Origin of the sequence: Mariniphaga sediminis (genome assembly GCF_003573545.1) — a bacterium.
GTDB classification, from domain to species: Bacteria; Bacteroidota; Bacteroidia; order Bacteroidales; family Prolixibacteraceae; genus Mariniphaga; species Mariniphaga sediminis.
The window spans coordinates 1-57,671 of the sequence record NZ_QWET01000024.1 but is presented as its reverse complement, the minus strand read 5'-3'; the positions used below and the strand labels follow the sequence as shown (position 1 = coordinate 57,671).

The window sequence follows — 57,671 nt, the reverse complement described above, 5'->3', positions numbered from 1 at the left end:
TTATCTCGGGGCACTTTCAGCCAACTACCATCCCAATCTGAATCTCAATCTAAAATTTATTCTTTCGGCTTTTAATACATCAGAACAAGAAACTTACGACATACAGGGGCAATATTACCTGAACCAGTTGGAGCGGAATATGTCATCAGATCAATTTGGTGATAGTGTGCTGAACCTGGGAGTGGGCACTTTTTTAAATCATGCACGCAATAACCTCGATGCCACCGTTTACAGCTTTTCACACAGGGGAGCATTTAACTCTGAAAAACATCTGGTTAACTGGGGATTTAAATTTCAGCACGAACGTTTTGAAGACAAAATAAATGAGTGGATCTACCGCGATTCCACGGGGTACTCACTCCCCTATTCTGATACCGAGGTTTTGCTATATTACACGCTCAATGCCCGGAATAAAGTTAGCTCCAACCGTATAACCGGTTATTTTCAGGATACCTGGAGTGTACCTGTAAATAGCGGCGATTTGTACCTTACCAGCGGTCTGCGATTTAACTTTTGGGATTTTAATAATGAATTGATTGTAAGTCCTCGTTTTTCTGTTAGTTATTATCCGGAATGGCAGCGTAAAATTTCATTCAGCCTTTCGGGCGGAATGTACCACCAGTCCCCCTTTTTTAAGGAGCTAAAAAACAGCGATGGCTCAGTAAATTACAATGTAAAAGCCCAGCGGTCGTACCAGGTTGTGGCCGGAGCCGACTACCTGTTTTCGGCCTGGGATCGTCCGTTCCGGTTTACCACCGAGGCATATTACAAACGAATGGACAGGCTCATCCCTTACAAAGTGGACAATGTGCAGATCCGTTACCTGGGAGAACAAGAAGCTGTGGGGTACGCCACCGGCATTGATATGAAGGTAAACGGTGAATTTGTCAGCGGTGTTCAGTCGTGGGCAAGTCTTTCTCTCATGAAAACCAAAGAAGACATTGCCGGTGACGGGCATGGTTATATCCCGCGCCCCACCGACCAATGGATGAATTTCAGCCTGTTTTTCCAGGATTACCTTCCGGGAAACCCATCTTATAAAATGCAATTATCCGGATTTTACGGTGCCCGCCTGCCCACCGGCCCGCCTAAATCGGAACGTTACCAGGATGTATTCCGGATGCCTCCCTACCGGCGTATTGATCTGGGTATTTCAAAGGTCATTATTCATCCTTCGAAACCGGTTCAACACAATTTATTCCGGCACATTAATGACATGTGGGTCAGTCTTGAAATTTTTAACTTACTGAATATCAATAATACCATTTCTTATTTTTGGGTTTCAAGTATTTACGGGGACCAGTTTGCCGTTCCCAATTACCTTACCGACCGGAAGTTTAACCTCAAGTTGACAGTGAAATTTTGATCAAAGGATGTGACAGAGTTTTTAAAGCTTCAGATTGGGTGTGTATGAGTATAAAGTCCGTTAAACTCATAATACAATACCTTCTTTTTCAACATTTTTATAAAAAGGAGTAAAACTACGTCTCATCCATTCTGTTTTCGTATAGAGTTTTACAGAAAAAATTACATCCTCTTGCCAACCCAATTCATAAATGGGATATGAAATTAAATCATAATCAGAAGACTCTATTTTTTGTTTGTTAAGGATTACCAAAATATCCCAATCCGAGTCACTTTGAGCATCACCTCTTGCACGTGAACCGTATAAAAGAATCCTTGCATCGGGTGCAATTGTTTTTAGGATATCTTTTGCTCTATTTAATATCTTTTTTTCTTTTTGCTTCACTGTGCCCTATTTACAGGTTCAAAATTAAATAAATATACCCGAAGTTACGTAAATAATCGTATTATATTGTACGGTAATATCCAAATACTTACCTTAACAAAACTGTAAATCAGTAAAAAATCAGAAACATAACAATCTCTCCATTTAGCCATTTTACTATTTTTCAATTTTCCCTTTCTTCTTTCAGAATAATTATCTTTGTTTCATGGCTGGTTTTTTGGATCAGGACATAAAATTTTTGCCCGGCGTGGGGCCTAAACGAGCCGAATTGCTGGCGAAAGAGCTAAAGATTAAAACTTTCGGCGACCTGATTTATTATTTCCCATACAAATACATTGACCGGACCCGATTTTATAACATTTCCGAAATTCACGCGCAAATGCCGTATATCCAGGTAAAAGGTAAAATCCGCTCGATGGAAACTGTGGGGGCCGGACGCAAGCAACGCCTCACTGCCCGGTTTTATGACAGTACAGGAAGCATCGAACTGATATGGTTCCAGAGCGTGAAATGGCAAAAGGAAAACCTGGTGTTAAACAAAGAGTACACTGTTTTCGGAAAACCTTCGGAATTTAACGGGCGCATTAACGTGGTACACCCTGAAATGGAAACCGAAGAGGATAAGCAGCTAAAGCCGTCGGGGTTATTTCAGGCATACTACGTGACCTCCGAAAGCATGAAGAAAAAATACCTGCATTCAAAAACAATCAACAAATTTCAACTCACCCTTATTCATCTGGCCAAAGGGAAAATTGGGGAAACCCTTCCGGCCCCGCTTATCAAACGGTTAAAGCTTGTTTCGTTGGAGGAAGCATTAACTACCATCCACAAACCCGAGAGCATTACCGACCTGAAAAATGCCCGGTTCAGGCTGAAATTTGAAGAACTTTTCATCATTCAGTTGAAAATTCTGGCACTGAAACACAATCGTGAAAACAAGTTCAAAGGATTTCGATTCGAAAAAGTAGGATTCAATTTCAACCGTTTTTATAAAGATTTTCTCCCATTTGAACTGACTGGTGCCCAGAAGAAAGTGCTGAAAGAAATCAGACGTGACGTAAACCGCAACATACAAATGAACCGGTTACTGCAAGGCGACGTAGGAAGCGGCAAAACGCTGGTGGCGCTGATGACCATGCTTTTGGCAATGGATAATGGTTTCCAGAGTTGCCTGATGGCGCCCACTGAAATTTTGGCGCAGCAACATTTTCAGTCCATCTCCAATTTTATGGAAGGAATGAACGTGGAAGTGGGCCTGCTTACCGGATCCACCAAAGCCAAAGTACGGAAAGTATTGCATGAGGCGCTGGAGTCCGGAAAAATGCAGATTCTGATAGGTACACACGCCCTTATTGAAGATGTGGTAAACTTTAAAAACCTGGGACTGGTAGTAATTGACGAACAACACCGGTTTGGCGTAGCGCAGCGGGCCCGGTTGTGGCAGAAAAACGAGCTCATCCCGCCACATGTTTTGGTGATGACCGCTACTCCTATTCCGCGTACCCTTGCCATGACGGTTTACGGCGATTTGGATGTGTCGGTCATAGATGAACTGCCACCGGGAAGAAAACCCATTGAGACGCACCATTTTTTTGAAAACAGAAGAAAACAGGTCAATAATTTTTTACAACAACAGTTAGAAAAAGGACGTCAAATCTATATTGTTTATCCGCTAATCACCGAATCAGAAAAGATGGACCTGAAAAATCTGGAGGAAGGCTTCCGGCATATATCCGAAGCTTTTCCCCATATTAAAGTGGGGATGGTTCACGGCCGCCTGAAACCCGCTGAAAAAGAAAAAGCCATGCAGCAATTCAAGCAGGGGGAAACGCGAATTATGGTAGCCACAACAGTAATAGAGGTCGGTGTGGATGTCCCAAATGCTTCGGTGATGGTTATTGAAAGCGCCGAACGGTTCGGGTTATCGCAGCTGCACCAGTTACGTGGACGTGTGGGCCGGGGCGCTGAACAGTCGTACTGCATTTTAATGTCGTCATACAAAATCAGCAGTGAGAGCAGTAAAAGGCTGTCAACAATGGTGCGCACCAACGACGGTTTTGAGATTGCCGAAGTGGACATGAAACTGCGCGGGCCGGGCGATTTGGAAGGGACACAGCAAAGCGGCATGGGCTTCGACCTGAAAATTGCCAACCTGGGAAAAGATGGAGAAATACTGAAAATGGCGCGGAGTATTGCCTCAGATATCCTATCTGTCGACCCATTTTTGCAGAAGGAAGAAAATAGTCTGTTGCTCAAAAACATCCAATCGACCAAACAAAACGAATTTGATTGGAGTTCCATTAGCTAAAACACCCGGATCAATTTTGATTCCTGCCAAGATCTCTTTATTTTAGCTCCCTATCCTATGCTCAAATTGAGAATGAAAAAGACGAAAAAAAAATCAAACAAAAAAACGGGGCAACCCCACGCAGATTCTGCAAAAAAATGGTTCAGGGGCGGATTGTTTCTGGTCATTTTTACATTCCTCCTTTTCTCTCCGTCGCTAAAATATGAATTCGTCAACTGGGACGACGATGTGAATATTTATGAAAACAGTAATGTGGTTCGTTTCGACGTTAAAGGCATCTTTTCCGATCATGTTATCGGAAATTACAATCCACTCTCCACGCTAACCTTTGCCATCGAATACCGTTTTGCCGGGGAATCCCCCTGGCTATACCACCTGAACAACCTGTTGCTTCATATATTTTGCACCTTACTGGTTTTTATGTTAATGCGAAAAATGGGGCTTTCGTTTCTGGTCGCCTTCCTGGTTGCCCTTCTTTTTGGAATCCATCCCATGCGAACGGAATCGGTTGTTTGGATAACCGAACGAAAAGACGTGCTGTTTGGGGCCTTTTACCTGTTGTCCCTCATTTTTTATACCGATTATGTCAGACAAAAAAAAGGCTGGCTCTTTGTGTTGTCACTCGGCATGTTCACTCTTTCCCTGCTGGCTAAAATACAGGCGGTAGCTCTTGCTCCCACCCTGCTCCTTATGGATTACTGGTTTTCGCGCCATTTGGACAGAAAACTCATTCTGGAGAAAATCCCATTCTTTTTACTGGCATTGGCCACAGGAATAGTGGGCATTTGGTTTTTGCGTCAGCAGGGTTCGCTCGATGCTGGCTCATCCTTCCCTATTCTGCAGCGGCTGTTTATTGGCAGCTACTCATTTGTTGTTTATTCGCTTAAAGCCTTTGTCCCCTGGGAAATGTCGGCTATTTATCCATATCCTGAAAAAATATCAGCCTTATTTTACCTGAGTATGGTTCCCGCACTAGCTATAATATCCATACCATTTATAAAATTCAGGTCGAACAAGATTCTCACTTACGGCATCCTTTTTTTTCTGTTTAACATTGTATTTCTGTTGCAGGTAGTTGGCGCCGGACAAGGTTTTCTGGCTGACCGGTTTACATATATTCCCTATGTCGGATTGTTTTTAATTGTGGCAAAAACAACAGAAATTGTAACAGATAAGATGCACAGGCAGCGTGCATTCATCTATTCTGTTTTGACTGGTTACCTGATTTTGTTGTCGTTTGGCACCTACAGCCGCACAAAAGTCTGGCAAAACAGTGAAACACTCTGGACAGACGTAATTGAAAAATACCCGGATACACCTTTGCCTTACAATAATCTGGGGCATTATTTACGTAGACAAAATCAACCGGAAAGAGCCTTGGAAAATTATAACAAAGCCATTCAACTGAAACCTGACAAAAGTAAAACATATAACAACAGGGGTAAAATCTATTTTGACAGGGGCGATATTGATAAAGCGCTGGCTGATTACAACAAGGCCATTGAACTGGAACCGAACTTTGCCAATGCGCTTGCCAATCGCGGTTCTGTTTACGGCGTGAAGCAGGAATGGGAAAAAGCGCTGAATGATTTCAACAAAGCACTTGAACTGGATCCCCTGAATTCCAGTGCACTTTCAAACCGTGCCTTTGTATGGTTTCAGCAAAAAGAATATCACAAATCGATAGCAGATTTCAGCAAATACCTTTCGGTTAAACCCAACGACCCGGATGTGATAAACACCATCGGGTTATGTCATCTTTACTTAAATGAATATGAAAAAGCGCTGACCGAATTTAACCGGTCAATTCAGCTCGATGCTACAAAAGGCGCCTTTTTCCTTAATCGTTCCCTGGCCCTGAATGCCATGAATGATAAAAAAAATGCACTCCTGGATGCTCAAAGAGCGGAACAACTTGGATTTAAAGTAAATGCAGGATACCTTAATCACTTAAAACAATAAAAAAAATGGAGAAGATTACATTGCCCGGAACAGATGTAAAAATTACACCACTCACTTTTGGCGCGTGGGCTATTGGAGGCTGGTTCTGGGGAGGAGCAGAAGAAAAAGAGTCAATTCAGGCCATCGAATGCGCGATTGAAAACGGAATGACAACGATTGACACAGCGCCGATTTACGGATTTGGACAAAGTGAAGAATTTGTAGGTAAAGCAATAAAAGGAAAGCGCGACAAGGTAGAAATCCTTACCAAATTCGGGTTACGCTGGGATATTGTTTCGAATAACCTGCACATCGAAAAAACCACAGATAACCAGGGCAATGAATTATCCGTTTACAGAACAGGAAGAAAAGAAAGCGTTATCAAAGAATGCGAAAACTCGTTAAGAAGGCTGGGAACGGACTATATCGACCTTTTCCAACAACACTGGCCAGACACTGATACACCGGTGGAAGAAACCATGGAAGCGCTTGAGATTCTCAAAACCCAGGGGAAAATTCGAGCCGGCGGAGTAAGCAATTTTACAACAGAGCAAATGGAAGAGGCAGAAAAACATTTCAGTCTGGCTTCAAATCAGGTACCCTACAGTATGGTTTTTCGTAATATTGAAAAGGATTTGGTACCATACTGTATTGACAATAACAAAGCGATTATTGTGTACAGTCCGTTGCAACGGGGTATCTTAACCGGAAAAATTACACCCGATTATCCTTTTGAGCCGGGCGACCACCGACCTAAAACGCCATTCTATAAAGAACCCAATATTACAAATATCAATCAGTTTTTGAACGAAATAAAACCCATTGCCGAAGAGAAAAATGCCACACTCGCACAACTCGTTATCCGGTGGACCCTTTATCAGCCCGGTATTACCTGTTTACTTGTTGGCGCCAGAAATGAAAAACAGGTAACCGAAAACATCGGGGCAGCCGCACTCACAATTTCCGAAGACGAAATGAAAATAATCAATTCGAAACTAAACAACCTCAGTTTAAAATTGTAATTATATAGTAATCTAGTGTAGCAAACGAATATATGTCCCATAAAAACAAAGCGATATGAAAAAAAAGGATTTCACCCGCAGGGATTTTATCAAAACAACCAGTGCCGCCACGGCAGGCGCTATTTTAGTCCCCACAACAGGTTCCTATTCCGCATCTCCTTATGATGCGAAAGGATTACCCACAACAATGCTCGGGAAAACCGGAGTACGCATACCCCGGCTTATCTTGGGATTGGGTAGCCGTTTTATGGCAGTAGAAGAGGAAAAAGGGCTGGAAATATTGGAAACCGGCCTCAACAAAGGACTCTACTACTGGGATACCGCCGCATTGTATAAAAATGATCATGAATTCAGTGAAGAGCGTATAGGAAAGATTTTGAAATCGGTACGCCAAAAGGTTTTCCTTGCCACAAAAGTAGGCGAACGAAAGGCAGATGATGCCAAACGTACCATTGAAACCAGTTTAAAAAGACTTCAAACGGATTACATTGATTTATTTCAGGTTCACAGTGTTACCACGGAAGAAGAAGTAAAACAATTTGGAGCGGCCGACGGAGTGCTTCCTGTTTTGAAGAAGTACCAGGAAGAAGGCGTTATCCGGCACATTGGTTTTACCGGCCACACTTCGGCTTCAGCAATGAAACTGGCTGCTGAGATGTACGATTTCGACACCATGCTTATTGCCCTGAACCATCAGAAAGAAGGCCAGTCGTTTGAGGAACAACCGGTTCCGGTTGCAGCAAAAAAAGGAATGGGCGTTCTGGCAATGAAGGTCATCCGGCCAAGAGAAACTGTAAACGGGCTGGAGCCCCGGGACCTGGTGAAATATGCGCTGACTTTAAAAGATATTACAGCTGCGGTAATTGGCACCGACAGCCTGGATGTAATGAATGAAAACATTGCAATCCTCAAATCATTCAAGCCGCTTAGCAATGAGCGAATGAAAGAATTACGGGCTTCGCTTGATCCGTTTTACCGGAGTAAAGATTTACCCTGGATGCAACCCGGTTATCACGATGGAATGCATTGGGCATAAAAATAGAAAGGGATAAAAAAAGGGCAGCCAATTAATATTTGACTGCCCTCTTTTTTATTCAACCGACCGGAGCCAGGCTTCGGCCATAAGTTGCGCCCCCGCCATGGATGGATGAACACCATCACCCGTCCAGTAAGTAGGAGGAGCATGTTTTATCGCTTCGTCGAAAACTTCCTGGAAAGGAACCCAAATGGCATCGAATTCATCGGCCATTTTCTTTGCAGATTTTTGGTACCCTTTCATGGGTTTAACCCATGTTTCATCCACTGCCGAAGTGTTTAAAACGGCAAACGGCTGACAGATTACCAATTTTACATCGGGAAGATTTTCTTTAGTACGCTGAAGCAAAGCACGGTAATCATTTTCATAAATTTCTACGGTGCCGTCATATTTACCCGCTCTTTTATGCCAGTAATCGTTTACCCCAATTAAAATACTAAGTACGTCTGGTTTCAAACCGAGACAATCTTTTTGCCATCGGTCAGCTAACTGAAACACCTTGTTTCCACTGATTCCCCTGTTATAGATGGTAAGATTTTTTTCCGGAAGGGCATTCATCAAAAATGATGCGGCAAGAAAAGCATAGCCTGAGCCAAATGACTGCGGATTGTTTGGTAACTCCTTTTCTTTTTCCCGCCTGGCATCGGTAATCGAATCTCCCTGGAAAAGAACGGTTCCTTCTTTTTCAAAAAGGGAAAATTTGTTGTTTTTCTTTTCAGGTGCAATACTAGCAGATACAATAGCTGGAATACTTGCCAAACCGGCAACACCTGCTACCGATCGGCCAAAAAATTTTCTTCTGGACAGATTCATCTGGTACTAATTTGATTTTTTATCATATTGTCAATTAATCTAGGTCGAACGGGCTAGAATGGAAGGTCTCCTTCCGGCCCTTCGGCAGGTTCTGGCGGGATGTCTTCTGGTCTGAATTCAGGAGGCGCTTCCTGCAACACTCCTTCTCCTGAAACTTTATCCATTTTCCAGGCATTGATATTGTGATACCATTTCCCTTTAAATTCTCTTGATTCGAGATTGAACGACACTTCCACGTCTTCGCCTTCGCTTATCCCTTCCAGCAATGAAAGTTTATCATTAAAGAGAGTGAAGCACACTTTCTTTGGAAACTGCTCTTCGGTTTCAATTACAAACTCCTGTTTTTTCCACTCTTTACCTGCACGACTGACCCCGGATTCGGGATTCAGTATTTGTTGTATCTTTCCTTTTAACTGTAAACTCATGAGAGCTAAAATAAAAAAAGAAACCCTTTGTAGGAAGAACAACAAAGGGTTTTTATCCAAAAAATATTATTTTCCTATTCTTCAACTATTTCGAGAAGCTCCACTTCAAAAACCAACGTGCTGTTCGGGCCAATATCGCCGCCTGCGCCACGTTCGCCATATCCCAGATCAGAAGGAATATAAACTTTCCATTTCGATCCAACAGACATCAGTTGCAAAGCTTCAGTCCACCCCGGAATCACTTGTCCTACACCAAATACAGCCGGTTCACCACGATCAACAGAACTATCGAAAACAGTACCGTCAATCAATGTTCCATGATAATGAACCCGTACGCGGTCTTCGGCCGTCGGTTTTGCCCCGGTGCCTTCATTTATCACTTCATACTGAAGTCCGCTGGCAGTGGTATTAACTCCCTCACGGCTTTTGTTTTCTTCCAGGAAAGCATTCCCTTCTTCCAGGTTTTTCTGACTTTCCTTTTCCCCAGCTTGTTCGAAATAGGAACGGATTACCTGGTCTGCTTCTTCTACGGTCATTTCACCTTCCTGCTCTAACGCAGCTATACTAAAGGCAGCTACCATAGCTTCTACATTAATATCTCCCCCACCCGGGGCATTTTCAATTTGTTGCTTGTTGTTATTTCCTACCAAAATACCAATGGCATAACCAGCCGAATCAGCTGCCGTTTCGAGCTTTACTTTTTTAACTGACCCCGATTGCTGACAACTCATACCAACAATTAATAGCAGAATGGCCGGTAAATAGATAACACTGTTTCTCATAATTAAATATATTTAAACGATTTCCAATAATTCAACATCGAACACGAGGGTGGAATTAGGCCCGATAACACTACCGGCTCCCTGTTCTCCATAGCCAAGATCGGGCGGAACAAAAAGCCGCCATTTTGAACCGACAGGCATCAACTGTAAGGCTTCCACCCATCCGCGAATAACCCCGTTAACAGGGAAAACAGCAGGGTTTCCACGTTCAACCGAACTATCAAAAACAGTTCCGTCTATCAGGCTTCCATGATAATGACATTTTACCTGGTCAGTAAGGGTAGGCAGGTCACCTTCGCCCTCGTTTAATACTTTGTACTGTAAACCGCTGGGAAGCTCAACCACACCATCTTCAGAACGATTCTGAAACAAAAAATCCAACCCGTTCTTCAAATTTTCATTGGCGGCTTCCTGCTCAGCTTTTCCCATAAAACTTTCCAAAATTTTGTTGGCTTCGTCGGGCAATAACTGAGGCATCTCCCCCAAATACGTGTCATTAACTGCTTTTAGAAATGCTTCCGGATTAATGTTTTTTACTCCAGACTTTATAAGATTTGAAGCAACACTCATTCCCAGGGCATAACTGAACCGTTCCAATTCACCGGTCAATTTTTCTTCTGCCATGACTGTTTTTTTTCTTGATTAAAGGTTGCGAAGATAATTTAATTTTTTGGCAATTAAATTCCAGATGCCGTTTTTATTCCCCTGAGCATCTCTTTTTTCCCGGGAGGTCCCGGTAGTCTTTCCACTGTGAAACCAACTTCTGTCAATTGCCTGCGTACCATCCCTTTGGCGCTGTATGTAACAAAAACCCCACCGGGAGACATCAGTTGGGATAGGTGAAGAAAATTAGGGAGAGACCACATTTCAGGCTGTTTATCGGGGCCAAAAGCATCAAAATAAATAATATCACAGTGTTGTGGTATTTGCCATTCATTACCGGTAAAGTCGGCTTTTAATTTGAGTAATGTAAACCAGGGAGTGAGTTGTACCGGGACATCCCACACACATTCATGGATTGAAGAAAACAATTCCCGGCCTTTCCCCTGAATAAACCGGCCATAATCGAGTTTTTTTATTGTCTCAGATGATAGTGGATATTTTTCGATGGCAATATAAAAAACGGAACGTTGATCTTTCTCTGCCAAATCTGCCGTCAGCAAACAATTTAATCCTGTTCCAAACCCGACCTCAAAAATGACGGGATTGGGAGCGGAATGAAAACGATAGCCCATTTCAATAAAAACATGCTTTGATTCAGTAACCGCACCGTTTAAGGAATGGTATTGCTCATTCATTTCCGGCAAATAAAGGGTACCTGATCCGTCTGCTGTATTTCTGTATTCCGGATTCATTATCCTAAAAAAGCTGTCATATTAAAATTAGATATATCTCTTTTTACCATGTATAGCGACGCAAAGATAGAAGAACAAAAAACAATTTTCGGGCTATTTTATTTTTTCATTTTCAAATTTAATTGCCTAACTTTGTATTTCAAAGTACTTTTAAAATGAAAACAACTGAAAATTATTTAGCCGAAATAAAAGAGATCCGGAAAATGATGGAAGAATCCAGCCGTTTTCTATCGCTGAGTGGTTTATCGGGAATTTTAATCGGTATTTATGCCTTGGCGGGCGCCTTTTTCGCTTATCGTATTATTTACCTTTCGTCTCCGGTATATTTATCCGGAGAGCATGTTGCACAACCTGTAACAAGGCTGTTAATTATCGCGGGAGTGGTTTTATTGTCGGCATTTGTTACAACCATCTGGCTGACCTTCCGCAGGGCAAAAAAGATGAATAAAAAAATCTGGAATCCCGGCTCACGGTTAATGCTACTCAACCTTTCTATCCCATTGTTAAGCGGCGGAATCTTTATTCTGGTTTTTATTTTCAGGGAAATGTACAGTATTATTTCACCGGCCTGCCTGATTTTTTACGGTCTGGCCCTGGTAAATGCAGCCAAATTCACCCGGCAGGAAATTTTTTACATGGGAATTCTTCAGATTACACTGGGGATACTTGCAGCCCTTTTTCCCGCAGTCGGATTACTGTTTTGGGCGCTCGGATTTGGAGTCATTCATATCATCTACGGTGCGTTAATGTATTTCAGGTACGAACACCGTACAAAAACTGACACGCTGTGAAAAACCTGTTTCAACATCTCGATAAGGCTTTTGACAATAAAACCAGGCTTGGCGTCATGTCCGTTTTATCGGTAAACCCGCGTGCATCCTTCAACCATCTCAAAGAAATGCTTGAGGTTACAGACGGGAACCTTGCCAGTCATCTCAAATCACTGGAAAAGGCAGGATATATTGCGGTAATTAAAAGTTTTAACAACAGAAAACCCAATACAAGCTACGAAATGACAGAAAAAGGGAAGGCGGCATTTGACCGTCACCTTCAAGCCTTGGAGGATATTCTGAAACAACTGTAATTTTTTTTTCTTTTTATACTTTGAAATTCAAAGTTCTTTGTAAATACAATTAATTAAAAAAATGGAAACAAAAGATTTTTTTCTGGACAAACAGAGGTCAGCTAACGGGCAAATTACCCTTAAAGTATTTATCATTGGGGCCATTGCCATTGCTTTGCTCATTCCCAAATTTATGATTCTGGGACTCATCCACGAAAGGCAAATTACCGCCGAGACGACTCAAAAAGACGTGATGCAAAATTGGTCGTTACCTCAAACAGTGAGGGGACCAGTGCTATCCATTCCCTACACCGAACGCCATTTGAACAAGGCAGGAGAAGAGATTCAGGAAGAAATCCGTACGTGTTATTTTTTACCGGAAACACTGAATATTGAAAGCACTGTTTTGCCGAAAAAAAGAAAGAGAAGTATTTATGAAACAGTTGTTTTTACATCAGATATTAAAATAACCGGCCGGTTTGAAATGCCGGATTTTGAAACATTAAAAATTTCGCCCAAAGATGTTCTGTGGGATAAAGCTAAAATACTTTTGTCAGTCAGTGATTTACGGGGAATCAACGACAATGTTTCCTTATTATGGAACGGCAAATCTTTTCCTTTTTTACCGGGAATGGAAAACCTGTTGGTTGGTCAAAACGGAATTTCGCTGCCGCTTCCCCTTCTCCCGGATGATGATTTTCAAGGGACATTTCAAATCAACCTCAACCTGAAAGGTTCTAAATCCCTTAACTTTGCTCCGCTTGGGGAAACCACTGAAGTAACCATGCAATCAGAGTGGAATGATCCGGGATTTGAAGGGAACTTTCTCCCCGCTGAATATACCATCGATAAAAACGGGTTTAAAGCCCGATGGAAAATTTTAAACTTTAACCGGAACTATCCGCAGGAATGGAAAAATGATGAGTACCGGGTTACAGGCTCCGACTTTGGGGTCAAACTGGTCACAATGGCCGATCATTACCAGAAAAGCTCGCGATCTGCCAAATATGCTATCTTGGTAATTTTGTTCACATTTCTGGCTTTCTTTTTAAATGAAGTAATTACCAAACAGAAGGTTCATCCATTTCAGTATATCCTTGTCGGATTTTCTATTCTGATTTTTTATCTGCTGCTGTTGTCTGTTTCGGAGCAACTGGGGTTCAATCTGGCCTATTTAATCTCCGCTTCAGCCGTAGTCATTATGGTTTTTGCCTATTCACGAACCTTTCTGAAAAAATGGATTCATTCGGCTATTCAGACCCTCATTCTGACTTTTTCGTTTGGATTTATATTTGTCTTAATGCAACTTGAATCCTACGCCCTTCTTGCCGGAAGTATCGGATTATTTTGTGTTCTGGGGTTGACCATGTTTTTTACCCGGAAAATAAAATGGTACAATGACTGAAACAATGAGGCCGTCTGAAAAGAACATTACCAGTGCAGAGGCAATGAACCTTTTCAGACGGCCTTTCCCTTCTAAAACTCTTTTTCCCCAAACTCGCTGGAAGGAAGTTTCAGTTTTCCATTTTTCCAGTTGAAGTTATAGCTCACATTCAGCACCAGAAAATCGGGTTCATAAATATAGTTGGTGGTAGTGTAAAAATGGCTACCCCAGGTGGTAATCAGCTGCCGGTGCGACTGCTCCATTCCCAAATCGATGTTCTGCCACTGTAAACCTGCGGTAAGCCGGTTTTCCCAAAAACTCTTTTTCAAAGATAAATTTGGAATAAGGTACCTTGAATCCTTCCCTTGGGCTGTAGGGCGTTTGGAAAGGTAGTTAACGTTGGCCTGCAGGCTCCATGTAGGAGCAATATCAAACGTAGTATTGGCATTGATGGAATAAACCCATCCCGAATTATCAATGGCAATAGGAGGCGCATCCAGAATTTTCAGGCTGCCTTTATAGGACTGATGGAAAATATTTCCGCCAAAAAACATGGCCCACCACTTGGCGGGATGAAGATCCGCCCCCACCTCAAACCCAGCAGAACGACCTTCTTCTATGTTGGTATACACGCGGTTCAGGATGGTGTCAGCATAAATGCTGTTTACCCGCTGAACCGGATCTTTACTTTGTTGGATATACGCTGTTATAAATGCCGAACTGCCATCTTCAAATTGTTTTGTCAGTCCGATTTCCCCGAGGCTAACAAACTCCGGGCGCAAATCCGGGTCGCCTACTTCCAGTGTTTCAGAGTGCTCCCTTTCGGGAATCGGGTTTAACTGGTTATTCGTGGAACGTTGAATCCGGCGACTGAATCCTGCCTTCAGCTTTAAATCCGGCCTTATGGAATACAACAGGTTGGCAGAAGGGAATAAATTCGACAACTCCAGCACATGCTCCTGTGGGTCAAAAGAGAGTTTCACCGTCCTCCGGGAATATTCATAACGTAACCCGACAATATACTCCAGTTTTTCCGTAGCCCCGGAGAATTGGCTGTACACGGAATTAATCCGGTTCTTTGAAACGGCTGTTCCCCGGAAACGGTCTGTATCAGGCTGAGGTGAATCTTCCGGGGTTAGAATATAATCAAACGTACCATCCTGTGAATCATTCCGGAACTGATAGCCGCTTTCCAGTTTTCCATTCCACAGTGCCACAGCATGGTCCAATTTAAACCGGTACCCGTTTATTGGTTTTTTATACGGATTTTGAACATATTGTATCACATCGCCTCCCGGTTCCGTCAGATTCAGATTATGTGTCGTTCCGTGCAAATCATCGTATTCATATAAAAACGATGCAGTCAGCGAAGATTTGTCAGCAAAAATATGAGTATAATCAACATTTCCCAGGGTAAATGTTCCTTGCTTAATTTGCTTGTTGGCATTGTAATACAACACCTCATAAATTTTTTCATTGGTATCAAGAGTCCATTGAGAATTGGAATAAAAAATATCGGCATCACGCTCCTGGTAACGCTTCCCGCTAAAAATACCCAAGGAAAGAATATTGTTTTCATCAGCCTTAAACTGAACAGCCGCGCGCGCTGCATAATTGTAACGGTTAAAGCTCCGCTCACCCTCCGACGGGAACCGGTTAACCGTATTGTTTTCAACATTCTCAATCCAAACATCTCCCACACGATACCCATTCAGATCGTTTCGCGTATAGTTTCCGCCAACCGAAATATCCCACTTATTCTTTTGGTAGTTAAACGTTATGTCTCCTCCAAACCGCCTGGATATTCGCTTGTTATCGAAGTCTGTTGTACCGGGCAAACCGTAGTTGGCATTTACAATCAGGCCGGTTCCGTTAACAGTACCGCTCTTGGTGGTAATATTGACAATCCCGGCTTTTCCGTCCGGATCGTATTTGGCAGAAGGGGAAGTAATCAATTCCACATGCTCCACTGCATTTGCCGGAAGCTGGCTCAATGCAGTTTGGGCATCGGTTAGAACCGGTTTGCCGTCAATCAGCACCAAAAAGCCGGATGACCCACGCACCGTAATTTCCCCCTGACCGTTTACGGAAATAGCCGGCATATTCCTCAAAACATCCACTGCCGAACCGCCTTTTGCTGACTCGAACTGCTCCGCATGATAGGTTTGCTTATCTAATTTGTTCATGGCATTTATGCGGTTGCCGGTTACATTTACTTCCTCTACCAGTTGCCGGGCCGGCGTAAGCATTATTGTTCCAACATGCAGGGTTTCTCCGTCCTTCAAAGCAAATGCGCCGGTTGTTTCATTTTCATACCCTAAAAAATGCGCCCGGATAAAATAGTTGCCCGAATGGAGCTTTTCTATTTTGAAATGACCTGACCTGTTGGTAATTCCGCCGGTAACAAGCGTGGAATCCGGCGTACGAAAAACTGCCACGCTGGCATATTCCATCGGTCTTTCATCCAACGCATCAGAAATTCTTCCTGAAACTCCACCCTCTTGTGCAAAAGACTTAAAGGCAAAAAGACAAAATAATATCCCAAAAAACTGTTTCATTTTTACTTTACAAAAATTTATACATACAAAAACCGGAAACGATGTACCGGTTTAATTACTTTCTCAGCGGTGAAAACTCACCTGTTCTTATTCTAAAATTGAATGGTTTAACAAAAACCTGTTGTACTATTCAGTGACCCAATCAATTGAATTTATTGACTGGCTTTACATTTATTCTACAACTTATCCTACCCTTTTAATAGGACGCAAACATACAATAATTTTTATATTTGCAGCATTCTAAATAGCATTTGAATTATGAAGCAAATTTGGCTCTACTTTTTCGTTATTGTTGCGGTTATTCTCGGAGCTTTTTTATTGTACGTACAAATTTCCTCAAAGTCCAAAACGGCAAAAATGTCTTCGGAAAAACCCAACATCATTTTTATTTTAAGCGACGATATGGGGTACTCCGATGTGGGCGCCTATGGTTCTGAAATCAGAACGCCCCACATTGACCGACTGGCCGACGAAGGTATCCGGTTTGCCAACTTTTATAATATGGCAAAATGTGAGCCGTCGCGCTCTACCCTGTTCACCGGGTTATACGAAGGAGGGAAAAATGCGGTTAATTTTGCACAGGTACTTCGTAATTCAGGTTACTATATAATCCATTCCGGGAAGGAGCACTGGATGAAATGGGCTCCGGAACATGTTTTAGCGAAGAATGTGTCTGACCAGTCGCTCACATTTGAAGCAATGAATGAATTTTTTGAACCTCCCTCCGGAAAATTTAGCCGTCCGTTTATTCTGAATGGAGACACCGTAGAAAATATCGACCAGATTTACCATAAAGACAAGCCGTTTTTCAAAACCGATGCGCTCACCGACAATGCGCTGCGCTGGTTGGAAGAACCGGTTAACAACGGCCAGCCTTTCTTTCTTTTTATGGGATACGGGGCCGCACATTACCCGTTGCAGGCCCGTCCGGAAGACATTGCCAAATACCGCGGTCAGTACAAAAAAGGATGGGACAAAATCAGGGAAGAGAGGATGGAACGACTGAAAAAGCTTGGGTTGATTCCTGAGAATACCCCCCTGAGCCCACCCAGTTCCAACATCAACAAATTCAGGGGGCATCCGGATGGGAATGAAGAACGGAGGGCCCAAATACCACAGTACCGTCCCTGGAATGATTTGGATGAGCAGGAGCAGGATGAACTCGATTTGGAAATGGCTGTATTTGCTGCCATGGTCGACCGAATGGATCAAAACATTGGACGGCTGTTGGATTATCTGGACGAAAAAGGAATTGCCGAAAATACCATTGTTGTTTACATGTCGGACAATGGCTCGTGCCCGTACGACAGCAACCGCGACTTTGATTTTCCTCCGGGAGCTGCCGAAGGATTTCGTACGCTGTGCGCGGCCTGGGCCAATGCAGGAAATACTCCGTTCCGGTACTTCAAACAATACGGACATGAAGGGGGAACACATACCCACTTCATTGTGCGCTGGCCCGAAAAAGTGAAGCCCGGTTCCATCACCCGCCAGACGGGGCATATTGTTGATGTAGCCCCTACTCTGCTGGAAGCAGCCGGAGTTAACTATCCGGAAATGCTGGGAGAGATTACGCCGCAACCCCTGCAGGGAAGCTCACTTATGCCTGTCCTTCTGGGAGGAGAAAGGGAAAACCCGGAGTTTTTTATGTCCGGCTGGACCGACCGTTTCCGCATGTTTCGCCAGGGCGATTTCAAAATTGTACGCGCCAACGGAGAAGCCTGGGAATTGTATAACCTGAAAGACGATCCCACTGAAATCGATGACCTTGCCGGAGAATATCCGGAGAAAGTAGAGGAGTTGGAAAAAGCATATAATACCTACATGAAAAACACAAATAATAAATAGTATCAGTACATCACATCCCCAATCACACGACTCATATACAAACACTTAAATGAAGCTTACATAAGATTAGGCAGCAGGTAAAATTATATTACAGAACATATAAAAACCAATCATAATGTATTGATTGGATGTGATTATTTTAATATGTTTGCAGGAGTCCTCACCTAGGCGCATTTTTTCGGAGAGAATAACATAGGAGAGATTTTTTTTGGCAGAGGCTAAAAAAACAATAGTTGCATGGCAATAGAATATAATAGTATCAGTGACTAAAAGCAACTTAGCCCGTTTATACTAATCCGGTCTCCGGAGCTGGTTGCAGTACTTATTTTACTAAAATTAATTATCAAGCATTAAAGATGAAACTGAAAACCCTTTTTATTATTTTACTGGCTTCTATACTTTTTCTCTCCTGTGAAAAAGACGTTACAATCGATTTTGACCGGCCTGTTAAACTTTGCCTAAACTGCATATTAAACCCCGATTCTACCATTACTGCCCGGTTAACCTTATCGAGAAACATTGAAAACAGCACCACATTTCAGCCGGTGGACGATGCCACAATTATACTTTACGAAAACGGAACGGAGCTGAATGCGCTAACTTCTGAAGGCGAAGGAAACTATTACTTAAACTACCATCCAAAAACTCAAAATGAATATAAAATTGTTGTTTTGCACCCTGATTTTGACAACCTGGAAGCCACCACAGCAATTCCCCTACAACCTGTTGTGTATCATCAACCGGATACGCTGGAGTATATTGAAGCGGGGCTTTTTTATTTGCTCGATGTACATTACGAAATACATGATACACCCGGCCCCACCAACTATTGGTTTTACTGGAAACATACCCTGCATGGAATAACTTATTCAAGCGCAGGATTACTATCAATAAAAGCCCCTTTTATTGATGATTTTAACCGGACAATAGACTCTGATGCCAAGTATGGATTTGTTTACAGCTACTATGTTCGTATATCAGACGTTGGCTACGAAGAAAGTACTCTTGGTTTTGAAGCAGGTGGCAAAACAGGAAGTTTTACCCATTTTCTTTCGGCCGACGAACACTACGATAAATACATTAAATCGTCTGTTAAAGCCCGCCTGAACAGCGAGGGTGAATTGCCTTTTAAAGAACCTGTGCAAATCTATTCCAACATTGAAAACGGGTATGGCATTTTTGGTTCGTGTGCTATAACTACCATAAAGCTATAGTAATGAAAAAATATTTATTGAATATATTATTGTTATTATTCTTGGGAGCAACACTTTTCCCCTCCTGCGAAAAAGATGTTACATTCGAGTTTGATCGACCATCCAAACTTTGCCTGAACTGTATATTAAATCCCGATTCTACCATTAGCGCCCGACTGACGCTTTCGAGAGACATTGAAAACAGCACCACATTTGAGCCGGTGGACGATGCCAAAATCGTGCTTTATGAAAACGACACTGAGCTGGGCACGTTAACTCCTAGAGGTGAAGGGAATTATTATTTAAACTACCATCCAAAAAATCAAAATGAATATAAAATTGTTGTTTTGCACCCTGATTTTGACAACCTGACTGCCCAAACAGTAGTGCCGCAAAAGCCCATTGTTGGCCATCGGCAGGATACGCTGGAATATAGTGAGCAGGGGCTTTATTATTTGTTAGATGTGTATTATGAAATACACGATACACCAGGGCTCACTAATTATTGGTTGTACGGAAAGCATACAGTGCACGGAGTTACGTATTCAGGGGGTGGATTTTTCACTTCCTCTGTAAAAGCCCCCTTTATTGACAACTTTAACCGGCAAACTGATACTGAGGCACAACATGGCTTTACTTACAGTTATTATGTGAGAATATCGGATGTAGGTTATGACGGAAGTATTCTCAGGTTTAGTACTTATGGTAAAACAGGGCTGTTTACCAGCTTTTTATCGGCTGACGAACACTACGATAAATACATAAAATCGTCAGTAAAAGCCCGTATGAACAGCGAAGGTGAATTGCCTTTTAAAGAACCTGTGCAAATCTATTCCAACATTAAAAACGGTTACGGCATCTTCGGGGCATGTACCATAACCACCATAAAGCTCTGAACATGAAAAAATTTGTTCTATTCTTATTGCTGGCAATATCATTCCCGGCTTATGCGCAAAAAAAAGCAATCATAAACGGATATGCCGAAAGCGCTTCGGACAAGGAACGGTTAACAGGAGCAACAGTTATTGCAGATCCCGACTTAGGTGTGGCAACAAACAATTACGGTTTTTACAGTTTAACGCTACCTCTTGGCACTTACAAATTATCCTGCCGGTTTGTTGGCTATAAAACCATAATTAAACAGATTGATTTAAAAAATGACACCACCATAAATTTTCAGCTCCCCACCGGCATCGAACTGGAAGAGATTGAAGTAAAAGCAAAACGGACAGATGAGGTCAGTTCGCAATTATCGTCTTTAAGCTTTCTCAACCCGGCCATGGAAGAAATAGATCGGATGCCCGTAATTCTCGGTGAGCGTGATGTACTAAAAACCCTGCAATTTCAGCCGGGCATAAAATCGGCCCGCGAAAGCAGCGCCGGCTTTAATGTGCGTGGCGGTAGCAACGACCAAAACCTGATATTGCTAGACGGAGTGCCCGTATATAATGTCAACCACCTTTTTGGTTTCTTCTCCGTATTCAACAGCGATGCCATAAAAAGTGTGTCGATGTATAAAGGGGGGATTCCCGCCCGTTATGGAGGAAGGCTTTCATCAGTTTTGGATATTTCAATGAAAGAGGGGAACATGCAGGAACCGCGCGGAGTTTTTTCAATCAGCCCGGTTTCGGCACGAATGACCTACGAGGCGCCCATAAAAAAAGATACTGCAGCATTTATCGTCTCGCTAAGAAGGACCCTGCTTGATATTCCCATGTTTTTATACCAGGCAGCCATAGAAAGGGATGGAAACTACGGCTACTATTTTTACGATTTCAATGCAAAAACGAACTGGATAATCAACAACAGAAACCGCGTTTATTTAAGTGTCTATTCAGGTAAAGACAGTCAGTACAGCAACGATAACCGCGACGGAACAAATAGCAAATTCCGCTATAACTGGGGGAATGTAACTTCCGTATTTCGCTGGAACCACATTTTTTCGCCCAAACTATTTTCAAATATTTCAGCGTATTACAGCCGCTACCAGCTTGAGAACCTTGGGAGCACAAAATCGGCAAAGCAGAAAGTTGTATTTCATGCCACTTCGGAAATGCAGGATTTGGCTTTGAAAGCTGATTTTGACTGGTATCTGTCGCCATCCTACACCCTTAGGTTTGGAGGGAAAGCTTCTCGTATGGCGTTTGCACCCAACATTGTACAAATGAAAGGGGATGATGCGGATATCACCCTGAATGAAGAGCAAAAAAACAATTCGTTTCATGTTGAATCTTTTGTCGAAAATAATTTAAAAACAGGCATTTTTTCGCTGAACCTCGGAGTAAGGGGAGTAACTTATATTACCGGGAAAAAAACATACAGCTATCTTGAGCCAAGGGCAGCATTAAGAGTTCAGCCGCATACTGGTTTTTCGGCTACAATCTCCTACACAAAAATGACCCAGTTTATCCACTTGTTGTCCAACTCTTCGCTGGGCATGCCAACCGATTTGTGGGTAGCTTCAACGGATGAGGTAAAACCACAGGAAAGCCGGCAAATATCGGCTGGTATCGAACAACGATTTTCAAAATATGTGTTTGGAGTGGAAACATACTACAAATGGATGCATGATGTTATCCGCTTCGAGGAAGGGGCTGTTTTTCTGAGTTCCCAGGATACAAAATGGCACAAAAATATTTCGGTTGGGCAAGGCAGGGCTTACGGTGCAGAATTTATGGTAAAAAAAGTTCAGGGAAAACTTACCGGAATGCTGTCTTACACGCTGGCTTGGTCAGAAAGGCAATTCAACGAAGTTAACCAGGGGCGCTGGTTCCCGCACAAATATGATAGAAGGCACGATATCTCTTTGTTGGGAGAATACCGGATTCTGAATAACAAGCACCGTGAAAAATCTATCTCCTTCGGTTTTACACTCCAATCGGGCAATAACCTCAGCATGCCTGATGTGGAATATGAAGGAATATATTTGCCGGGCGCCAGTGAAAATACCCACGGAGTTCCGGACTGGCAACAATCAAAACAATCTTATGACAACCCCAACAACCTGAAAATGCCTGTTTTTCACCATCTCGATTTGGGCTATAACCTTAAAAGAAAAAAACAGGATGGAAAAACATATACCTGGTCATTCTCTGTTTACAATGTTTATAACCGAATGAACCCGTGGTATTATTACAAAAACCCCGGCGGACAGGTGAAGCAAATCTCCATATTTCCGGTTATCCCATCTGTAGGATTCAAATACACGTTCTAAAAAATAAAATCATTCAAAATAATTAAAGATGAAAAAATTGACGATTTCTTTTCTTTTTATACTTGCTGCTGTATCAGTTAAAGCACAGAATAAAATCGAAATTGGCCTTGTGGCAGGAGGTGGGTATTTAAACACCATCACCAGTGAAAATGAATTTAAGTTAACCAACAGTTTTTCTGTAAATGGCGGGTTATACGTCTTAAAGCCGGTATTTAATCGGCAGTTTGTTGAATCAGGATTGCGTTACAATTTCAGAAAAACGGCAATTGATGAAATGTTTTTGCAAGTTGACATGGACTTAAATTCCCTGGAATTACCCATAAATTATGGATGGAAACTGAACAATAATATTGTTGTTAAAGCCGGTCTTTCAGGCGCCTGGCTCCTAACAAAAAATATTGAGCGTGAAAAATTTGAAATGAATGCACAACTAGGTGCAGGCTACGATTTGAATTGGGTGAAAATTTTCCTGAACTACCAACATGGTATCAACAAATCTGATTTTATGTATAAACGCGATAATCGGGGGCTATTTATTAAATACCGAAGGTCAGTAATTATGTTCGATGTTAATATTCCAATTTTCAGGTAGGTTAATTTCAACAAATTGTATGTACCAACGGAGAAGCCTGGGAATTGTATAACCTGAAAGACGATCCCACTGAAATCGATGACCTTGTCGGTGAATATCCGGAGAAAGTAGAAGAGTTGGAAAAAGCATATAATACCTACATAAAAAAACACAAATAATAAATAGTATCAGTACATCTCCAATCACACAACTCATATACAAACACTTAAATGAAGCCCGCATAAAATTCGGCAACAGATAAAATTATATTACAGAACATATAAAAACCAATCACAATGTATTGATAGGATGTGATTATTTTATATGTTTGCAGGAGTCCTTACCTAGGCACATTTTTTCGGAGAGAATAACATAGGAGAGTTTTTTTGGCAGAGGCTAAAAAAACAATAGTTGCATGGCAATAGAATACAGTATCAGGGGCTAAAAGCAACTCAGCCAGTTTATACTAATCCGGTCTCCGGAGCTGGTTGCAGTACTTATTTTATTAAAAAAATTATCAAGTATTAAATATGAAGTTTAAAAGCACTTTTATTATTTTACTGGTTACCGCAATTTTTCTTTCCTGTGAAGAAGATGTTAGTTTTGATTTTGAGCATGAACCCAGGCTTTGCCTGAACTGTATATTGAATCCCGATTCAGCGGTCATTACAGCCAGTCTTTCCCTTTCCAAAATGCTGGATACCATTAATGAGATAAAAACCGTAAACGATGCCGAAATTCTGTTATACGAAGAAGAAAATTTACTGGGCAGATTTTCACATGCAGGAAATGGCAAATTTAAACTCAACAAGGTTCCTGTTTCCGGAAAAACATACCGAATTACAGTTGATTCGGAAGAATATGGGAAGATATCGGCTTCAACAATTGTCCCGAACAAACCTGAAATTACCTGGTCTAAAGATACCGTGGGTTACGACCAGTATAATTTATTGAGGTACAACCTGAATGTCCAAATACACGACAAGCAGGGAAAAAATAATTATTGGCTGTTTTCTACTGCCATTTCAAGAGGAATCAAGGGTGGTGGCGGAGGAGGTGTTGTTCTTAATGCCCCGTTTGCCGACACCTTTAACCGCAGGTATGAAATCGAAGAAAAATACGGTTTTATGCATTATTATCAAATACGGTTGTCAGATGAAGGATATGACGGGCAAATACTTGATTTTATTATTCCTGATTTAGTTCCAGCAAATGAATACAGAGCCAAACATATTTTAAATGCGAGCGAACATTACGATAAATACATAAAAACCAGCATACTATACAAATTAAATGAGGAGTCTGACCTTCCGTTTAATGAGCCGGTTCAGATTTATTCAAATATAGAAAACGGTTTCGGCATTTTTGGCGCTTGTTCTATCTCAACAATTGTTTTATAACCTTTTCCCAAAACATGAAACGAATAATTATTTTTTTCCTTTCCATTTTTCCTTTATGGCTCAACGGACAATCCAAATTTACCATCTCAGGTTACATAACTGATTCGGCCAATGGAGAACGACTAGCAGGGGCAACAGTCTATAATAAAAGTACGGGCAAAGGTGCAGCAGCAAACGCCTACGGTTTTTTTAGCTTAACTGAAAAGGAAGGTTTATGCAATCTTTCGTTCCGATTCGTGGGGTTCAGGGAGTACACAGTCAACCTTGAGTTAAAAAACGATACTTTTATTAACATTCCCCTTCAAAAAGGAATTGAAATAGAAGAAATAGAAATAAACGCGCAGCGGCAAGTACGGGGAAACCCAGAACTTTCAATACTGAACCGTCAACAAGTGGACATGCAAATGGTAGAGTCTGCCCCGGTAATACTTGGAGAACATGACGTATTAAAAACCCTGCAGTTTATGCCCGGGATTAAACAGGGAGCAGAAAATACAGCAGGATATAATGTGCGCGGAGGAAGCGCCGACCAAAACCTGATTTTACTGGATGGTGTTCCGGTATACAATGTGAATCATTTAATGGGTTTTTTTTCTGTTTTTAATACTGATGCAATAAAAAGTGCAGAGCTAATAAAAGGTGGCATACCTGCGCGCTACGGAGGCCGGCTTTCATCTGTACTGGATGTTACCATGAAGGAAGGAAACCTAAAAGAAAGCCGTGGAATATTTTCCATCAGCCCGGTGGCTGGCCGGATTACTTATGAATCACCGATTAAAATGGATACATCGGCATTTATTGTCTCATTACGTCGTACATTTTTAGACCTGCCAATGGTAGCATTTCAAAAACTTAATGGAGACAACTATAATTTTGACTACTATTTTTATGATTTAAACGCGAAAGCCAACTGGAAATTTAACCCGGAAAACCGGTTGTACCTCAGCTTTTATACTGGTACCGACAAATTATTCCACAATACAAAGGAGAGTAAAAAAGATAAATCTTCATACAACTACAGTTGGGGGAATTTTACCACTGTACTCCGGTGGAATAAAATGTTTTCCCCTAAACTTTTTTCCAATTTAGCCCTTTATTATAGCCGTTTCAATCATCGGCAAACAGGGAAAACAAAATCCGACGACCTACACACACTTTTTAAAACCATGACCTTGTTAGATGATATTAGTTTTAAAGCAGATTTTGATTATTATTTTCAGCCTCAATATACGTTACGGTTTGGGGCAAAAGCTTCACATTTAATATTCAATCCAAATATTATTCAGTTAAAAAGTAAAAACTCAGATGTTTCATTTAATGAAGAAAATCGTTCAAATGCCAAACAGGTCGAAATGTACCTGGAAAACGCATTCAGTTTTGGATGGCTCGCGTTAAACCTCGGCAGTCGGGTTTCCGGATATTTTACCGGGGAAAAAAGTTACATTCATTTCCAACCGCGTTTGGCTGCAAACCTTTATTTTTCACCCTCATTTTCAGCAAGTGCATCTTTTACCCAGATGACACAAAATATGCATCTTCTTACCAATTCATCGTTGGGAATGCCAACCGATTTGTGGGTAGCATCCACAGATAAAATTGGGCCTCAATTATCTAAACAGGTTACCGTAGGCCTGACATACGAACCTGCCCCAAACTATATTTTTGGGATTGAAGGATATTATAAAATAATGAACCATGTAATACGTTTCGACGAAGGCGTTGCATTTTTAAATCCCAAAGAATCAGGATGGGAAGAAAATGTATTGGTTGGGGATGGAAAAGCTTTTGGAGTAGAGTTCCTTGCAGAGAAGCAAAAAGGCAGGTTAACCGGTATTTTTTCCTACACATTGTCTCGTTCTGAACGTAAATTTAACGAACTGAACCAGGGCAATTGGTTTCCTTTCAAATACGACCGGCTACACGACATTTCCATTTTAGCTGAATATAAACTGAATAAACGGTACAATACATCCAGGTCAATTTCAGTTGGTTTTACTTTACAATCCGGGAACAACCTCAGCATGCCGGATACTGAAATTGAAGGAATGCTGTTGCCAGGAACGGATTTTGCCGAACACCCTATACCATGGCAAAAAAAGCGGTTTACATACAGCAATCCAAACAACTTAAAAATGCCGGCATTTCATCACCTTGATATTGGATACAACATTACAAAACAAAAAAATGATAGTAAAAGTATAACCTGGTCGTTTTCTGTGTACAATGTTTATAACCGGATGAATCCGTGGTATTATTACAAAAATCAAAGTGGCCAGGTAAAACAGGTCTCTGTATTTCCGATTATACCCTCTGTGGCATTTAAATATGTTTTTTAGAAAAAAAAATAAATAATAAAAATGATTATGAGAAAACTAGTACTGACAACTTTCATTTTGGCTGCCTGTTTTGTTGCACAAGGACAAAAAGGATTTGAACTAAGCATTAATTCCAAACTGGGATATTATTTCCCCGCGAACACAGAGAGGCATCCTTCAGAACTTTTTGTAAGTAATGCCTTCTCTCCGGCAGCAGGAATATCATTGGGCTACAATTTTTTTAAAAGTACAGGGGTCTCTTTAGGTCTTGAGTATGCCCATCTTAGCCCGGATAAGAAAGATTTATTTTCAGGTGAAAATTTAGATGTGAAATGGCAATCGGTCAACATTCCATTAAATGTGAGACAAGGTATTTGGCGAAACTTGTATTTAACCGCAGGCGTAACTCTTGTTCGCCAGATAAAAGGTTATTATGATGGCGTTTCTGCTTTCTCGCAACAAAAAATACCGGAATACAACTGGCAAGCCGGCATGGGCTGGAAAATACAAAATTTGAGTATCTCCATGCAATTTTCCAGAGGATTTAGTAGTGTCGACAAAAGAATAAAAGTCAGTGAAAACAGCTCTTCTGGAGTTACGGTGAGGCATCGGGAAATTTTCCTGAAACTGGAATACCCGCTGTGGAAATTTTAAACATTTTATAAAAACCGAAAAAATGAAAAAGTTATTGACTTCAGCCTTTTTATTGTTTTTAATTTCTATAACATATAACATTCAGGCCCAGCGAATCACCGAAGTTGGCCTTTCCGGTGGTGCCATCCGCTTCTATCCGGAGCCGCAGCATTTGGGTGCGAGTTTGAATAACAGCATGGATAACGGCTGGGGCTGGTCTGCCGGAGTTTTTTTTGAAGACCACTGGAAACCCAAAATACATCAGGTAGTGGAATTGAATTATTACAACCTTTCCAGCGACGTATTTTTACAAAAAAACCCATTGGGGCCGGGAGGTTACAATGAGACGAAACCGGTTTACGGAACTTTCGATAATACTTCATTTAATCACATTGCGGTTTCGGGCGGAATAAAATATTTTCTCGCCTCAAAACTGTATGCCTCTCCTGCCCTGGAAGTTGCATACGCCCTGAATGCAGATGTGGATATCAATAAAACAACATTCCATTTGAAGCTGGGAGCCGGAATCGATTTACGAGGTATGGATATTCTGCTGGAATATGCCTGGGGATTGAAATACCAGCGAATGATTTACGACCCGGCTGTTCCGTTTACAAGCACACACAGGAATACCTATTTGCAATTGAAAGTACAAGTTCCGGTATTCAATCTTCAGTAAGTTTTATCCCCAATGCAAATTATTCAAAACCCGATATCAAAAAATCAAAACTTTGCGGTACTGCTTTTACTGGTCTCCCTTTCAGGCCGCATCCGGGATGAAAAAACAAAAGAAACTAATACTCCGTTGTAAAATTTTCAGGGTGTTTGCCCTGCACCCCTTTTTCTTTGAAAAAATCCTTAAGCCGCCGGATGTCTGCTTTGGCATCGTCGGTAAGCTCAAATTTGCCCCAAATTGTCATCTCCTTGCAGCCCCAGTCAAAAGTTACCAGGTAAACAGGAATTCCGACTGTACGCGCGATGGTATGAAAACCTGCTTTCCACTTTGTAGTGCGTTTACGGGTTCCTTCCGGGGTAATGGCCAGGTGCATATACTCCCGTTCGTTAAACTGATGAATGATTTGCCGGATAACATTGGCACCTTTGGAACGGTCAATGGGAATCCCGCCCATTTTTTTCAGAAAATAGCCGACGGGCCAGAAAAAAAACTCCCTTTTTATGAGGATATTTGCCCTTCCGCCCAACGATTTATAGTAAATCCACGACATCACAAAATCCCAGCCGCTGGTGTGCGGAACCCCCACAAAAATAATTTTCGGATCTGTCACAAGCGATCCTGTTGACTTCCAGCCCGTCAGCCGGAGAATCAACTTACAAACTTTTTGAAGCAACATCTAATTCTTATGGTTTTTATTTTTTACATTCTCCGGTGAGCCGTCAAAAACAATTTCAAGCCGCTAACCGATTGTTACATTCTTCGTCTCCACATTTTCTGCCCCGGCATATTTTTTCAGAAGAGACACTGCCATATCTGTGGCATTTTCCAACTCCTCCATTACACCAAAACCAATAATTATCATCAAAAACCTCCGGGTGTCAGGAGTTACACAGGTACGCACCGAGTCGCTGGTGGGCGTTCCAAACGCGCCTTTGCTATCACGAAAAACAGGCAGCGAGCCAATATTCAACTCGCCGCGGCCAATGCCCTGGTAAGGTTCGTTTTCCCGGCCAATGCCGAAAACCGCATCACCTTCAATCTTTTCTGCATCATAACCGCCAATGGAAAAGCCGGTAGAGAGGGAAACCAGGTTAAGTAAATCAACCACATTATTTACCCTGTACAAACCTTTCCCCTGAACAGTTCGCCGCAACAGTGCTTCGGCAGACAACCGGTAACGGGCCGGATCTTTGCCACAGGCTTTGTAGCCGCGGCGCGATGCTGCAATGGCCGGCAACTCACTGATTTGTTCCACTTTCAGTGAAGCAGCCACCTTCCCCACCCGCTCATCAATCTCAGCCCATAACAACTCGTTTTCCTCCATTACCTGTACATCGCATTCAATACACGAAAGCGTAAGCTCCGGTACACAGGTTTTTAACTCTTCTGAAATGAAAACAGGAATCATGATTCTTTTTTTACGCCCCAAAACTAACCAAAATGAAACGAATACAATTTTTTTGAAGGACTTAATTTGCCCGGAACTAAATATTACCTTCATAATAAAAAGATGCCGAAACAGGCCATTACAGAGGCCCTGAAGAAAACCAAACGGCTGTAATATATCTCATACAAAACAAATGCTTCCTGAAGGAAGAAAAAAGGAGTCCGATGTATCATAGAAAATAATTCTATATTTGCCCTCATGTTGTATCACAAAATATTCGAACATAAAACATCCAAAACCTGGGTGGTGTTTGTGCATGGTGCAGGAGGAAGCAATGTGGTCTGGTTCAGGCAGCTGCGCGATTTCAAAAAGCATTTCAATGTGCTGTTGGTAGATTTGCGCGGGCATGGAAAATCGAAAGCCAGCTATTCGAAAGAGGAAATGTACCGTTTCGATGAAATAGCCCTTGACGTGATAAAAACGATGGATCACCTGCACATTGAAAAGGCTCATTTTGTGGGCATTTCATTGGGATGTATTATTATACGGGCCATCGACAAGCTGGCTCCGGCCAGGGCCGAATCGATCATTCTGGGAGGGGCAGTGGTGCAGTTCAACAAAAAAATAAATGCGCTGGTGAGCCTGGCCCGGTTACTCAATTCCATTCTGCCTTACATGTGGCTTTACCGATTAAATGCCTGGATTCTTATTCCGTCGAAAAAGCATGCCCAGTCACGGAAACTTTTCATCCGGGAAGCCATTCAATTGGGCGAAAAGGAGTTCCGGAAATGGCTGCACATGTCAGACGAAATCAGGTACAACCTCAAAGAGTTCATTGTAAAGGAAGCTTCAGCACCGGTTCTTTATCTGATGGGTGACCGCGACCACATGTTTTTGCCTATGGTTACCGACCTGGTTAAAAAGCATTTCAATTCGAAACTGGAAGTGATAACAAACAGTGGCCATGTGTGTAACCTGGATCAGCCCGATGCTTTTAACCAGCGTTCCATCCGTTTTATCAAAAGTATTTCGGGGTAGGCAGTTTGACAATTGTCACTTGTTTCGGTTTGAGATCCCGGTTGTGAGATACATTTCACAAAATCGCAAAAAGTATCATATAAACAGAAAATTTATAATTTTCCCCTGTTCCCCACTCCCGAATTTAAAATAAACGATTTTTCTTATTTTTGCCTTCGTAACATAAAATCAGATTTAACGCATTGAAATACAAAAGAAAATATCGTATCCCCTTTCTCTCCATTCTCATCATTTGCCTGTTGCTTTTTACCCGTTGTGAAAAGGACAGTTTTTCCGACTCCCATGAAAAAGAGGAACCGCCGGCAAATGAAAAAATTACGCCTGTTCATTTCCTTTCTGAAGAGACCTTCGATAAACTAATTATTGAAATCGTTTATGTTGAAGGATATAAACCTACATCAAATGCCGTCAATGCCCTTAAAACTTTCCTGGAAGATTTAGTACATAAAAGCGGCGGAATCACTGTCGTAACCAAAGCGGTTGCATCCCCGGGCAAAACAACCTGGTCGCTTTCCGATCTGAGCGATATGGAGAAAAACCATCGCACGCGTTTTCCGGAAGAAAAAACACTGGCTGCCTGGTTTTTCTTTGCTGATGCAGATTTTGCACAAAATGAAGAAGCCTCAAAAGTACTCGGTGTTGCTTACGGCCCTACTTCCATGGCAATTTTTGAAAAAACCATAAAAGAATTCAGTGGCGGGTTGGGGAAGCCATCCACAAGTGTCCTGGAAGAAACCGTGATGAAGCACGAATTTGGCCACATCCTTGGATTGGTAAACAATGGAACTACTATGGTGGAAGATCACCAGGATACCACCCATGGCAAACATTGCAACAACGAAGATTGCCTGATGTATTACGCGGCAGAACACAGCAGCGGGATAATCGGTTTTTTAGGTGGCGGGAGTTCACCTGCACTTGACGCACAATGCAGGCAGGATTTGAAAAATAACGGAGGGAAATAAAAAATGACTGTTAACTTTACCATCCGGTTCAGGATGTATCTGATTAAATACCGAAAAACAGTAACATGAACATGGAGAAATATCCGTCGAGGCTTCTGGAAAATGCGGTAAACGAGTTTTCCAAACTTCCGGGCATTGGCCGGAAAAGTGCGTTGCGCCTTGTTCTTTATCTGCTCCGGCGGGAAAAGGATGAAGTGTTGGCCTTCGGACAAAGCCTCATACAACTTCGAAATGATATAAAACATTGCAAAATGTGCCACAATATTTCGGATACCGAAATCTGCCAGATTTGCTCCAACCCGGCCCGGAATAATTCGGTTATTTGTGTGGTGGAGAACATCCGCGATGTTATGCTCATTGAAAATACGCACCAATACAATGGATTGTATCATGTGCTGGGAGGCATTATTTCCCCGATGGATGGCATTGGCCCGTCAGATTTGGAAATCAACTCGCTGGTGGAAAGAACCGGCAATAATGAGGTCGTTGAGATTATTCTGGCGCTTCCCACCACAATGGAAGGCGACACTACCAACTTTTATATTTTTCGTAAGCTGAAAGAAAAACCGGTACGGGTTACAACCCTGGCGCGTGGCCTGGCCGTGGGCGATGATTTGGAGTACACGGATGAAATTACGTTGGGCCGGTCTTTGGTTAACCGCGTGCTTTATGAAAGTTCACTGGGAAAATAACCAGAACAAAATATCAGAAATGATCTCATTTTTCGTTATCCAATGGAATCGCTACATTTGAACTTTTAATGCCTGACCGGTCAATGGAACTTTCAGTAATTATTGTAAACTACAATGTCAAACACTTTCTGGAGCAGTGCCTGCACTCGGTACTGAAAGCTTCAAAGAATATATCTGTTGAAATTTTTGTGGTTGACAACAATTCTGCCGACGGTTCTACACAACTTGTAAAAGAAAAATTTCCCCAGGTCCACCTCGTTGAAAATAAAATAAACGTTGGTTTTTCAAAAGCGAACAATCAGGCCATAAAAGCGGCAAAAGGCAGATACATTCTGTTGTTAAACCCGGATACGGTGGTAGAGGAAAACACCTTTGCCAAGGGGATTGCTTTTATGGAGCAACATCCCGATGCCGGCGGGCTGGGCGTAAAAATGATCGATGGCAAAGGAAACTTCCTTCCCGAATCGAAACGGGGCCTGCCCACTCCATGGGTGGCCTTCTGTAAAATGTTCGGGCTTTCAAAACTGTTCCCCAAATCGAAAAAGTTTGGGAAGTACCACCTCTCCTACCTCAACGAAAATGAAACCCATGAGGTGGAGGTACTGGCAGGCGCTTTTATGCTGTTGCGGAAAGAAACCCTGGAGAAAGTGGGCCTGCTGGATGAAACATTTTTTATGTATGGCGAAGACATTGACCTTTCGTACCGTATTACCCTGGGCGGGTACAAAAATTATTATTATCCCGAAACGACAATCATTCATTACAAGGGAGAGAGTACAAAAAAAGGTTCGCTTAACTATGTAAAGGTATTTTACAAGGCAATGATCGTTTTTGCACGAAAACATTTCTCGGGCGGGAAAGCCGGCGCCTTTACATTTCTGCTCCATCTTGCCATCTGGTTCCGGGCATTCCTTTCCATTTTGCGGAGAGGTGTCGATCGTATTTTTTTACCCCTGCTTGATGCAGTGTTCATTTTTGCCGGTTTCCTTTTTCTGACCCCGCTGTGGGAACACATTCGTTATGTGCCCGGTTATTATCCTCCCGACTTTTTGCGGTGGGTGGTGCCTTTTTATATTCTTTTCTGGCTGACAGCCATCTTTTTCTCGGGCGGCTACAAAAAACCGGTGAACCTGTTGCATGTGGGGCGTGGTATTTTGTGGGGCACCATTGCCATTTTACTGGGCTACTCGCTTGTAAGCGAAACCTATCGTTTTTCGCGGGCGCTCATACTGCTGGGCTCTGTGTGGGCGGCATTGTCCCTTATTTTTTACCGACTGTTTTTTTACTGGATGAACTGGAAAACGTTCGGATTCGATATTAAACGGACTAAAAAAATTGCCATCGCCGGTCACCAGGCAGAAGCATCCCGTGTGCGGGATATTTTGAAGCAAACCCGCATTCAGTCGGAGTTTGCCGGATTTATTTCCATTGATCCGGACGACCATGGCGAACAATATATTGGTTCCATCGGCCAGTTAAACGAAATTGTACGCATAAACCGCATCGACGAAATTATTTTTTGTGCAGAGAATATCCGTTCAACGGAAATCATCAGGGCGATGCTGGAACTCACTTCGCTCGACATCGATTTTAAAATAGCGCCGCCGGAAAGTATCAGCATTATTGGCAGTAACTCCATTCATACTGCAGGCGATTTGTATGTGGTGCATATAAACGCCATTTCCAAACCGGCAAACCGCAGAAAAAAAAGAATTTTCGATTTTGTTTCTGCCGCACTGCTCCTTTTAACCAGCCCGGTTCTCATTTGGTTTTTCAACAGAAAAAGCCGGTGGCTAAAAAATATGTTGCAAGTACTTTGGGGAAAACAGTCGTGGGTAGGCTATGCCGTACCGGTTGAAAACGAAAATGAGCTCCCGCTCATTAAACCGGGGATTCTTTCTCCATCAGATATTCTGGGTACCCCATCTGCAGATACAAGCAAAAATAACCGGCTGAATGTGTTGTACGCCCGAAACTACAGCCTGCTTACCGATGCAGAAATTCTACTGAAAGGATGGCGAAAACTGGACAGGTGATAATTCTTTATGAAAATGGAATTGACATTGCAAAAGAAAGCACGTATTTTTGTACAAGATATGAAACAACTACTTCAATATGGAAAAATACTCCTTCGTCCACTCGAGCCGGAAGACATCGACCTGCTATACCATTGGGAGAATGACATGAGAGTATGGGAAGTAAGCAACACCCATACCCCCTTCTCGAAATACATATTGAAGGAATACATTATAAACTCTGTTAAAGACATCTACGAAACCAAACAACTGCGACTTATTATTGAAAATTGGGAAAAGTGTGCAGTCGGCGCGGTCGATTTATTTGACTTTGATCCTTACCATCAACGGGCGGGTGTTGGAATACTCATCCACGACATAGAAGACCGCAACCGGGGGTTTGCCTCTGATGCATTGGAAGCATTGACGGAGTATGTTGTTAACTCACTTGGTCTGAAACAACTCTATGCCAACATTGCTGCCGACAATACCAATAGTATCCGGCTGTTCAAAAATGCCGGGTTTGTTCAGGCAGGCGTAAAAAAAAGCTGGCTAAAAACGGCCACCGGGTGGAAAGACGAAATACTGTTTCAGAAAATATTGGATTGATTTTTAGGGAAGTACCACTCTTTTTGTCGCTACTTTTTCATGGGTACCTTCCATTCAGAAAACATAAAGTAGGATCAGTTTAACTTTTTTTATTCTCTGCTCAAAAATTTTTCTGTCCTTAAAGATCCACGTTCAGGTTAAAACCTAAAACATCTGTAGTATCCCAGGAAGAAGGCCTTTTGCTTTTCTGGAATACATAATACATTTTAACCTCAAAACTATTCTTGTATTTTAGGCGGGTGCCAGTATGAAGCCTGGCCAGGTGCAATCTTTCACTATCAAAACGGTAGTAACCTTCTTCAGCAACATACACGGTAAACCAGGAAGTGTTAAAAGGAGGTAATTCGACAGAAAACATTTGCCGGTGCCTGAAATGGTTGGTAAGGCTTTTAAACATCCTGTATTCAATCCGGTTGGAAAGATCAAAATCGACTTTCCCCAGGCATGTGCCCAAATTGCCATAAATCATGGGGCGTTGTTCCTGCAACCACTCGTTTTCCTTTTTCATCCAAAGCAACCGACCGGAGCCTCCCACTTTAAACCAGTCGGTTAAACGGTGTTCAACAGAGATATCCCCTAATTTGAGGTCGATGTGCCCGGCTTCCGGTGTATAATGAATTTTTTCGGTAATGCCTAACGAAGTTTTTGGGGTTAGCTTAACTTCCAGGTTGGTCAGGTTCCAGATTTGAAAATTTCGCTCCTGCGCAACACCCGTCAGGGAAAGGAGCAAAAGCAACAATATGGACAGTTCTTTGATCACTGATAGCAAACTAAAAAGCCGGATTACAGGAACCCGACTTTATACTATTTTATACTTTTATTTTTTAGGTGTCTGCACACCCCGCTGTTTGGCCATGTCTTCTAGCCTTTTCTGAAATTTCGATTTTTTCACAGGTTTCTTTTTGTTTACCTGCAACTGGGCCCGTATTTTTTCCTCGTCGATAAACGACCGGATAATATAGGTTTGTCCGATAGTAATCACGTTGGCAAGGAAATAATAATAGCTCAAACCGGATGAATAATTATTAAGGATAAATAAGAACATAACCGGCATCATGTACATCATGGTTTTCATTCCCGGCATTCCCTGAGAAGCAGTAGCCTGCTGGTTTAAGCGGGTAGAAATGATGGTCGTGATAGTCATGAGCAGGCAGAATAAACTCACATGGTCGCCGTAAAACGGGATGTTAAAAGGCAAATTGAGAATGGAATCGTAAGTAGATAAATCATGCGCCCATAAAAAACTTTCCTGCCTCAGTTCAATGGAGGTTGGAAAGAAAAAGAACATGGCAATCAGTATCGGAAACTGCAGCAACATGGGCAAACACCCCCCCATCGGGTTTACCCCGGCTTTTTTGTAAAGCGCCATGGTAGCCTGTTGCTTTTCCATGGGTTTGTCGTTTCCATATTTTTTGTTCAGTTCATCTACTTCGGGTTTCAAAGAACGCATCTTGGCCTGCGAAACATACGATTTATAGGTGAACGGAAATAATATGGTTTTAATAAATATGGTGAGCAGCAGGATGATAATCCCAAAATTATCAATAAATCTCCGGAGGAAATTAAAAATAGGAATAATCAGGTACTTGTTTACCGGCCTGACAATGGCATACCCGAGATAAACCTGCCTTTCGAGGTCAATTCCGTATTGACGTAATGTTTGATAGTGGTTCGGGCCGAAAAAGAACTGCATGTCCACCTTTTCATTTCCCGTTCCCTCGTAAGGAATAGAAATATCGGAATAAAAATTTGCCAGGTATTTGGGATCATCTTCAAAACGATCGGAACGAACCAATGCATTGGTAAATGCTTCTCCCGCAATGATTGTGGAATTGAAAAAAAGCTGCTTATATCCAATCCATTTCACACGGGTACTCAGGTTTTCTTCGTCTGATTTGCTTTGTGACAGGTTATCTACTTCATCATCAAAAAATTTATACAAAATGTTGGTATACCGATCTTCACCAAACCGTGAAGGACGTTCTTGCCTGGGCACATCAAACGACCAGGTAAAATTAAGATACCTCTGATTGGAAGCAATGTATTGTTCCATTCCCTGCATATTCAGGTCGAAATCAACAAGAAAAGAGTTATGTTCCAGGGTATAGATATATTCTAAAAATTTTCCGGGAGCAACTTCCAGTTTAAAACTCAATGATTTCTGCTCTCCGGGGTTTTCTTCGTTAAATTTCAAACGCCCTTCGCTTCCTTTTCTTACTTCCGGGCCGCTAACCACAACAGACTTCTGGCTTGTACTTGGGGTAAAAAACAATTGATCGGTTTGAATACTGCGGTTTTGTGCAAAAAAGTTTAGCCCGAACAATGTTTCATCTCCATCGAATAATATAAGGGGAAGTGAATCGTGCGTCTGGTAGTTTTTTAACTCCACAGAATAAATCCTGCCTCCTTTATTGGAGAAAGTTAACTTCATCAGGTTGTTTTCCAGGGTATAAAATTCCCGTTCACCCAATGCTGCATTTCCAAATACTCCCAGTTGGTCAATTTTTTCTTTCAACTTCCCTTCAGCAACAGTTGAATCTGCCGATACTGCTTCGCTTTGCGTCTCCAGGGCAGACTGCTGCCTTGCTTCCTCCAGTTGCAATGCGTTCATTGCCTCTACCTGCGCGATGGAATCCCGACGCCGTTTGGTGGATTCTATTTCTTCTTCCGATGGCTGATTAACAATTGAAAATACGACCAGAATGGCAAATATGAGAACAATACCTAAAATTGAATTTCTATCCATTTTTTTCTTTTAGTAACGAGTTTTTAATAAAATCGACAAACAACGGGTGAGGATTGAGCACAGTGCTCCTGTATTCGGGATGAAACTGAACGCCCACAAACCATTTGTGTGAGGGTATTTCAACTATCTCCACCAGGTCGGTTTCCGGGTTTACTCCAACCGGTTGCATGCCTGCCTTCATAAATTGTTCCCTGAAAGCATCATTAAATTCATACCGGTGGCGGTGTCTTTCAAAAACAGTTAGCTTGTTGTATGCTTTGCATACATTGGAGTCCTTATCAATAATTCGGCATTCGTAAGCCCCCAGTCGCATGGTACCGCCATAATCGGTAATGCCCTTCTGATGTTCCATCAGGTCGATGACCGGATAAGGTGTTTTGGGATTCATTTCAGAAGAATCGGCGCCCTGAAGGTTCAATACATTCCGGGCAAATTCGATAACTGCCACCTGCATGCCCAGGCAAATTCCGAAGTAAGGAATATTATTTTCACGTGCATACCGGGCTGCAAATACTTTTCCATTCATTCCCCGGTGACCAAAACCCGGCGCAACAATAATACCATCGAGTTTGGAAAGTTCTTTTTCCAGGTTTTCTGGTTCAAGCGACTCCGAATGAATCCATTCAATATCTACCTTACATTGATTTACGGCTCCTGCATGAACCAGCGCTTCGGCAATTGATTTATACGCGTCGCGTAATTCCACATACTTTCCTATAAGTCCGATGGTTACTGAATGTTTCGGATTTTTCAGCCGGGTAAGAAAGTTGTTCCAGGCTTCCAAATCAATCTTTTCATTGATTTCGAGGTTCAGTTTTTTCAGCACGGTGATGTCCAGCTTTTCCGAAAGCATTTTAAGCGGAACTTCGTAAATGGTTGGTACATTAACGGATTGCACCACCGCTTCCAAATCAACGTTACAAAATAAGGCCACCTTTTCACGAACCGAAGAATCGATATCATGCTCGGTGCGTAGTACGAGAATGTCGGGCTGAATCCCGGCTTCGAGCAACAGCTTCACTGAATGCTGCGTCGGTTTGGTTTTCAATTCCCCCGTAGCAGCCAGGTATGGAACCAGCGTTAAATGCACCACTACAGCCCGGGAGCCAAGTTCTCGTTTCAACTGCCTCACCGATTCAATGTAGGGCAGCGATTCGATGTCGCCCACCGTACCGCCAATCTCGGTAATTACAATGTCATATTTTCCTTTGGAACCCAGTATTTTTATACGCCGCTTAATCTCGTCGGTAATGTGCGGAATAATCTGCACGGTTTTTCCCAGGTAGTCACCATGACGTTCCTTACTTATAACCGACTGGTAAATTCTCCCGGTGGTTACATTGTTGGCCTGTGAGGTTGGTTCATTAAGAAACCGTTCGTAATGCCCCAAATCGAGGTCGGTTTCCGCCCCGTCTTCGGTTACAAAACATTCCCCATGTTCATAAGGATTTAGTGTTCCCGGGTCTACGTTAATATAAGGATCAAGTTTTTGAATCGTGACGGTATACCCTCTTGATTGCAATAACTTCGCCAGTGATGACGCCAAAATACCTTTACCCAGCGATGAGGTTACCCCACCGGTTACGAATATGTATCTTGTCTCAGACACGCTTGAATTTTTTAGTTTTAAAAGCCACAAAATTAATTAATAAAACTTATCTGAAAACTTATACTCCGGTGAAATTGAATTTTGATTGAAATAAAATAACTTCAGTTTGTACATTCGCTTAACAATAATTAACTCATTTTGCATAGAATAAACGAGAACAAAGCCGTCCGTCAACCCATATATTCAAATAGTACCGAGATATCTTTTTCAAATTTACTATTCGCAATTTTATAAAAATCATGAAAGACAGGCAGTTCAATAAATTTAATATCTGTTTTGTTGTACAAGAACAAAGAAAAATGCCATGCATAATTTTGTAACAAGTTGTTGCGCTATTCTCTGACAGAATCAGTTGAAAATCATTTTACAAAAGTAAACAAAAAGAAAAGTCTCGCCTGTGAATAAAACTTACAGCAATATACATTTGTAACGTAGCTGTTTTTACAATTGTTTAATACTCTATAAAACAACAAATTAAACATTATTTCCAGTAAAATAAACAAACTAACATTGTACTTTCATGCATAAAAAAAGCTGCTTGTCATCGACAAACAGCCTATCCAGTTGACTGGTATATTTTTCTATTTGAATTCCTTTTTCAGTTGTTCAAGCCAGTTTTTTATACGTCCTGCAGTCATCCTTGCCTGGTTTTCCTGATCAATGGGAAGTCCTACAAATTCATCGCCGCGCAGTGCTCTCGACGATTCGAAAGTGTACCCTTCCACCGATGTGTATCCCACAACATTGCCGCCACATTCCTCAATGATTTCAGCAAGAATACCAATAGCGTCACAGAAATTTTCCGGATAACCTTTTTGGTCGCCCAACCCGAAAATGGCAAATTTTTTACCTTTTAAGTCCATCTCTTCCAGGTCGGGAACAAACTCGTCCCAGTAATTAGGCAACTCACCATCGAACCAGGTAGGTGCGCTCAGTATAAAATTATCGTATTTTTCAAGTACATCCTTTGAAAGCTCTTCTGCGTTAACCGCCTCGATACCCGTTTTTCCCCAGGCATCGATTACCTTTTCAGAAACTTTTTTCGATTTCTGTGTGTGAAAGCTGTAAACTATGGCTGTTTTTTTATTCATCTTTACTATGAAATTGCTGTTAATATAAAATTAAATCCTTTGCTGCGTCATAAATTCGCTTCATGTCGGGCAAAATGACTTTTTCAAGAATAACATTGAATCCCACCGGAGTAAAAGTAGAGCCGACCCGTCGTACCGGGGCATCCAAGTGTTCAAAAGCCTTCTCAGTAATAATAGCGCTTAATTCTCCGCCAAATCCTCCAAAAACTTTATCTTCATGCGCCAGCAGAACTTTATTTGTCTTTTTTACTGAGTTCAGGATAGTCTCTTCATCCAGTGGTATGAGCGACCTGATATCTATTACTTCTACGCTATATCCTTCTTCTTCCAGCTTCTTTGCCGCATCCAAACTCAGGTGGGTTGTATTCCCGTAAGTAACAATAGTAAGATCACTGCCTTCTTTGCGAATGCGTGCTTTTCCGAACGGAACTTCAAAGTCTTCGGGCACTACTGTCGCAGCTTTCGGACTTTGATACAATGCTTTGGGCTCCATAAACATGGTAACCCCCCTTGAACGGATTGCCGTACGCAGCAAACCTGCGGCATCATCAGCAAACGAAGGGTAGACAATATGAACCCCGGGGATGGAAACCAATGAGCCTTCAATGGTTTGGGAATGGTACAATCCCCCGCCGATGTATCCCCCCGATGCCAGGCGAATGGTTACATTCGGTGTAAATTTTCCATTTGATCTCCAATAATCGTGGCTGCATTCCACGTACTGTTCCATAGCCGGCCAAAAGTAATCGGCAAATTCGGCGCCCTCCACTACAATTCTTATTTTATCATCGTAACGCGACATTCCGTTTGCCGTTCCTACAATAAAATCTTCGGCGATAGGCGCGTTAAAAATACGCTTGGGACCAAACTCCTTCTGCAGGCCTTTGGAAACATTAAAAATTCCGCCCTTATCCTTATTGGCCATGTCCTGGCCCCACATAAAAGTATCAGGATTTCTTCTGAACTCCGCTTTTAATGTTTCATTCAAAGCAGTAATAAGCTTCACTTTTTCACCTTCTTCGTTATGAAGCCCGTCCGGGTACTTCTCTGAAACGTAGGGTTCCGGAAAAACAAAATCGTAAATCGACTCCGGTGTAGGATCGGGCGCTTTCAAAGCCGCTTTATGAGCCGCTTTAATCTCCAGTTTTACTTCTTGCTCAATAGTCTGGATTTCCTCTTCCGTAAAACGCTCATAACGTATCAGGAGCCTCCTGAATTTGGCCATCGGGTCGTATTCTATCACATAATTTCTTTCCGCTTCGCTACGATAAAGCAAATGATCGTCGGAATTGGAATGAGAACGCATACGCACACAGTTAGCCTGCACAATAACCGGCTTGCTCTCTTCAATGGCATACCTTTTGGCCTCCTCCATCGCATTCATGGAGTCAAATACATCTTTCCCGTTACAATGGATAATCCGCAGGTTTTTAAACCCTGAAAAATTATTGGCCACTTTGCGCTGTGCGGTCTGGTCTTTTTTGGGAACCGAAATTCCGTATCCATTGTCCTGAATAACAAACACAACGGGCAATTCTTCCTTGTCGGCCCCGTTATACGCCTCATAAACAAAACCTTCACTCACTGACGATTCTCCCTGGTTACTGATGGCAATTGCCTTTTCTCCGTAATATTTAATTGCCCGCGCAGCTCCCACAGCGTGGAGGGTATGATTGCCCGTAAGCGAGGAAAAACTGTGAATATTCCATTCAGGCTTTGCAAAATGGTTAGACATGTGCCTGCCGCCGCTTGACGGGTCAGTAGCCTTTGAAATGCCGTTCAGTATTATTTCTTCCGTAGTAAGCCCTGCAGATATTGCAGTGAGCATATCACGATAGTACAAAAACATGTGATCCTTTTTCTTTTCGAAAACCTGTCCAACGGCCAGCTGAATGCCATCATGTCCTGCGTAAGGTGCATGATACGACCAGCCAATGGCCTGTTTCAGATAATTAGGTGCTTTGTCATCAATGGCCCGTCCGATGGTCATCAGTCGGAACCACTTCTCCAAAGTTTTCTTATCTGTTTTTTTGATAGTATGAATCTTAGGTACTTTTAAATCTTTCATTACAATAAATTTCAAATGGAACGATTTACATCAAATTGCTCAAGGATATCGGCAATCCTTCTCAGGAAAGCCCCGCCCAGGGCGCCGTCGACCACGCGGTGATCGTACGAAAGCGAAAGGAACATTTTATGCCTGATGGCAATGGCATCGCCAGCAGGAGTTTCAATCACAGCAGGCTTCTTCTCAATACTGCCGGTGGCGAGAATACCCACCTGTGGCTGATTGATAATGGGCGTACCGATGATATTTCTGAATGTTCCGAAATTTGTGATGGTAAATGTTCCACCCTGAATTTCTTCCGGAGAGAGTTTGTTGTTCCTTGCTGCGTCCGCCAGACGGTTCAAATCCTTTGCAAGTCCAACCAGGTTTTTTTGCTCGGCATTTCTTACAACGGGCACAATCAGGTTCCCGTCCGGTTTGGCCACAGCAACACCTACGTTGATATTTTTGCGGTAAATAATTTTATCTCCGTCAACCGAAGAATTAACCAAAGGAAATTCTGCCAGAGCAGCTGCCGTTGCTTCAATAAAGAACGGCATAAACGTAATTTTCTCCCCATATTTTTTCAGGAAAGCGTCTTTGTTCTTTTCTCTCCAGATAACCAAATCAGTTACATCGGCCTCAACAACCGAAGTAACATGTGGCGAAACCTGCTTCGACATAACCATGTGGTCGGCTATCAACTTGCGCACCCTGTCCATTTCAACTACTTTATCGCCTTCACCTGCAGTAACGGGCGGAGCCGCTTTTCGTTCAACAGCCGACGAGACTGGCGCAGCAGATTTTTGTTCCGAAGGTTTCGCTTTGCCTCTGTTTTCAATGTAGTCCAGAATATCTTTTTTCTGAACCCTGCCATTTCCCCCCGAGCCTTCTATTGTTTCCAGCTCCTCAGCAGTAATGCCTTCCTCCTTCGCAATGGTTCGCACCAAAGGTGAATAAAACCGGTTCGACATTTCTCTTGCAGGCTCTGTGGCTGTATTTTCTTCGCTCTTTTTAGTCTCTCCTTTTACCTGATCAGCAGTTTCTTTTTTGGGACTGTCTTCTTCTTCCTTTGATTCTGCCTCAGCCGGAGCTTCACTTTCTGTTTCTGCTTCCTCGCCTTCTCCGTCTTCGTCAACTACATTTATAACAGCAACAACTTCCCCCACGGGAACCAGGCTGTCTTCCGGAAGGAGTATCTTTGCGATTACGCCATCTACCGGAGAAGGAATTTCTGAGTCCACCTTGTCGGTTGCAACTTCGAAGAGCATATCGTCTTCTTCAATGGTATCCCCTTCTTTTACAAACCATTTGGTGATAGTGCCTTCCTGGATGCTTTCTCCCAGTTTGGGCATGACAATTTCAAATTTTGACATATTCTACCTTTTAAATATGATTTTGCTATTTTCAGTTTATTAAACACTCCTGAAATTGAAATGTTCACATTACAATTTTTCTTAACATTCATTTTAAATTCTCTTCATATTTGGGATACGTAATGCAATAGGAAGAAGGTTGGGGAAAATAGAAAAATTTACGGGAAAGAGTTATATTCTTCCCCAAAAAAAGCAAACCAAATTATAATTGCAGGCCGCCAATTAACTCACTGACAGACGACATTTGGTGCCTCAAGAGATAATTATCAATTCCCTCCACAATGTTAAGGGGGATGAATGGATCTTTAAACAAGGCTGTTCCTACCTGGACAGCTGAAGCGCCAGCCAAAAGAAACTCGATGGCATCAGCGGCATTCATAATACCTCCCATTCCGATAACAGGAATTTTTACCGCCTGGGCCACCTGCCACACCATGCGCAGGGCAATGGGTTTAATAGCCGGGCCAGATAATCCCCCGGTAACAGTTGAAAGCAAAGGTTTACGCGTTTCAGCATCAATAGCCATTCCCACAAATGTATTCACCAGGGAGACACCATCGGCTCCCTGCCCTTCCACGGCTTTGGCTATTTCAGAAACATCGGTGACATTCGGAGACAGTTTTACAATTAAAGTTTTGTTATATGCACTTCTTACGGCACGGGTAACAGCTTCGGCTCCCGGGCAACTCACCCCAAATGCCATTCCGCCCTCTTTTACATTCGGACAGGAAATATTCAATTCGATAGCCGGAATGTTGTCGAGTTCATTTACTTTTTCCGTAACCTCGATATACTCTTCTACTGTCGAACCATTGACATTTATAATCAAAGGTGTTTCATAGTTCTTAATCCGCGGGTAGATATTTTGAATAAAGTAATCGATTCCTTTATTCTGAAGTCCCACAGCATTAAGCATTCCTGAAGGTGTTTCTGCCATACGGGGGTACAGGTTCCCGTCGCGGTTTCGCGGTGTAATCCCTTTCAGGAAAATACCTCCAAGCTGCGACACATCGTAAAACTCATTGATTTCTTCTGCATAACCACAAGTACCCGAGGCCAGCATCACCGGATTTTTTAGTAGAAGATCGTGTATTTTTACGCTTAAATCTGCCATTTCAAATCGTTTATATTAAAAACAGGCCCTTCTGTACACACGCACAAATTCCCGTTCACTGTGGGCTCAATACAACAAAGGCACACGCCAAACCCGCAAGCCATCAGGTTTTCAAGAGAAACTTCACAAAATACCCCGGTTTTTTTAGCTTCACGCGCTACGGCTTTCATCATTCCTTCTGGCCCACAGGCATAAATTTTATCATAGTTTGCCAGCTCACCAAAAAGCGGATGATGTGTCACCAACCCCCGGGTGCCTAAAGTACCGTCTTCCGTTGTAAAATAAATGTTTCCATATTTATTGTAAGCGCTGGCATCGATATGATCAGTAGCGCTCCTGGCCCCAATGATGATATCCATATTTTCAGCAGGAAGTCCCGATTCCCGCGCCAGAAAAAGCATCGGTGCCAACCCGCTTCCTCCACCCACTGCAAGCACCTTGTCGCCCGGAGACGGATAAGTAAAGTGTTTTCCCAGCGGATAAACCAGGCTCAAAACCTCTCCTGCTTTAACTTCCGTAAGTTTTTTCGAACCACGGCCCAGTACTTTTACAATGATGGATATGCTGTTATTTTTATAATCCGTCTCGAACACAGAAAAAGGCCTGCGCAGAAAAATTTCTGAAGAATTTTTGATATCAATATTAACAAACTGTCCGGGTTTTATCGGCGGCAAAGATTCCGGCGATTTTAACCGGATAAGGTAATTATCCTTATTTAGAGGAATATTTTCGGTGATAATAAAATCGGCTACTGATTTTTTTCCCATGCTCGACTGAATTTGGCGGCAAAGATAAAGAATAATTCATTCCTTAAGTAAAAACTGCCCGTATGAGTGTATCAATATGCACCAAAAACCAAGGACCGCCGGTGTTAAACACTGACGGTCCTGATTTGCCTTCTAATTTTTAAACTAACTGGCTTTAATTCCGGGTTTGTAAATACGATAACTGTATATTTAAATTATCATCCTGTCATAATTGTTATTCGTTACAAATGTAAAAACATTTTTCAAAACCAAATTAACAAATGTAAATTATTTTTTATGCTTTACAACACAAAATGAATGCAAGCAGTAATTATGCAGGATTATACGAAACGAACGTTCCGTCAGAATAGATTAAAATCACCTTATCCAGTGTTTTCCCGGAGTCTTGCCTTTCTGTTTCTTCTTCGGAAGAGTGAAGTTGGTAAGGAATTTCAGGTTCACTTTTTACCTGAGATATCTTTTTCTCAGAAGATGTAATATCTCGTTTTTCCGAATCGCTTATAATCATTGGACCATCTCCGGTAAACAACCAACGCGCATTTACCCCTGGAAATGCCAGCAAAAACTTTTCAATAAACGCAGCGCCCGGTTTATTGCGTCCATTCAGTATATGCGATATATTGGAACGCTGGACTCCCAGAATATCTGCCAGATCGCCCGGAGTTATACCTTTGTAATCAATGATTTTTTGGATGCGTTCCTTCATTTCTGTATAAAATGATTATGCTGTACAAATGTAACTTTTTGAATTTACTTTTCCTATATTCTGTTAATTTTTTTTCAACGGACCAAAATAAGGCCAATTTGCCCGTAAGTTATGCAACACAATGAATGACAGAGCAATAGACGAAAGGGGCATATTTGGAAATTACTTTAATTACTCCACTATAATTCACTGGTTAACAACCTCTTATTTTAAAAATATCAATTAAAAATGCTCAAACAGACAAACAACTGTATCATTTCTATAATATACTTTTATTTTTATGTTATAACTAATTGAAATAGTGAAGTATAATGTATAGTATTTGCTATTAGTCTCCCTACCCTTCTGCAGTTCTCTGGCATTTTTTTGTATCACCTGAATTTACAAATGGATTGTCTTGTTGTATTCACATTTGTATCGACATACTTGGTTGTTTTGTTTGGAATAATTTTCTTTTTGTGTTGACAAATGTAAACCGCACTGTTGTTCTCATTTGTAAAAACATCTGTACATGAAATCACTTCTCTTTTTCTACATTCAACTTTTCCCATTTATAAATACCTTTTGGTTTCCCCAATTAATGGGAAGAAAAATTTTTTATGGTGAGAACCAGAAAGCAAAGTGGATAAATACGTTTACGCTTATCTGCCCTAAATTTATTTTATCTAATTTTTGTTTTGCCTTTGCCAAAGCAGGATAATTTGGTTATTGCATTTCCCCTTCTGAAAGTTTTGTTATATTTTAATTTTCTCCCACTTTTCAGGCTTGTCATCTGTTTCATTCCGTACATTTGCTTTAAAAAATAGGAATATTCGATTCTCAGAAGGTTAAAACGACCGGATTATGCATTTAACATTCTGTGATGAAGTGAATTATACTTAAAATTAAAAACTTACTATAAAAACGAAGAAAAATAAAAATACAGCCCATGCGATCTTTTCAACTTCTTTTTTTGCTTGTCTTCATTCTTATCTTTTTTCTTATTGCCACAGGGACCATTCAAAACCTAAAGCAGATTTTCGGAAAAAGAAACTTTAAGTTTCTCCCCCTTTTTTATGGGCTGGTTAGTTTTCTGATATTAGCTGGATTTGTTGTTCTTTACATTTACCCTTACCAACCGAGGGAAGCCAGTTATTATCCTGTTTACTTCTTTTTTAATGCACTCCTTTTTACTTTTTTCGTGTTTAATCTTCCCCAGTCGGTTGCTTTCATTTTACATCTCATTTTTTCAGGAAAGAAAAGATCTCCCGTTCTACCTTATGCCGGTTTTATTGTTGCTGTGGGTCTTTCAGCCGGAATGCTCTATGGAACCATGGCAGGAAGTGGTCAGCTAAAAATGGAACAAATTGATCTCTATTTTGCTAATCTTCCCAAAAATTTTGACAATTACAAAATTGTTCAAATTTCTGATACCCATTTGGGAAGGGTAAAAAAAACCGGGAGGCTGCTTGAAAAGGTGGCGACTAAAATTGACAAGATAGATCCCGATATTCTCCTGTTTACAGGCGATATGGTAAATAATTTTGCAAACGAACTGGAAGGTTTTGATACAATCCTGCAGGAAGTTACAGAAAACCAGACAAGTTATGCCATTCTGGGAAACCATGATTACGGTAATTATTCCAACTGGGATACAGATGAAAAAAAGCGGGCAAATTTTGAAGGCATCATTAATACTTTGCAGGAAAATGGCTTCCGGCTGTTAAGAAATGAGCATACGGTAATAAAAAAAGGAAGCGACTCCATTTTCATTGCGGGAGTTGAAAACTGGGGGCATCCCCCGTTTCCGCAATATGCTGACCTTGAAAAAGCAATACAGGGCATTCCATCCGATGCTTTTACGATTTTACTCACACACGATCCCGCCCATTGGGAGAGTAAAATAGCAGGAAAAAGAAATATTGAATTGACACTATCAGGTCATACCCACGGTATGCAGTGGGGAATAAAACTGGCCGGGATACCATTTAGCCTGGCATCTCTTACCCGGAAAAGCTGGGGAGGACTTTACATTCAGGGAAACACCTCCCTTTACGTAAATACCGGTTTGGGAACCATAGGTATGCCCTGGCGGTTAGATATGCCTGCAGAAATATCCGTATTTACACTAAAACGAGGTAAAATCGATTGAAAACAGAAAATCGAAATACACATTTTTCATCTCCGGGAGATACGAAGCCCTGAAACCTATGCTGGAAGGGGCATAAAACCGTACAAAATTTACATCAGCCGTAAGTTCTGTTCCCATTGATGTGATGTCTTTTACAAAAGTACCGGTTATTTGTCCGTCACTGTAAAAGTTCCCTTTCAGCCTGGTATAATCAGCAAACAATGCTCCCTTTATCCGGCGCACATATAGAAGTCCCAAAAGATTCATATCAGGATAAAAAAGCGGGAGTTTATAATCGACGCCGGCAGTATAAATATCAGTGGTGTTAATTCGTCCCCATCCTCTTGCATACCTTACCACATCTGAAAACCCCAACCTTCCGCCGGTATTTTTGTGCTGGGCTCCGGCATAAACTTTAATTCCGTGGTTATTTAATACTCCCGGCAAGTACAATACCGATTGTAAAGAAGAGATTTCACCAGCTCTGAGCAGTCCTACAGGCGAATGCCGGTAACTGCCGTCAAGTATAATTCCAAAATTTGGGTACATATCCCGGTAGCTTTGCCGTAACAACTGGTGAAAATAAAGCCGGTATCCCAACGAATGAAAGTTTCCTCCCCTGAACTGTTCGGGGGCAGAATCATGGCCATTATAAAAATTGAAACCATATTGCACCTCCGGTTGGATTATCCGGTAAAAAGGCCCTTTGTTCAGGTTTAAGGGTAGCCGGACATTTAATCCGGCATTTGTTTGTCCCCAGGTAAACTTTCTTAACACCGTATCCTGACTTACAACATTCCCTTGATTATCGGTATTTTGCATAATTTGATAATAGCTGGAAGCCCGTGGACCTTGTGTTAAACTAAAATCGAAAACCGGATACCATCCTTTAAATGTGTAATCGAGTGTAAACCTTCCTGTATTTTCGGTATGGTCCCATTTGTACCCAATTACGGTCTCCGAAGTGCCCAGTACATTTTGCGACATCAGGCTCACACCCGGAAAAAATTCGTAGGATTCAGTATTGATATAAACCGGGGCCCAACTGTGAAATTTGAACAGGTTAGCTGTCTTACTGTATTTTTCCGAGGCATATTTTTCCTCTGTGGAATCCGGAAAAACCGGGATGCCCGGTTCCAGGGCAGCCAACTTTTCTGCTAATGGGTAGAGGGCTGGTTCCACATCGTCAAGCGGACTGGTATTGATGTTTTCTAACGAAATCTGAATCAACCGGAATCCACTGGCGGTGTAATCGCTAAGGGCAATATTTTTCCCGTCGGGAGAAATGGCGGGCGACTCAACACCAAACCGAGGTTCAAAAATTTTTTCAATTTTCCGGTTGGATAAATTAAGACGATACAAACTGTTTTTTCCAGAATAGGAACTAATAAAATAAAGCCAGTCTGCATGTGCCCGCAAATGTTTTAGCTCGCCTAAATCCCGGGTGGTAAGCATTTCCATTTTATCTTCGGAGAAATCGATTGTTGCCAGCCTTTTACCTTCCTTTGTCAGGACAATCACTGCCACCTGGTTATTGGTAAGCCATTCAGGAGTGAAAAAATAATTGTTACCGGGTGTCTGGAAACGCTGGAGCAATTTTCCTCCGGGCAATTGGTACACAGAAAGGTAATAATTGCTCGAAAAATCTGTTTCCACAACAGCTATCTTGTCTTTTTGAGGTGAAATAACCGGGCTGAAACATTTATGTTCCGTTTTAATTTCAAGCCTTTTTTTATTTCCTGTATTAAACAATCTCAATAATGAATGCCCGCTGTGCTGCCAGCGAAGGTCGGAAATCTGTTCTGACCACACAATCCATTCGCCAATATAGCTTGCCGATTCATTAAAAACAATACCCGGAAAAACAAGCTTCTTCTCCTTTCCGTCAGGCTTCACTTTTACAAACGACGGTATTCCATCGTAGGAAGTTTTATAAGAAAACAGTACCGAGTCATTCAGCCAGTGGTTGTACCGGTAATTTGTAAAAACAGCATTGGGCTGGGAAAACACATCAAAAGATTTTGGTTGAAAGCTTTTGTCCTCCTTCAACCAAACTGTTTGCAAACTGTCGAAAACCGACTGGTAAAGTTGTTTCTTGTTTAATCCGGTATAGTCTTTCAATGTTTTGTTAACAGGAGAAAGCGAAAGTGGCTTTTGACCGGTACGGGTCAGTACTTCTTCCCAAACCTGGTTTCCGTACCTTTCTTTTGTATGGCCAACCAGGTAATACCCCAATTTATAATGGTCAGGAACAAAATCGCGGTATGATCCCAGGTAAGCTTTGTCATAAGAAAAAGCTCCTTTTTCAACAACCTGGGCGCGATGTTCCATTAAAAAAGAAGGGAAACGCCCCCTCCCGTAATTGCTCAGCGCTGTTTCAGCAACTACTGCATCACCTTCGATAAACCACCAGGGCAGATACCCCCCAAAAGCAAGCGCCGAAACCTGTTCCCCAAACAATACCTTTAACCATCCGGGCATGTTGCTGTGTATTTTGTCAATCTGCACAACATGACGGAATTCATGCAGGGCCAACTGCTCCAACCAGTCCTGCGCGTAAATGGACTGATGCGGCGTAGTATAAAACTCGGCCCGTTTGGGCGCCCAGGCCACCAAGCCGTTGGACTGGACAGTTTGAGTATGCAGGATTACAGGTATCTTTTTCGGATTATACTTCAATGAATAACTTCCGTAAGGATACACAGCATCAAGTGTTCCGGCCAGTTTTTGAGCCTGTACTTCATAATAATCAGGATAAATCAATTGAAAATTTTTTGTATTGATTTGTCTCCAATGAATGGAAGCTGGATCCTGACCAGTTCGAAAATATTGCGCAGCAGAAAGAAATACTGATGCGATAAATATTGAGAATAGTATGATCTTCTTCATTTCCCAAAAATAAACATTCCGGGAAAGAAACCATCTCGACAGAGTAAAAAAGAAAGAAGCCTATCCCTTGTCAGGCAGCTTCTTCCTTAATTAACCGTCAAGCTTCGTTTACTCCTAAAATAGGAATCGGGTTTTCATCGGCATTTTGATTGAGCACAGAAAGATATAATGTAGCAAAAGCCGCATGAATCCACATAAATGAAATAATCGCACCGACAAATAAAACGATCAATCCCGCGATGAAAATAAAAACTGAAATAATTGCCATGGCAAATATTTTCCAGCCATGTCCACGGGTCATTTGCCAGCTTTTTTCCACTGCCTGCATAGGTTCCAGCTCCTTGTCCATCACCAGATAAGGCACAAAAACGAGCCGGCATAAAGCAATAATGCCCGGAATGATAAACAGGACAAGCCCAATTATAACCAATGCAAACACAATCAGATTAGCCAGAACAATTTTCAGGTATTTGGTTTTAAATCCTTCAAAAAGAAACCGGAGATCAGTTTCTTCATCCCGCATGGCTTTCAGGAAAATATACTTTTCGCCATAGTTAATAACCGGCATAAACAAAAAACCGTAGGCCATACTAAATAATGCCACAGGAACAAACCACACAAAATTGAACCAATCGCCCTCGCCTGATTTCCAGTTTACCCCAACAGGTCCGTTGAGCAATCCGGTAATAATTACAGCCAGTAACAGCGGAAGAAAAGCTTTTTCAAATATTGTCCGCCAGCCATAGCTAAAACTTCCTCCCACAGAAGGAGTTAAATCGAAATACTTTTGTTTTTCCATTTTCATGCTTTTTGTTTTGTTTTCGCACATTGTTTTGCTGTAACGAAAATAACCTGTTCTGTAAAAATATCCTTCCTACTTTGGTTGGAATTTAAATATTCACTACTTTGGTAGGCCACAGCCTTACAGTGACTACTTGGCCAAAATTTAAACCATAATGCTGATTGAGAATCTATCCTATCTTGTAACTTTTATTGCCACTACGGGAATTGCGGTAACCGGTACGTTGGTTACCTATCAGTTGCTCAGAGAACAAAAAACGGCCGTCCTGCAAATTCTGCTTTACCAGCAAATATTCCTTTTCTGCTTTTTTATATATGGAATATGGGGCAATCTGGGGCTGAGACAAATTATGACTGATGTTTATATGAGCAATGAGCTGATCGAAAAACTGGCCTTTTTTGTCCCCCTTCTTGGAATTCCGTTTCTTGTAGTAAGCTGGTTTATGCTTCTTAAATTTGCGTTTAGCATCAACGGATACAATGCGTCTAAAAAATGGGTGTACTTTTATTTTGCAAGTTTTATCGTACTATTGAGCATCTTTGCATTTTTATTTCAAAACAATTTTCTTCCTTCACCTGCAAAGCCTGATACCTTTCTAATCAAAATATTTGTAATTGTTAACCTCTTTTTTCATTTGCTATTTTCCTACCCTTTTTTTCGGTCGAAAAAAGAGACAATGCGCGGTTTCAAAAAGGAAGAGTTACCTAAATGTATTTTGATTTATCTCACAAGTGTGGGACTTTATTCGATGATGCTCTGGTTTCATGATATTTTTGGATTTGTTTCCATCGTATCCTCAATTTTAATGCTATTTGCGGCAAGCGCTCTTTTACCCGTATGTCTCAGACTGATGGCCTGCCCGAGTGTTGAAAACACGGCTGATTCCGACAAAAGCTTCCACCTGTTTTGTACAGATTTTGAAATCTCAAAACGCGAAGCCGAAATTATCCGGGAAATTTGTTCCGGGAAAACCAACAAAGCGATTGCGGAAAAACTGTTCATAACATTACAAACGGTAAAAGACCATACCCACCGCATTTACACCAAAACCAGGGTAAAAAGCCGTGTACAGCTTGCCAACCTTGTAATGGAAAGGCTGAACGGAAACTAAAGCCCGTTACTCTTCAAAAAACATATCTTCTTTGATTTTTTTTATTCGGTCGAGGGCGTAGTTTACATTTTGTGCCGATTCGCCCGCCTCTGTCAGGTACACACGGTAAAAGTTCAGCGCCAATGTTTTATTCGAATTAAACTCTTCGTACGTAGTGGCAATTTCGAAAAGCACTTCCTTGTTGGAAGGATCCAACTCGTTCGCCTTTTTCAGCGCTGCAATTGATTCCTCAAACTTGCGTTGCTGTCCAAAAATCTGTCCCAGATGATGGTACATTTCGGGCAGGTAGCTTGGCGTAGCCGATTCGATGGCAGCATTCATAAAAGCTTCAGCTGTTTGATATTGCGCCAGGTTTTTGTGACTCAGACTCAAATAAAACAGCACATAGGGATCGTTAGCCAACTGTCCGGCACAAATGTCGAGAACCTGAATCGCTTTATTCTCATCTTTTGTAAAATAAAGAGAGATTCCATAATTCATCAATACTTTATAAACCGAATCGCCTCCTGCCTTAAAGTATTGTTCATAAGCCAGCCGGGCGTCATTGTACTGCCGGTTCCCCATAAAAAAAGTAGCTTTTTGCTGGTAAAAACCAGCATCATCCGGAAAATTCCCAAGTCCTGCTTCGATGGTTTCCAAAGCCTTGCCAAATTGCTCCGTTTGCTGGTACAACCGGATAAGATTAAAATACGAAGCATAATCCCGTGGGTTGATATCCAATACTTTTTCATACAATGTGATGGCATGTTTTGTTTTCCCGGTTTGATGCGCACAAAAAGCAAACTGCTTGTTCCAGTAGACATTGGATGAATCTGCCTGGTAAATACCTGCGAAAATATCGTACGCTTTCTGAAACTTATCTAATTGAATATAATTTCGACCCAGTTTACCTGCGATGGAATGTTTTTCTGGCTGCAAAACAACAGCCTGTTCAAAAAAAGGTGTTGCGTCATAATGATTTCCCAAAGAAGATAAGGCTTCGGCCATCTCTTCCAAAAACTTAGAATTTTGAGGTTCCAACTCCAGTGCTAAGGAAAAAGCCTTTGTAGCATTCTGATAGTTTTGCATTTGGCTGAAAACAAATCCTTTTTTGAAATACAAATCAGCCTGCGGATACTTCTGAATCTCATTATCGATTTGCAGGAGAGCAGCGTGGTAGTTTTTTTGCAGAATTAACAAATCTGTTTTATCCTGCGACAATACTGTGATCTGAAAGTTAAAAAAAAGAAACAGGAAAATATAAAACGGTTGTCGAAAGTTCATAGCTATTGAATCTTAGATTTATTTTTTACCGTTTCTAAAACGGATTATTCAGAGGTTGTTGTCCAATGCAAAGGTGATTGGAACAGTGTAACTAACATTAACTGCTTTCCCTTTGTGCGTTCCGGGAGTCCAAACAGGCAGACTATTTATAACCCTCAGGGCCTCTTTATCTAGGGCCGGATCAACTCCATGTGCAATGTGGGAATTAGCAATTGATCCGTTTTTGGTTACAACAAAGGAAACAACCACTTTCCCCTGCAACCCTTTTTCAATGGCAGCCTCAGGGTATTCAACCGAATTGGTAATAAACTGGCGCAGTGCATCATCACCTCCCGGGAAACCAGGCATTTCATCCACAAGGAAAAACACTTCTTCAGCCACCCCCAACTTTTTCGGTTCTTCCTTCTTTTGAGCTGTGTGTATATTGATCAAACTGTCGTCGTCTGCTTCTCCCGTATTACCTCCCGAAAAAAGCTGTCTTATCTTTCTCAGATTGCCTGAGGCACTTTCGATTTTCAGTTGCTCATTCAAAGCGCTTACATTCAATGGAGCAACTTCCTTTTTAGCTCCCACTTCAAATGACTCTTTCTTTTCGCAGGCAAAAACGACAACTAAAACAAAGGCAGCCAAAATTCCAAAAATGACCTTCCCGTTGGCAACCTTTGATGATCTGAGTTTCGACATCATTCTAACGCGGTTCTTTATCAGGGAATAGTTAAAGTGATTGGTCATTTCAAACTGGTCGCCTGCATATTGAATAAGCAGTAACTTTTTGTAATATCCCCGGCTAACTCCTGAATTTAACACAGCCTGATCAGCAAGGTACTCATGATTTTCCCTGACTACCCGTTGAAACATCCACATAAACGGGTTAAACCACTGAAAAGCGGTAAGGATTTCGAGGATGATAACATCAAAAGTATGCCCTTGCTTAATGTGTTCCAGCTCGTGTGCAATCATCTTGTGATACCCGTCTTTCCTTTCCAGGGAACTGCTCAAAAAAACATAATTCAAAAAAGAAAACGGCCCAATATTTTGATTCAGGGTAACCAGTTTAAAGCCATGCATTTTTTGTACCGGATTTTGGTAAATGAGCAGGATTAATTCTGCTACCCGCACCAGAAAGCGAAGAAGAAAAAACAACAATCCGGCAATGTATATCAGGATAATGGCATTGGCAGAAAGAATGGCCTGTTCGATGCTACCCGACAAATCTTTTCCGTAAACCGTAACAGCCTCAATCAGGTTACGATATGGTGTAATAGTAATCTCGGTCAGCATCACAGGATCGGTATTGTAAACCTGAAACTTCAGAAAAGGAAGAATGACCGAAAAAAGAAGGGAGCTTAGCAGGAAAAGCCGGTTTAGCCTAAAAAAGGTCTCTTTCCGGAGAAACAGAATGTAAATGAGAGAAAACAGGGAAAGACTGATTCCTGATTCCAGGATAAAATTAACGATGTTGTCCATTTTCATCTGAATTTTCGTTTTCCAGATCACGTTTCACATCTTCCATTAATTCATCCAAATCAGACAGGCTCATGTTGTCTTCTTTGGCGAAAAATGAAACCATTTCCTGAAAAGAACCACTGAAATAGTTGCGCATAAAGTTTTTCATGAACGAGCGGGTGTACTCTTTCCGGGAGATGAGCGGATAGTATTCATGGGTTTTTCCGTAGGCATTGTGTCCTACAAAACCCTTTTTTTCAAGAATACGAATAATAGTAGATACCGTGTTGTAAGCAGGTTTGGGGGTTGGCATTTCATCGATAAGATCTTTTACAAAGGCTTTTTCCAGCTTCCAAAGGAGCTGCATAACCTGTTCTTCTGCTTTTGTTAACTCTTTCATTTTTATACGTTGAAATGATAAAACCTGATTATTCGAACTACAAAAACTGTGCCCACCAACTAAATATTTAGTTTTGTTTCCCGGAATTGAATACACCGTACATACATTGAAACGCAACAGGTCAAATCCTTTCCGGATTATTAGACTACTGAAGTTGAAAATTAATGACGGCACTATAATATACTTTTACCGCTCTCCCCTGTTGTCTTCCGGGTTTAAATTTCGGCAAACTGTTAACAACCCGTAGCGCCTCTTGATCCAGGGAAATATCTACGCCCCGTAAAATTTCGGCATTACTCACCATTCCCACTTCATTTACAACAAATTTTACAAATACCTTTCCCTGAATTCCGTTCTCCTGAGCAACGACAGGATACCTTACCTGGTCACTGATGTATTTATAAAGAGCCCTGTCTCCTCCCGGAAATTCAGCAGGATCATCCACGGCAATAAATATTTTCTCTTCTCTTTCCGGCTCTTCCGTATTTTTAAATATGACCGGGGTAAAATCAATAACTGTTTCATCATTTGCCTCACTGTCTTCTATCAGAATCTCATCATCAATATCAACATGATCTTCAACTATATTCAACATTTCGACAACTTTAGGAGGCGGGAGTTTGGCTTCTGGCTCACGGGTTATCGGAACCATTTCTTCCGCAACAGGCTGAAACTGAACCGTACCAAGAGATTCTGCCTTTTTGGGCGCAACCGACCATTCAAAAGCCAGTAAAGTAAAACCGAGAGCAATCACCAGTCCAATTAAAAAGAACAGGTTTCTTTTGTTCTCCAAATTTGCAGCGTTTGTTTTTTTTGTTTCCATGGCATTTAAATTTAACGTTTTACATAATCAAAATACATTGTATCCTTCTCCCCTTACTTCATTTACTGCTACAGGAAAATCCTATTTCAAATATATAACTAAAGATTTAGTTTTCAAACTAATTTCTTAGTTATTTTATATAAAAAGAAAATAAACTACTCATTATAAGCAATATAAATCAACTAATATTTTAGTTTTAAAATTACAAAAGCTAATAGTCTGCTGTGTTTTCCGGGCAAAAATTATCTACCTATAATTAGCCCCAAAATTTAGACAACAAGTATAATTTGAAAATTTAATAAACTTGTTGTTATGAAAAAGAGAAAAACTTACAGCGCAGGCTTTAAAACAAAAGTAGTACTTGAAGCTCTTCAAGAG

General features: G+C 41.6%; 48 protein-coding genes (1 of these 48 running past the window's edge). 24 read left to right on the top strand and 24 right to left on the bottom strand.

Annotated features, from left to right (window positions below; genetic code table 11):
• A protein-coding gene (locus tag D1164_RS21040) for a TonB-dependent receptor (protein ID WP_119351882.1) crosses the window boundary here: on the top strand, positions 1-1,366 show its 3' portion. 1,046 nt of this gene lie to the left of the window's left edge; 1,366 of the gene's 2,412 nt are visible here — the last part of the coding sequence; its start codon lies beyond the left edge, outside the window; the stop codon is at positions 1,364-1,366.
• A gap of 66 nt (positions 1,367-1,432) precedes the next feature.
• Here D1164_RS21040 and D1164_RS21035 read toward each other — a convergent pair whose 3' ends face one another.
• A complete protein-coding gene (locus tag D1164_RS21035) occupies positions 1,433-1,750 on the bottom strand; it encodes a nucleotidyltransferase domain-containing protein (RefSeq protein ID WP_119351881.1) in 318 nt (105 codons plus the stop codon).
• 205 nt (positions 1,751-1,955) lie between these two features.
• Between D1164_RS21035 and recG the strand changes: the two genes are divergently transcribed.
• From recG to D1164_RS21015, 4 genes are all read left to right on the top strand, one after another.
• On the top strand, positions 1,956-4,058 hold the full coding sequence (recG, locus tag D1164_RS21030) for an ATP-dependent DNA helicase RecG (protein WP_119351880.1): 2,103 nt from the start codon (positions 1,956-1,958) through the stop codon (positions 4,056-4,058).
• Between the two features lie 72 nt (positions 4,059-4,130).
• Positions 4,131-6,020, top strand: a complete 1,890-nt coding sequence (locus D1164_RS21025) for a tetratricopeptide repeat protein (RefSeq protein ID WP_172594567.1) — start codon at positions 4,131-4,133, stop codon at positions 6,018-6,020.
• Positions 6,021-6,025: 5 nt separating this feature from the next.
• Complete coding sequence (locus D1164_RS21020) at positions 6,026-7,021, top strand: aldo/keto reductase (protein ID WP_119351878.1); 996 nt, start codon at positions 6,026-6,028, stop codon at positions 7,019-7,021.
• Positions 7,022-7,076: 55 nt separating this feature from the next.
• Positions 7,077-8,057: an aldo/keto reductase gene (locus D1164_RS21015; protein ID WP_119351877.1), complete on the top strand. Its 981-nt coding sequence runs from the start codon at positions 7,077-7,079 to the stop codon at positions 8,055-8,057.
• 54 nt (positions 8,058-8,111) lie between these two features.
• Here D1164_RS21015 and D1164_RS21010 read toward each other — a convergent pair whose 3' ends face one another.
• The 5 genes from D1164_RS21010 to mnmD all read right to left on the bottom strand — a co-directional run bounded on the left by D1164_RS21010 (position 8,112) and on the right by mnmD (position 11,432).
• The gene (locus D1164_RS21010) at positions 8,112-8,870 is read right to left on the bottom strand and encodes an SGNH/GDSL hydrolase family protein (protein WP_119351876.1); all 759 of its coding nucleotides are present in this window, start codon (positions 8,868-8,870) and stop codon (positions 8,112-8,114) included.
• Between the two features lie 53 nt (positions 8,871-8,923).
• Positions 8,924-9,295: a DUF3127 domain-containing protein gene (locus tag D1164_RS21005; RefSeq protein ID WP_119351875.1), complete on the bottom strand. Its 372-nt coding sequence runs from the start codon at positions 9,293-9,295 to the stop codon at positions 8,924-8,926.
• A 74-nt stretch (positions 9,296-9,369) separates the two neighbouring features.
• Positions 9,370-10,077 carry an FKBP-type peptidyl-prolyl cis-trans isomerase gene (locus D1164_RS21000; protein ID WP_119351874.1) on the bottom strand — a complete coding sequence of 236 codons (708 nt, stop codon included), beginning with the start codon at positions 10,075-10,077 and terminating at the stop codon, positions 9,370-9,372.
• Between the two features lie 12 nt (positions 10,078-10,089).
• Positions 10,090-10,701 carry an FKBP-type peptidyl-prolyl cis-trans isomerase gene (locus D1164_RS20995; RefSeq protein ID WP_119351873.1) on the bottom strand — a complete coding sequence of 204 codons (612 nt, stop codon included), beginning with the start codon at positions 10,699-10,701 and terminating at the stop codon, positions 10,090-10,092.
• A 53-nt stretch (positions 10,702-10,754) separates the two neighbouring features.
• Positions 10,755-11,432, bottom strand: a complete 678-nt coding sequence (gene mnmD, locus D1164_RS20990; protein WP_119351872.1) for a tRNA (5-methylaminomethyl-2-thiouridine)(34)-methyltransferase MnmD — start codon at positions 11,430-11,432, stop codon at positions 10,755-10,757.
• Between the two features lie 155 nt (positions 11,433-11,587).
• Here mnmD and D1164_RS20985 point away from each other — a divergent pair, with 155 nt between their 5' ends.
• From D1164_RS20985 to creD, 3 genes are all read left to right on the top strand, one after another.
• Complete coding sequence (locus tag D1164_RS20985) at positions 11,588-12,223, top strand: hypothetical protein (protein WP_119351871.1); 636 nt, start codon at positions 11,588-11,590, stop codon at positions 12,221-12,223.
• Positions 12,220-12,516, top strand: a complete 297-nt coding sequence (locus tag D1164_RS20980; protein ID WP_119351870.1) for a winged helix-turn-helix domain-containing protein — start codon at positions 12,220-12,222, stop codon at positions 12,514-12,516. Before D1164_RS20985 ends, D1164_RS20980 begins: the two co-directional genes overlap by 4 nt.
• A 61-nt stretch (positions 12,517-12,577) precedes the next feature.
• Positions 12,578-13,900 carry a cell envelope integrity protein CreD gene (creD, locus tag D1164_RS20975; RefSeq protein ID WP_119351869.1) on the top strand — a complete coding sequence of 441 codons (1,323 nt, stop codon included), beginning with the start codon at positions 12,578-12,580 and terminating at the stop codon, positions 13,898-13,900.
• Positions 13,901-13,971: 71 nt separating this feature from the next.
• Here creD and D1164_RS20970 read toward each other — a convergent pair whose 3' ends face one another.
• The gene (locus tag D1164_RS20970) at positions 13,972-16,437 is read right to left on the bottom strand and encodes a TonB-dependent receptor (RefSeq protein WP_119351868.1); all 2,466 of its coding nucleotides are present in this window, start codon (positions 16,435-16,437) and stop codon (positions 13,972-13,974) included.
• A 258-nt stretch (positions 16,438-16,695) separates the two neighbouring features.
• On the opposite strand from D1164_RS20970, the gene D1164_RS20965 reads away from it, so the two are divergent.
• From D1164_RS20965 to D1164_RS20925, 9 genes are all read left to right on the top strand, one after another.
• Positions 16,696-18,285, top strand: coding sequence for an arylsulfatase (locus D1164_RS20965; protein WP_206611086.1), 1,590 nt, complete (start codon positions 16,696-16,698; stop codon positions 18,283-18,285).
• A gap of 356 nt (positions 18,286-18,641) precedes the next feature.
• The gene (locus D1164_RS20960; protein WP_119351867.1) at positions 18,642-19,499 is read left to right on the top strand and encodes a DUF4249 domain-containing protein; all 858 of its coding nucleotides are present in this window, start codon (positions 18,642-18,644) and stop codon (positions 19,497-19,499) included.
• A 2-nt stretch (positions 19,500-19,501) separates the two neighbouring features.
• On the top strand, positions 19,502-20,374 hold the full coding sequence (locus D1164_RS20955; RefSeq protein WP_119351866.1) for a DUF4249 domain-containing protein: 873 nt from the start codon (positions 19,502-19,504) through the stop codon (positions 20,372-20,374).
• 2 nt (positions 20,375-20,376) lie between these two features.
• On the top strand, positions 20,377-22,692 hold the full coding sequence (locus tag D1164_RS20950) for a TonB-dependent receptor (RefSeq protein ID WP_172594566.1): 2,316 nt from the start codon (positions 20,377-20,379) through the stop codon (positions 22,690-22,692).
• Positions 22,693-22,720: 28 nt separating this feature from the next.
• Complete coding sequence (locus tag D1164_RS20945; protein WP_119351864.1) at positions 22,721-23,284, top strand: outer membrane beta-barrel protein; 564 nt, start codon at positions 22,721-22,723, stop codon at positions 23,282-23,284.
• A gap of 509 nt (positions 23,285-23,793) precedes the next feature.
• Entirely contained in the window at positions 23,794-24,663 is an 870-nt protein-coding gene (locus D1164_RS20940; protein ID WP_119351863.1) for a DUF4249 domain-containing protein, read from the top strand.
• 14 nt (positions 24,664-24,677) lie between these two features.
• On the top strand, positions 24,678-26,999 hold the full coding sequence (locus tag D1164_RS20935) for a TonB-dependent receptor (protein WP_119351862.1): 2,322 nt from the start codon (positions 24,678-24,680) through the stop codon (positions 26,997-26,999).
• Positions 27,000-27,026: 27 nt separating this feature from the next.
• Positions 27,027-27,632 (top strand): outer membrane beta-barrel protein, encoded by a 606-nt coding sequence (locus D1164_RS20930; RefSeq protein WP_172594565.1) that lies wholly within the window; start codon positions 27,027-27,029, stop codon positions 27,630-27,632.
• 22 nt (positions 27,633-27,654) lie between these two features.
• A complete protein-coding gene (locus D1164_RS20925; RefSeq protein ID WP_119351860.1) occupies positions 27,655-28,290 on the top strand; it encodes a hypothetical protein in 636 nt (211 codons plus the stop codon).
• A 115-nt stretch (positions 28,291-28,405) separates the two neighbouring features.
• Here the strand turns inward: D1164_RS20925 and D1164_RS20920 are convergent, their stop codons facing one another.
• Together D1164_RS20920 and D1164_RS20915 are read right to left on the bottom strand one after the other, a co-directional pair.
• Positions 28,406-28,963: a 1-acyl-sn-glycerol-3-phosphate acyltransferase gene (locus D1164_RS20920; RefSeq protein ID WP_119351859.1), complete on the bottom strand. Its 558-nt coding sequence runs from the start codon at positions 28,961-28,963 to the stop codon at positions 28,406-28,408.
• 63 nt (positions 28,964-29,026) lie between these two features.
• Positions 29,027-29,695: a B3/B4 domain-containing protein gene (locus D1164_RS20915; protein WP_119351897.1), complete on the bottom strand. Its 669-nt coding sequence runs from the start codon at positions 29,693-29,695 to the stop codon at positions 29,027-29,029.
• A 237-nt stretch (positions 29,696-29,932) separates the two neighbouring features.
• Here D1164_RS20915 and D1164_RS20910 point away from each other — a divergent pair, with 237 nt between their 5' ends.
• The 5 genes from D1164_RS20910 to D1164_RS20890 all read left to right on the top strand — a co-directional run bounded on the left by D1164_RS20910 (position 29,933) and on the right by D1164_RS20890 (position 34,993).
• Positions 29,933-30,712 carry an alpha/beta fold hydrolase gene (locus tag D1164_RS20910; protein ID WP_119351858.1) on the top strand — a complete coding sequence of 260 codons (780 nt, stop codon included), beginning with the start codon at positions 29,933-29,935 and terminating at the stop codon, positions 30,710-30,712.
• Positions 30,713-30,894: 182 nt separating this feature from the next.
• On the top strand, positions 30,895-31,677 hold the full coding sequence (locus D1164_RS20905) for a zinc metalloprotease (protein WP_119351857.1): 783 nt from the start codon (positions 30,895-30,897) through the stop codon (positions 31,675-31,677).
• A 65-nt stretch (positions 31,678-31,742) separates the two neighbouring features.
• The gene (recR, locus tag D1164_RS20900; protein WP_172594564.1) at positions 31,743-32,369 is read left to right on the top strand and encodes a recombination mediator RecR; all 627 of its coding nucleotides are present in this window, start codon (positions 31,743-31,745) and stop codon (positions 32,367-32,369) included.
• An 83-nt stretch (positions 32,370-32,452) separates the two neighbouring features.
• A complete protein-coding gene (locus D1164_RS20895; RefSeq protein ID WP_147372254.1) occupies positions 32,453-34,405 on the top strand; it encodes a glycosyltransferase in 1,953 nt (650 codons plus the stop codon).
• Between the two features lie 15 nt (positions 34,406-34,420).
• Positions 34,421-34,993, top strand: a complete 573-nt coding sequence (locus D1164_RS20890) for a GNAT family N-acetyltransferase (RefSeq protein WP_241558306.1) — start codon at positions 34,421-34,423, stop codon at positions 34,991-34,993.
• A 118-nt stretch (positions 34,994-35,111) separates the two neighbouring features.
• Here D1164_RS20890 and D1164_RS20885 read toward each other — a convergent pair whose 3' ends face one another.
• The 9 genes from D1164_RS20885 to D1164_RS20845 form a co-directional block, all read right to left on the bottom strand.
• Complete coding sequence (locus D1164_RS20885) at positions 35,112-35,753, bottom strand: DUF2490 domain-containing protein (RefSeq protein ID WP_172594563.1); 642 nt, start codon at positions 35,751-35,753, stop codon at positions 35,112-35,114.
• Between the two features lie 57 nt (positions 35,754-35,810).
• Positions 35,811-37,739, bottom strand: a complete 1,929-nt coding sequence (gene yidC / locus D1164_RS20880; protein WP_119351854.1) for a membrane protein insertase YidC — start codon at positions 37,737-37,739, stop codon at positions 35,811-35,813.
• Positions 37,732-39,348, bottom strand: a complete 1,617-nt coding sequence (locus tag D1164_RS20875) for a CTP synthase (protein ID WP_119351853.1) — start codon at positions 39,346-39,348, stop codon at positions 37,732-37,734. The genes yidC and D1164_RS20875 overlap by 8 nt, the downstream gene beginning before the upstream one ends.
• Positions 39,349-39,929: 581 nt before the next feature.
• The gene (locus D1164_RS20870; RefSeq protein ID WP_119351852.1) at positions 39,930-40,439 is read right to left on the bottom strand and encodes a flavodoxin; all 510 of its coding nucleotides are present in this window, start codon (positions 40,437-40,439) and stop codon (positions 39,930-39,932) included.
• Positions 40,440-40,458: 19 nt separating this feature from the next.
• Positions 40,459-42,507, bottom strand: a complete 2,049-nt coding sequence (locus D1164_RS20865; RefSeq protein WP_119351894.1) for an alpha-ketoacid dehydrogenase subunit alpha/beta — start codon at positions 42,505-42,507, stop codon at positions 40,459-40,461.
• A gap of 11 nt (positions 42,508-42,518) precedes the next feature.
• The gene (locus D1164_RS20860) at positions 42,519-43,862 is read right to left on the bottom strand and encodes a dihydrolipoamide acetyltransferase family protein (protein ID WP_119351851.1); all 1,344 of its coding nucleotides are present in this window, start codon (positions 43,860-43,862) and stop codon (positions 42,519-42,521) included.
• A gap of 202 nt (positions 43,863-44,064) precedes the next feature.
• Complete coding sequence (locus tag D1164_RS20855) at positions 44,065-44,976, bottom strand: dihydroorotate dehydrogenase (protein WP_119351850.1); 912 nt, start codon at positions 44,974-44,976, stop codon at positions 44,065-44,067.
• Positions 44,964-45,743 carry a dihydroorotate dehydrogenase electron transfer subunit gene (locus tag D1164_RS20850; RefSeq protein ID WP_119351849.1) on the bottom strand — a complete coding sequence of 260 codons (780 nt, stop codon included), beginning with the start codon at positions 45,741-45,743 and terminating at the stop codon, positions 44,964-44,966. Before D1164_RS20850 ends, D1164_RS20855 begins: the two co-directional genes overlap by 13 nt.
• Before the next feature lie 310 nt (positions 45,744-46,053).
• Positions 46,054-46,449 carry a helix-turn-helix domain-containing protein gene (locus D1164_RS20845; RefSeq protein ID WP_119351848.1) on the bottom strand — a complete coding sequence of 132 codons (396 nt, stop codon included), beginning with the start codon at positions 46,447-46,449 and terminating at the stop codon, positions 46,054-46,056.
• Positions 46,450-47,377: 928 nt separating this feature from the next.
• Between D1164_RS20845 and D1164_RS20835 the strand changes: the two genes are divergently transcribed.
• Complete coding sequence (locus D1164_RS20835; RefSeq protein WP_119351846.1) at positions 47,378-48,580, top strand: metallophosphoesterase; 1,203 nt, start codon at positions 47,378-47,380, stop codon at positions 48,578-48,580.
• Here D1164_RS20835 and D1164_RS20830 read toward each other — a convergent pair.
• Both D1164_RS20830 and D1164_RS20825 read right to left on the bottom strand, forming a co-directional pair.
• Positions 48,557-51,448, bottom strand: coding sequence for a TolB family protein (locus D1164_RS20830; protein WP_147372253.1), 2,892 nt, complete (start codon positions 51,446-51,448; stop codon positions 48,557-48,559). The genes D1164_RS20835 and D1164_RS20830 overlap by 24 nt on opposite strands.
• A 97-nt stretch (positions 51,449-51,545) precedes the next feature.
• Positions 51,546-52,247: a hypothetical protein gene (locus D1164_RS20825; RefSeq protein WP_147372252.1), complete on the bottom strand. Its 702-nt coding sequence runs from the start codon at positions 52,245-52,247 to the stop codon at positions 51,546-51,548.
• Positions 52,248-52,404: 157 nt separating this feature from the next.
• On the opposite strand from D1164_RS20825, the gene D1164_RS24170 reads away from it, so the two are divergent.
• Positions 52,405-53,361 (top strand): helix-turn-helix transcriptional regulator, encoded by a 957-nt coding sequence (locus D1164_RS24170; protein WP_119351843.1) that lies wholly within the window; start codon positions 52,405-52,407, stop codon positions 53,359-53,361.
• A 6-nt stretch (positions 53,362-53,367) separates the two neighbouring features.
• Here D1164_RS24170 and D1164_RS20815 read toward each other — a convergent pair whose 3' ends face one another.
• The 4 genes from D1164_RS20815 to D1164_RS20800 all read right to left on the bottom strand — a co-directional run bounded on the left by D1164_RS20815 (position 53,368) and on the right by D1164_RS20800 (position 57,293).
• Positions 53,368-54,624, bottom strand: coding sequence for a tetratricopeptide repeat protein (locus tag D1164_RS20815; RefSeq protein ID WP_119351842.1), 1,257 nt, complete (start codon positions 54,622-54,624; stop codon positions 53,368-53,370).
• 48 nt (positions 54,625-54,672) lie between these two features.
• The gene (locus tag D1164_RS24075) at positions 54,673-56,091 is read right to left on the bottom strand and encodes a M56 family metallopeptidase (RefSeq protein WP_172594562.1); all 1,419 of its coding nucleotides are present in this window, start codon (positions 56,089-56,091) and stop codon (positions 54,673-54,675) included.
• On the bottom strand, positions 56,075-56,470 hold the full coding sequence (locus D1164_RS20805; protein ID WP_119351840.1) for a BlaI/MecI/CopY family transcriptional regulator: 396 nt from the start codon (positions 56,468-56,470) through the stop codon (positions 56,075-56,077). Before D1164_RS20805 ends, D1164_RS24075 begins: the two co-directional genes overlap by 17 nt.
• Positions 56,471-56,615: 145 nt before the next feature.
• Positions 56,616-57,293, bottom strand: coding sequence for an energy transducer TonB (locus D1164_RS20800; protein WP_119351839.1), 678 nt, complete (start codon positions 57,291-57,293; stop codon positions 56,616-56,618).
• Between the last annotated feature and the right edge of the window lie 378 nt (positions 57,294-57,671).

Bases quoted from the DNA above. Each gene is read 5' to 3' on its own strand.
- D1164_RS20830 (WP_147372253.1), bottom strand. From the start codon at position 51,448: ATGAAGAAGATCATACTATTCTCAATATTTATCGCATCAGTATTTCTT.
- D1164_RS20960 (WP_119351867.1), top strand. From the start codon at position 18,642: ATGAAACTGAAAACCCTTTTTATTATTTTACTGGCTTCTATACTTTTT.
- D1164_RS24075 (WP_172594562.1), bottom strand. From the start codon at position 56,091: ATGGACAACATCGTTAATTTTATCCTGGAATCAGGAATCAGTCTTTCC.
- D1164_RS20940 (WP_119351863.1), top strand. From the start codon at position 23,794: ATGAAGTTTAAAAGCACTTTTATTATTTTACTGGTTACCGCAATTTTT.
- D1164_RS20920 (WP_119351859.1), bottom strand. From the start codon at position 28,963: ATGTTGCTTCAAAAAGTTTGTAAGTTGATTCTCCGGCTGACGGGCTGG.
- D1164_RS20955 (WP_119351866.1), top strand. From the start codon at position 19,502: ATGAAAAAATATTTATTGAATATATTATTGTTATTATTCTTGGGAGCA.
- D1164_RS20995 (WP_119351873.1), bottom strand. From the start codon at position 10,701: ATGGCAGAAGAAAAATTGACCGGTGAATTGGAACGGTTCAGTTATGCC.
- D1164_RS20970 (WP_119351868.1), bottom strand. From the start codon at position 16,437: ATGAAACAGTTTTTTGGGATATTATTTTGTCTTTTTGCCTTTAAGTCT.
- D1164_RS20835 (WP_119351846.1), top strand. From the start codon at position 47,378: ATGCGATCTTTTCAACTTCTTTTTTTGCTTGTCTTCATTCTTATCTTT.
- D1164_RS20850 (WP_119351849.1), bottom strand. From the start codon at position 45,743: ATGGGAAAAAAATCAGTAGCCGATTTTATTATCACCGAAAATATTCCT.
- D1164_RS21010 (WP_119351876.1), bottom strand. From the start codon at position 8,870: ATGAATCTGTCCAGAAGAAAATTTTTTGGCCGATCGGTAGCAGGTGTT.
- D1164_RS20950 (WP_172594566.1), top strand. From the start codon at position 20,377: ATGAAAAAATTTGTTCTATTCTTATTGCTGGCAATATCATTCCCGGCT.
- D1164_RS20860 (WP_119351851.1), bottom strand. From the start codon at position 43,862: ATGTCAAAATTTGAAATTGTCATGCCCAAACTGGGAGAAAGCATCCAG.
- recG (WP_119351880.1), top strand. From the start codon at position 1,956: ATGGCTGGTTTTTTGGATCAGGACATAAAATTTTTGCCCGGCGTGGGG.
- D1164_RS21020 (WP_119351878.1), top strand. From the start codon at position 6,026: ATGGAGAAGATTACATTGCCCGGAACAGATGTAAAAATTACACCACTC.
- D1164_RS20815 (WP_119351842.1), bottom strand. From the start codon at position 54,624: ATGAACTTTCGACAACCGTTTTATATTTTCCTGTTTCTTTTTTTTAAC.
- D1164_RS20845 (WP_119351848.1), bottom strand. From the start codon at position 46,449: ATGAAGGAACGCATCCAAAAAATCATTGATTACAAAGGTATAACTCCG.
- D1164_RS20865 (WP_119351894.1), bottom strand. From the start codon at position 42,507: ATGAAAGATTTAAAAGTACCTAAGATTCATACTATCAAAAAAACAGAT.
- D1164_RS24170 (WP_119351843.1), top strand. From the start codon at position 52,405: ATGCTGATTGAGAATCTATCCTATCTTGTAACTTTTATTGCCACTACG.
- mnmD (WP_119351872.1), bottom strand. From the start codon at position 11,432: ATGAATCCGGAATACAGAAATACAGCAGACGGATCAGGTACCCTTTAT.
- D1164_RS20945 (WP_119351864.1), top strand. From the start codon at position 22,721: ATGAAAAAATTGACGATTTCTTTTCTTTTTATACTTGCTGCTGTATCA.
- D1164_RS21000 (WP_119351874.1), bottom strand. From the start codon at position 10,077: ATGAGAAACAGTGTTATCTATTTACCGGCCATTCTGCTATTAATTGTT.
- D1164_RS20870 (WP_119351852.1), bottom strand. From the start codon at position 40,439: ATGAATAAAAAAACAGCCATAGTTTACAGCTTTCACACACAGAAATCG.
- recR (WP_172594564.1), top strand. From the start codon at position 31,743: ATGAACATGGAGAAATATCCGTCGAGGCTTCTGGAAAATGCGGTAAAC.
- D1164_RS20925 (WP_119351860.1), top strand. From the start codon at position 27,655: ATGAAAAAGTTATTGACTTCAGCCTTTTTATTGTTTTTAATTTCTATA.
- D1164_RS20935 (WP_119351862.1), top strand. From the start codon at position 24,678: ATGAAACGAATAATTATTTTTTTCCTTTCCATTTTTCCTTTATGGCTC.
- D1164_RS20890 (WP_241558306.1), top strand. From the start codon at position 34,421: ATGGAATTGACATTGCAAAAGAAAGCACGTATTTTTGTACAAGATATG.
- D1164_RS20930 (WP_172594565.1), top strand. From the start codon at position 27,027: ATGAGAAAACTAGTACTGACAACTTTCATTTTGGCTGCCTGTTTTGTT.
- D1164_RS20800 (WP_119351839.1), bottom strand. From the start codon at position 57,293: ATGGAAACAAAAAAAACAAACGCTGCAAATTTGGAGAACAAAAGAAAC.
- D1164_RS20895 (WP_147372254.1), top strand. From the start codon at position 32,453: ATGGAACTTTCAGTAATTATTGTAAACTACAATGTCAAACACTTTCTG.
- creD (WP_119351869.1), top strand. From the start codon at position 12,578: ATGGAAACAAAAGATTTTTTTCTGGACAAACAGAGGTCAGCTAACGGG.
- D1164_RS20910 (WP_119351858.1), top strand. From the start codon at position 29,933: ATGTTGTATCACAAAATATTCGAACATAAAACATCCAAAACCTGGGTG.
- D1164_RS20915 (WP_119351897.1), bottom strand. From the start codon at position 29,695: ATGATTCCTGTTTTCATTTCAGAAGAGTTAAAAACCTGTGTACCGGAG.
- D1164_RS20965 (WP_206611086.1), top strand. From the start codon at position 16,696: ATGAAGCAAATTTGGCTCTACTTTTTCGTTATTGTTGCGGTTATTCTC.
- D1164_RS20985 (WP_119351871.1), top strand. From the start codon at position 11,588: ATGAAAACAACTGAAAATTATTTAGCCGAAATAAAAGAGATCCGGAAA.
- D1164_RS21015 (WP_119351877.1), top strand. From the start codon at position 7,077: ATGAAAAAAAAGGATTTCACCCGCAGGGATTTTATCAAAACAACCAGT.
- yidC (WP_119351854.1), bottom strand. From the start codon at position 37,739: ATGGATAGAAATTCAATTTTAGGTATTGTTCTCATATTTGCCATTCTG.
- D1164_RS20825 (WP_147372252.1), bottom strand. From the start codon at position 52,247: ATGGAAAAACAAAAGTATTTCGATTTAACTCCTTCTGTGGGAGGAAGT.
- D1164_RS21005 (WP_119351875.1), bottom strand. From the start codon at position 9,295: ATGAGTTTACAGTTAAAAGGAAAGATACAACAAATACTGAATCCCGAA.
- D1164_RS20855 (WP_119351850.1), bottom strand. From the start codon at position 44,976: ATGGCAGATTTAAGCGTAAAAATACACGATCTTCTACTAAAAAATCCG.
- D1164_RS20805 (WP_119351840.1), bottom strand. From the start codon at position 56,470: ATGAAAGAGTTAACAAAAGCAGAAGAACAGGTTATGCAGCTCCTTTGG.
- D1164_RS21025 (WP_172594567.1), top strand. From the start codon at position 4,131: ATGAAAAAGACGAAAAAAAAATCAAACAAAAAAACGGGGCAACCCCAC.